Raw genomic sequence first — 57,671 nt, 5'->3', positions numbered from 1 at the left:
GGCGGAGCAGGTCGGTGACCGCCACGGACCGTGTCTCCACCGGCATCTCCACCTCCACCCAGCCCTCGTCGTCCGGCGGTCCGGCGGCGTCCAGGGCCCGTCTGCCGAGCGCCCCGAACTGCATCGGCAGCAGGCGCTGGGCCCTGGGGGAGATCCGCAGCCGCGCGGTGTCCTGGTGGAGCGCCTCCTCCAGGCGCCGGGAGGACTCCCCCCAGTGGGCGGCCAGGTCGAATCCGGCCGGCCGTTCGAAGGTGTCGTCGGTGAGGTCCACGGTCACGAACCTCGACAGGCGGTACGTCCGCACCGTCGCCGCCGGCCGCTCTCCCCCGTCCGCCAGCGCCACCAGGTACCAGTTGCCGCCCTTGAGCACGAGTCCGAGAGGCCGCAGTTCCCGCCGTACCTCCCCGCGCCAGCGCCGGTAGTGCGCGCGCAGCGTCCGCTGTTCCCACACCGCCCGCGCGACCGGCTCCAGACACGGCACCGGGTCGGCGTCCCGGAACCAGGCCGGGGTGTCGAGGTGGAAGCGTTCCTGGACGCGCCGGGTGCGCTCGGCGAGCTCGGCCGGGAGGGCGGCGCGCAGTTTCAGCTGGGCGGTCGCCAGGACCGCGCCGAGGCCCAGGTCCCGCGCCGGGCCGGGCGCTCCGGCGAGGAAGAGGGCGCCGGCCTCGGCGTCGGTGAGGCCGGTCAGACGGGTGCGGTAGCCGTCCATGAGGCGGTAGCCGCCCGCGGGGCCGCGGTCGGCGCAAACCGGTACGCCGGAGGCGCCCAGCGCCTCGATGTCCCGGTAGACCGTACGGACCGACACCTCCAGCTCCGCGGCGAGTTCGGGGGCGGTCATCCGGCCGCGGTTCTGGAGCAGCAGGAGCAGGGAGAGGAGCCGGTCGGCACGCATGGCGTCATTCTGCCGACTCCGTCGCCGTACCTGACAGAAGGTGTCAGGTATGGCGGCCAGGCTGGGCTGCACCACACGGCGCACGACCGAAGGGACCCGCATGCCCACGCACACCACCGGCCACATCTCCTACGCCGACTGGCAGGAGAACCCGGCCGGCCCGCAGGAGCCGCTGCCGAGGCTGGCCCGCGCCTCCGTCGTCAACTCCTTCACCGGCGGCATCGAGGCGGCCCGTACGACCTGCGAGTACACGATCGTCTACGGCACGGAGAAGACCGGCACGTTCACGGGCCTGGAGCTGCTGGCCGGGCGGCTGGACGGGCGGGAGGGGAGCTTCGTCCTGGAGCAGCGCGGGTCGTTCGAGGCGGACGGCTCGGTCCGCTGCTCCTTCGAGGTGGTGCCGGGGACGGGCACCGGGGAGCTGGCCGGACTGCGCGGCACCGGCACCTTCGTCTACCGGCCCGGCGAGACGCCCTTCCCGTACTCCTTCGACTACGACCTCGACGGACAGCCGGCCTGACGGGAGGTCACCGCGGGGCGGGAACCCGTCCCCGCCCCGCCCCGTCCAATCCGCGAACTGCCGGACGAGTCCGCACGGTGCGGTGTCGGCCCTCGCCACTTGCCGCGATCGCCGACCACCCTCTCCGCCGCACCGCGCACCCGGCAGCACACCGCCATCGGCGCGCCACCCTCCATTGCGCCGATGGCGGCCCCCTGCCTGGCGAGGGCGTGCCCGGCGGATCAGGCCGGAGACGCGGGGTCTGGCACGCACATCTGCGGCGTTGTCGTCGGTTGTCGATGCTCCGCATCGACGCCCTCCTCCGCCTTGCAGCTGCACGCACCAGCCCCCGCTCACGTCCGCCGAACGGGTGCTGTGGCTCTCCTCCGGCCTGATCCGCCGGGCACGCCCGGTGCATTCCCTTGACTGGCAGAAACTTCCCGGATATGGGTGACTCCTCGGAAGTTTCCTTCAGCGGACCTCCAGCGGATCCTTTCCGGAAGGAGCGCACGTGCACAACACCGGCACGGGAAGCACGGGAAACCCCGCACGCCCCTCCAGACGTACCGTCCTCGCCGCGACGGCGGGGGTCACCGCCGCCGTGACGGCCGGCGGCACGGCACACGCCGTACGCCCCGAGAAGGCCGACGACCACCAGCTCCGCGCCCTCATCTCCCGTATGACACTGGAGGAGAAGGTCGGGCAGCTGTTCGTGATGCGGGTGTACGGGCACTCGGCCACCGCCCCCGACCAGGCCGACATCGACGCCAACCTCAAGGAGATCGGCGTACGGACGGCCACCGAGCTGATCGCCAAGTACCGGGTCGGCGGCATCATCTACTTCACCTGGGCCCACAACACCCGGGATCCGCACCAGATCGCGGACCTCTCCAACGGCATCCAGAAGGCCTCCCTGCAGCAGCCTCGCGGCCTGCCGGTGCTCATCACCACCGACCAGGAGCACGGCGCCGTCTGCCGGGTCGGCAGGCCCGCGACCCTGTTCCCCGGCGCGATGGCGATCGGCGCCGGCGGCTCCCGCACCGACGCCCGCACCCTCGGCCGGATCTCCGGCGAGGAGCTGCGCGCGATCGGCATCCGCCAGGACTACTCCCCCGACGCGGACGTGAACGTCAACCCGGCCAACCCGGTCATCAACGTACGGTCCTTCGGCGCCGACCCGCAGGCCGTGGCCGGGCTGGTGGCCGCCGAGGTGAAGGGGTACCAGGCCGCCGGGGTCGCGGCGACCGCCAAGCACTTCCCGGGGCACGGGGACACCGCCGTCGACAGCCACTACGGCTTCCCGGTCATCACGCACAGCCGCGAGCTGTGGGAGAAGCTGGACGCGGCGCCCTTCCGGGCGGCGATCCGGGCGGGCATCGACTCGGTGATGACCGCGCACATCCAGTTCCCGGCCCTCGACGACTCCGGCGACCCGGCCACCCTCTCCCGCCCCATCCTCACCGGGATCCTGCGCGGCGAACTCGGCTACGACGGGGTCGTGGTCACCGACTCCCTCGGTATGGAGGGCGTCCGCACGAAGTACGGGGACGACCGGGTGCCGGTGCTCGCGCTGAAGGCGGGCGTGGACCAGCTGCTCAATCCGCCGTCGCTGGACGTGGCGTGGAACGCCGTGCTGAAGGCGGTCCGGGACGGCGAGCTGACCGAGGCCCGGCTGGACGAGTCGATCCTGCGCATCCTGCGGCTGAAGGCGAAGCTGGGGCTGCTCGACCGCCCGTACGTCAGCGCCTCCGGCGTCGACCGCACGGTCGGCACGCCGAAGCACCTGGCGGCGGCCGACCGCATCGCCGACCGCACGACCACACTGCTGGTCAACAAGGGCCGGCTGCTCCCGCTCTCCCGCCGTACGCACACCAGGCTGCTGGTGGTCGGCGCGGACCCGGCCTCGCCCTCCGGCACCACGGGCCCGCCCACCGGCGTCCTGGCCGGCGCACTCACCGAGCTGGGCTTCACGGCCACCGCTCTGTCGACCGGGACGGCACCCTCCGCCGCGACCATCGGCAAGGCGGTCACGGCCGCGCGGGAGGTGGACGCGGTGATCGTGGCGACGTACAACGTCACGGCGAGCAGCAGCCAGAAGACGCTGGTGGAGCAACTGGTCGGCACCGGCAGGCCGGTGGTGGCGGTCGCCGTCCGCAACCCGTACGACGTGGCCCAGCTCCCGTCCGTGAAGGCGTACTTGGCGGCCTACTCCTGGACCGACGTCGAACTGCGGGCCGCCGCACGGGTGATCGCAGGGCGGATCGGGCCGCGCGGGAAGCTGCCGGTGCCGGTGCAGCGGGCGGATGATCCGGCCCAGGTGCTGTACCCCATCGGCCACGGGCTGACGTACTAGACGTACGCCGCAGACCGGGCGTAACACCCACATCGGCCGGAAAGCCTCCCGAACGTCTGGCGTGGCCCCCTCGCCGCGCGCCACGCTGGGCGGGGGTGCCCGGGGGGCCTGGGGGTGACGATGCGCGGGCGGCGTTCCGTGGGGTTGATGTGCGGGCTGGTGTGCGGGCTGCTGGCGCTGCCCCTCGCCCTGCTGACGGGATGCCAGCGCACGCCCGGCCCCGTCGGCGGCGGCACACCGGCCGCGGCGGCCACGCCCGCCCCGGTCGGCGGGTACGGCGCCCGGTTCCTCGGGGCCGACGAGTGCAGCTCCTTCGGGACCGCCGGCTTCACCGAGGTCCCGTGCGCGGGCGAACGGGCGGCGGCCCGGGTCGCCGCCCGCCATGACGGCACCATGAGCGACGGTCCGCCGTGCCCGCCGACCACCGACTTCGTCCTGCACATCAGCGAGCGGCGCCCGTCCTACGACGAGGACGGCGACGGCACGATCCCCCAGGGCTACGCCTGCATGCGCAACCTCCGGCCCCCGCACCCGGGCGACCCGGGCCGCGGTGGCGGCCCCCGCACGATCACCGGCGACTGCGTCTACCACTCGGGCGAGGGCCAGGTCCGCGAGACGGCCTGCGACGGCTCGGGTGGGCACGAACCCCAGTACCGGGTCATGAGGGCGGTGTCCGCCCGGGCCCGCTGCCCCGCGTCGACCGCCCTGTACGTCCAGCTCGGCGGCCCGAATCCGGTGGGGTGCGCCCGGCGGGTGTGAGGTGCCCCCGCCGGGCTCGTCCCGAACCGGACCGGCGTCACGGCCGCAGCGCGGGCTCCCGCTCCACGTCCCGTGCGTCCAGCTTCGCGTCGTGGCGCGCCAGTGGCTTCGCCGCCGACGGGTCCGCCCGCACCGCCGGGGAGGCGACGCCCGCCCACTCCAGGATCCGCGCGGTGGCCAGCGCCTTCTCGTCGGCCGTCAGGCCCGCGACGTTGGCTCCGTGGTTCAGGCCGGGCGCGGTGAAGACGTAGGAGTCCTTCGCGCCCTTGCCGGGCCGGAACCGCTCCGAACCCCACGGGTCGTTCTGGCCGTAGACGAAGAGCGTGTGCCGGGCATGGTGGCGGACCCAGGTGTCGACGTCCCGCATGGCGCCCCGCTGGAAGCGCATCGGGATGGAGCGCGGCACGAAGTTCCGCGGGGGCTGGTAGCCGTAGCGGATCAGCTTCTTCTCGATGTACGGGAAGTGGATCGTGGGCGCGCCCAGCTGGGTGCCCGCCTGGTAGTAGTACGGCGTGTACGGCTCCAGGCCCTGGTCGGTGTAGGCGGAGAAGCCGGAGATGGTGTCGACCGAGTCCCAGATCTCCTGGTCGGTGGCGTTCGCCGCGTCCGCGGGGACCGTGTCGCAGTCGGCGAGCAGGCTGTACTGCCAGAAGCCCCAGACGTAGTCGAGGACGACCGCCTCGTAAGCGCGGTCGAGGCCGCCGATGGTGGTGAAGGTGTAGTCGTTGTCGGCGGCGTAGCGCGCGTACTTCTTCTCCAGCGGCTCCCGGCGCACCAGCGCCTCCCGCTGCACGGCGTTCAGCCGGTCCCGGCACTCCTTGGTGCCGACGGTGGCGAAGAAGCGGTCGTACGCCGAGTCCTCGTCCTCGACGACGTCGTTGGGGGCGACGTACGCGACGACGCCGTCCATGTCATGGGGATAGAAGCGCTCGTAGTAGGTGGCGGTCATGCCGCCCTTCGAGCCGCCGGTCGCGATCCAGTTCCCGGTGTAGACGGCCTTCAGGGCCTTGAAGATCCGGTGCTGGTCGCTCGCCGCCTGCCGGATGTCGAGCTCGGACCAGTCGGCCGGGTCGGGGCGGGACGGCGTGAAGAAGCGGTACTCCATGGAGACCTGGTTGCCGTCCACGATCTGGGTCGGCTCGCGGCGGCCGGGAGTCGTCGAGACGTTGTAGCCGCTGGTGTAGAAGACCGTCGGGCGGGAGACGTCCTTGTGCAGCACGGTGATCCGCTGCTGGAAGGTGCCCTTGGACGGGTGCCGGTGGTCGACCGGCTGGGTGTAGTTCAGGACGAAGTAGCGGTAACCGGGGTAGGGCTTCTCCTCGATCAGGCTCATCCCCGGTATCGCGAGCAGTCGGTCCTTGATGTCCGGCTGGGCGGCGGTGGCCGCCCCGGCCGTGCTCACCGTGCCTATGAGCACCGTGAGCGCCAGCAGCCATCTGAGCGCCTTGCGCATGACCCTCCCCTGGATCCTGTGAGACGGATGTGCGCCGGAAGCTATCGGAGCAACACCCTTCACACCAGAGGGGGTTGGGTTGTCAGAACCTCACGGCCTCAGCACAGGATCCAGCCGGAGCTCACCGAGGAGCGGCCCACCGAGCCCTTGATCCACACGCACCGGTGGCCGGCGTGCACCGTCACGGGCCCCGCGCGGTGCGCGTAGCGGCCCTTGTCGACGACCGGGCGGTTGCCGCGCGCCTGCACGCTGACCGACATCGTGCGCTTGGTGCCGGGGTGCTTGGGCAGGGTGAGCGCGCAGACGTAGCCGTTGCTCTTGTAGACGTGCACGGTGCCGGCGGAGAAGGGCAGGGTCCTGACCTCGCGCCCCGCGCACGACGTCGACGCCGCCTGGGCGCTGCCCGGCAGGGCGACGGCGAACACCCCCGCCACCGTCAGCACGGCCGCGCCGCGCGCCAGGCACCGGCGTATCGCACCTTTGTCCACTGTTGTCCTCCCGTACCGCGGACGTGCACCGGCCACGAAGGCCCTGACGTACTGATGTACGGACGCACAACATATGTCGGATGGTTGCACGGCCGTCAGCGGAACGCGCGGACCGGCTCGTCAGCGAGAGACGCCGACCGGCTCCTCCGGCTCGGCCTCGCCGACGAACGTCCGCCACAGCCGGGCGTACCGCCCGTCCAGGGCCAGCAGCTCCTCGTGGGTGCCGTCCTCGGCGACCCGGCCGTGGTCCATCAGCACGACCCGGTCCGCGCGGGCGGCCGTGGTCAGGCGGTGGGCGACGACCAGCGTCGTACGGCGGCCCGCGAGGCGGTCGGTGGCCTGGTTGACCTGCGCCTCCGTGGCCAGGTCGAGGGCGGCCGTGGCCTCGTCGAGCAACAGGACGTCGGGATCGACCAGTTCGGCGCGGGCGAGGGCGATCAGCTGGCGCTGGCCCGCCGAGAGGTTACGGCCGCGCTCGGCGACCTCGTGCAGATAGCCGCCGTCGAGCGTGGCGATCATGTCGTGCGCGCCGACCGCCCGGGCCGCCGCCTCCACCTCGGCGTCGGTGGCGTCGGGGCGGCCGTAGGCGATGGCGTCGCGCACGGTCCCCTGGAAGAGGTAAGCCTCCTGCGGGACGACCCCGAGGCGGTGCCGGTACGACGTCAGGTCCAGGGCGCGCAGGTCCGTGCCGTCGGCCGTGACCCGCCCGGCGGTCGGGTCGTAGAACCGCGCCACCAGCTTGACCAGCGTCGACTTGCCCGCGCCGGTCTCACCGACGAAGGCGACCGTCTGACCGGCGGGGATCGTGAGGTCGATGCCGCCCAGGGCCTCCTCGTCGTCGCCGTACGCGAAGTGCACGCCCTCGAAGGCGATGTCGCCGCGGAGCGAGAGCACCTCCAGCGGCTCCTCGGCGGACTCGGTGGACGTCGGCTCCTGGAGCAGCTCCTGGATGCGGCCCAGCGACACCGAGGCCTGCTGGTAGCCGTCGAAGACCTGGGAGAGCTGCTGGACGGGGGCGAAGAACAGGTCGATGTAGAGCAGGTACGCGACCAGCGCGCCGGTCGTCAGCGTGGCCGCCTCGATCCGGCCCGCGCCCGCGATCAGCACGGCCGCCGCGGCGACCGACGACAGCAGCTGGACGAAGGGGAAGTAGACGGAGATCAGCCACTGGCCGCGGATGCGGGCGCGCCGGTAGCTGTCGCTGCGCTCGGCGAACCGCCGCCCGCCGTCCCGCTCCCGCCGGAAGGCCTGCACGATCCGCAGCCCGGACACCGACTCCTGGAGGTCGGCGTTGACCGACGACACGCGCTCACGGGCGAGTTCGTACGCCTTCACGCTGGCCCGGCGGAAGAAGTACGTGGCGACGATCAGCGGCGGCAGGGTCGCGAAGACGACCAGCGCGAGCTGCAGGTCGAGCACCAGCAGGGCGACCATGATGCCGAAGAAGGTGACGACCGAGACGAACGCCGTGACCAGGCCGGTCTGCAGGAAGGTCGACAGCGCGTCGACGTCCGTCGTCATCCGGGTCATGATGCGCCCGGTCAGTTCCCGCTCGTAGTAGTCGAGTCCGAGCCGCTGGAGCTGGGCGAAGATCTTCAGGCGCAGCGCGTACAGGACGCGCTCACCGGTGCGGCCGGTCATCCGGGTCTCGCCGGTCTGCGCGGTCCACTGCACGAGGACGGTGAGCAGGGCGAGCAGGGACGCCGACCAGACCGCGCCGACGGCCATCCGGCTGACGCCCTGGTCGATGCCGTGCCGGATCAGGATCGGCAGCAGCAGGCCCATGCCCGCGTCCACCGCGACCAGCAGCAGGCTGATCAGCAGGGGCAGGCCGAAGCCGTGCAGCAGGCGCCTGAGGCCGTAGGAGTCCTCCGCGCGCACCGCCCGGGCCTCGTCGATGTCCGGGGTGTCGGTCGCCGGGGGCAGCGCCTCGACCTTGGCGAGGAGTTCGGGGGTGGCGGGGGTCCCGGCGTGGGCGGTGTCCTTGGGCTCGCGGTCGCCGGTCCACAGGCGGGGGGTCACCCCGCGCTCGGCGTCGAACTCGGCGTCCAGCTCGTCGCGTACGGAGGTGTCCTCCTCCGGCGCGGCGGCCGGGGTGTGGCCCGGGGAGACGCCGCCCAGCTCGTCGGGGTCGGTGAGCAGGCGGCGGTAGAGGGCGGAGCGCTCCTGGAGCTCCTCGTGGGTGCCGATGTCGGCGAGCCGGCCGGCGTCGAGGACGGCGATGCGGTCGGCGAGGTTGAGGGTGGAGCGGCGGTGCGCGATGAGCAGGGTCGTACGGCCGCGCATCACCTGCTTCAGGGCCTCGTGGATCTCGTGCTCCACGCGGGCGTCCACGGCGGAGGTCGCGTCGTCCAGGACGAGCAGCCGGGGGTCGGTGAGCAGGGCGCGGGCGAGCGCGACGCGCTGGCGCTGGCCGCCGGAGAGGGTGAGGCCGTGTTCGCCGACCTTGGTGTCGTAGCCGTCGGGCAGCTCGGCGATGAAACGGTCCGCCTGGGCGGCGCGGGCGGCGGCCTCGATCTCCTCCTGGGTGGCGTCGGGACGCCCGTACGCGATGTTGCTGCGCACGGTGTCGGAGAAGAGGAAGGAGTCCTCGGGCACCAGCCCGATCGCGGCCCTGAGCGAGTCGAGTGTCAGCTCGCGCACGTCGTGGCCGCCGACCAGGACGGCGCCGTGGGTGACGTCGTAGAAGCGCGGCAGGAGCAGGGAGACGGTGGACTTGCCGGAGCCGGAGGAGCCGACGACGGCGAGGGTCTCGCCGGAGCGGATCTCGAAGCTCAGCCCCTGGAGGACCGGGCGCTCGTCGTCGTACCCGAAGGACACGTCGTCGAACTCGACGGTCGCGGGGGCGTCGGCCGGGAGGGTCTTGGTGCCGTCCCGCATCGACGGCTCGGTGTCGATCAGCTCCAGCACCCGCTCGGTGCCCGCGCGGGCCTGCTGGCCGACGGTGAGGACCACGGCGAGCATCCGGACCGGGCCGACGAGCTGAGCGAGGTAGGTGGAGAAGGCGACGAAGGTGCCGAGGGTGATGTGGCCGCGTACGGCCAGCCAGCCGCCCAGCGCCAGCATGGCGACCTGGCCGAGCGCGGGGACGGCCTGCAGGGCCGGGGTGTACCTGCTGTTCAGCCGGATGGTGCGCAGGCGTCCCGCGAAGAGGCGGCGGCCGACCTCGCGCAGCTTGCCGGTCTCCTGCTCCTCCTGTCCGAAGCCCTTCACCACGCGTACGCCGCTGACCGCCCCGTCGACCACGCCCGCGACGGCGGCGGCCTGGGCCTGGGCGTACCAGGTGGCGGGGTGCAGCCGGGAGCGGCTGCGTCCCGCGATCCAGCCGAGCGCGGGGGCCACCGCGAGGGCGACCAGGGTCAGCGGCAGCGACAGCCAGGCCATGATCACCAGGGAGATCAGGAAGAGCAGTACGTTGCCGATGGTCATCGGCAGCATGAAGAGCAGGCCCTGGATCAGCTGGAGGTCGCTGGTGGCCCGGCCGACCACCTGCCCGGTGGACAGCTCGTCCTGGCGGCGGCCGTCGAGGCGGGTGATCGTCCCGTACATCTCCGTCCGCAGGTCGTGCTGGACGTCGAGGGCGAGACGTCCGCCGTAGTAGCGGCGGACGTAGGCCAGGGCGTAGACGAGGACGGCGGCGCCCAGCAGTGCGCCGGCCCAGGGGGCCATGTCCCGGCTGTGGTCGCCGATCACGTCGTCGATGATCACCTTGGTGACCAGCGGGACCAGGGCCATGACGGCCATGCCGGCGAGCGAGGCGCCCAGGGCCAGGACGACGTCCTTCGGATACCGCCACGCGTATCCGGCCAGTCGCCGTGCCCATCCCCGATGCGGTGTCACGCGGTGCCCTCCGTTTTTCGTCCTGGTGTACCGGAAGGCACCAACGCGCAAAGAAGCGGATTTCATCCCTCCGCAACAAACGGGGGCGAGTATCAGACACGTACCCGCAGGTGGTAGAACCGCGTCGTCTGCACCGCGTTCTGGTTGTCGTCGCTGACCAGCAGCACCTTAAGGCGCCCCTTCGCCCGGCCCGTGATCGTCATCCCCTCGATGTTGTCGAGGAGCGGGTTCGGCTGGGGCTGCTTGGCGGTCGCGCCCAGGGTGGGGCAGGTGGCGATGTCGGTGAGCAGGGTCTTCTTGATCAGGCGGACCCCGCTCTGCCCCGTCAGGTTCTCGACGCCGCTGGTGTCGGTCGCGTGCCGGGGGTCGGCGAGGAAGAGGCGGACCGTGTTGCCGACGCCGGAGGTGAAGCCGCGCTCCAGGACCAGCAGGCGGCCGTCGGGGGTGGCCTGGACCTCGGGGACGCCGAGTCCGGAGTCGGTGCGGTAGGCGTACTGGGCGCCGAGCTCGAAACGGCCCCCCTGACGCTTCCACGTCTGGAAGCGGACGATGCCGGCCGTGTCGCCGGAGATCGCGTACTCCATGGACGCCAGCAGGGTGTGGCCGCCGGGCAGCAGGGTCAGCCCCTCGAAGGTGCCGTTGGACTGAGCCCGGCCGGCGGGGGCGACCCGAAGCGAAGCCGGCACCGGCAGGCGGTCGAGGATCCTGCCGTCGCGGGAGTAGCGGCGTATGGACGGCTCGGTCTCGGAGGTGACCAGCCGGGTGCCGTCGCCGTCGGCCACCAGGCCCTCGGAGTCGAGCGCGGCGCCGTTCTCGTCGGCGAGCGGCACGACGGCCTTCGGCGCGAGCGTCCTCGCGTCCAGGGAGAACAGGGACGAGCGGTCCGAGAGGGCGGTGAGCGTGCCGTCGCCGTCGCCGTCGACGGCGAGTGCGGAGAAGTTGCCGACGAAGGTGCCGTCGTACGTCGTCTTGTCGAGCGCGTCGGAGAAGCGGTCGATCGAGACGGTGGGCGAACAGGCGTTGTCCGTAGCGGCGTCGGCGGGCCCGGCGGCGGCCAGACAGGTGGCCGCCGCCAGGCCGGCGGTGAGGGTGGCGAGTACGGTTCTCAGGCGCATGCCGGTCACCGTAGGACTCCGCGGTGACCGGCGGGAGACCGCCTCGTGAAGCGTCAGCCCTGTTCCGGAACCGCCACGAGCGCCTCGCGGGGCGCGCTGGTCGGCGTGTAACGCGCGATGCCCGACGTGGTCGGCACCAGGTCCTTGTGGATGGCCCTGGCGACGTTCTGGATGGTGGTGACGCCGTAGTCCATGGTGCTGTTGTCCTGGGTCAGCACGGTGATCATGTAGTCGTGGCCGGCGCCCTTGAACGTGCCGAGGCTGTGCACCCGCCAGCCGTGCGTGGCCCGCTGCAGCCAGCCGTTCTTGACGTGCACGGAGACGGTGGAGGGCGCGCCCGCGGGGGTGCCCCAGCGCTGGGACGAGACGACCTGGCCCATCAGCTTCAGGATGTAGGCGCGGGAAGTGTCGCTCAGCACGGTGTTCTTGGCGGTGACGAGCTTGAGCAGCTTCTGCTCGTCGGTGACGTTCTCCTGGGTCAGGCCCCAGTAGCCGTCGGCTCCCGGCGTGGTCTTGGTCATCCCGGCGGCTGCCAGGAAGCCCTTGATCTTCGTCATGCCCAACTGCTTCCAGAGCTTGCTGGTCGCGGCGTTGTCCGACTGAGTGATCATGGCCTTGGCGAGGGACTGCTCGGTGCTCGTCAGGGACCGGTTGTGCTTCTGCGCGTCCCACAGCAACGTGGCGAGCACGGTCACCTTGACGGTGCTGGCCGAGTCGTAGGCGGTGGAGGCGCGCAGGGTGCAGGTCGTCTTGGTGGTGCGGTCGTAGAGGCCCACCGCGACGGTTCCCTTGCGGTTCGCGAGGGCCGCCGTGATGTCCTTCTTCAGCTTGTCGGCCAGGCCCGCCTTGGCGGAGGTGCAGCTGACCGTGGGCGTCGTCGCGGCGGCCGGAGTGGCGGCGGCGATGCCCGGTATGAACACCGCGGCGCCGACGGCGGCCGCCAGCACCCGAGTTCGTCTTGAAGTCCCGTGAGTCATGCACCTGATGACTCACAGATTCGAGTGAATGGTTGTACGACTCCGGTTGATCGTTAGGCAAAGGCTGTACAAGGAGTCACCCACCCGGCATGACCGGACCCTGTGCGTATTCACAGGGAGCAGCCAGGTCGGCCACAGCGCCCTCCCACCCCCGCCCGGCAGGCTGCCGCCCGTGACATCTGCCACCGATCCACATCCCCACCCGCCCGTGACCCCCGCCCCGCCGGAGCCCACCCGGCCCGCGGCGCCCCCGGACGCGGCACCCCGCTGGTCGCTCCCCGCGCTGATCGCGATCCTGGTCCTGGCGGCGGTGCTCTACTCCTGGAACCTCTCCGGCTCCAGCCTCAACAGCTTCTACAGCGCGGCCGTGCTGAGCGGCACGCAGAGCTGGAAGGCGTGGTTCTTCGGCTCGCTGGACGCGGGCAACTTCCTCACCGTCGACAAGCCGCCCCTCGCGCTGATGGTCATGGGCCTGTCCTGCCGCGTCTTCGGGTTCGGCACCTGGCAGATGATGGCGCCGATGATCGTGGCCGCACTGGCCACGATCTGGATCGTGCACGCGTCCGTGAAGCGGGTGTGGGGCCACGGCGCGGCGGCGCTGGCCGCGCTGGTGCTGGCCCTGACCCCGATCACGGTGGCCATCAACCGCGACAACAACCCCGACACGCTGCTGGTGCTGCTGATGGTCGGCGGGGCGGCGCTGGCACTGCGCGCGGTGCGGGACGGCAGGCTGCTGCCGCTGCTCGGCTCCGCGGCCTGCTTCGGCCTCGCGTTCAACACGAAGATGCTCCAGGGTTACATCGCGCTGCCCGCCGTCTTCGCGGTCTACCTGTACGCCGCCAAGCCGAAGTTGGTGAAGCGGATCGTCAACCTGGCGTTCGCGGCCGTGGCCCTGGCCGTCTCCAGCTTCTGGTGGGCGGCGGCCGTCTCCCTGGTCCCCGCCGACGACCGCCCGTACATCGGCGGCTCCACGGACGGCACCGCCTGGGACCTGATCATGGGCTACAACGGCCTCGGCCGGGTCTTCGGCGGCGAGGGCAACGGCGGAGGCGGCGGGGGCGGAGGCGGCGGCTTCTCCGGCACGGCGGGCCTGGGCCGTCTCTTCAACGACATCCTCGGCGGCCAGATCTCCTGGCTGATCCCCTTCGCCGCGATCGCCTGCGCCGGCGGCCTGGTGCTGTGCGGCAAGGCCCCGCGCACCGACCTCACCCGCGCCGCGCTGGTGCTGTGGGGCGGCTGGACGGGCCTGCACTACCTGACCTTCGCCATGGCCGAGGGCACCATGCACCCGTACTACACGACCGCGCTCGCACCCGGCATCGCGGCGCTGTGCGGGGGCGGCGGCGTGATGCTGCTGCGCGCCTTCCGGGCCGACAGGCGGTGGGCGTGGGTGCTGCCCGTGGCCCTGGCCGTCACCGGGATCTGGGCGATCGTGCTGCTGCGCCGGGCCTCCGACTGGAACACCTGGCTGTGGCCGGCGATCGGCGTGGTCATGGCGGCGGCGATCGTGGGCCTGTTCGTCTTCCGCTCCGGCGACCGGGTGCGGCTGCTGGCGGCCTCGGTGGCGGCGGCGATCGTCGCGGCGGTCGCGGGACCCGCCGCGTACGCCTGGTCGGTGCCCTCGGAGTCGGGCGGCGGCGGCATGGGCGGCACGAACCCGACGGCGGGCCCCTCGACGGGCAGCGGCTTCGGCGGGGGGCCGGGCGGCAACCGGGGCGGCAACGGCGGTCCCGGCAACGGGGAGATGCCCCAGCAGGGCGGCCAGAACGCGCAGGCGGGCGGCGGCCTCCCCGGCGGGAGCGCGCCCAGCGGTGCTCCGGGCGGCCAGTTGCCCGGGGGCGGACAGCAGGCGGACGGCAACCAGCAGGGCGGCGGCTTCCCCGGCGGCACCGGCGAGACGGGCACACCGCCGAACGGTACGGGCGGTACGGGCGGTGCGGGCGGCCCCGGCGGTGGCATGGGAGGCGGCGCGAGCGGCGAGCTCGTCTCGTATCTGAAGAAGCACCAGGACGGCGCCAAGTGGCTGCTGGCGGTGTCCAGTTCGCAGAGCGCGGCCCAGCTCATCATGAGCAGCGGGAAGCCGGTCATCTCCATGTGGGGCTGGTCCGGCACCGACAAGGCGATGACCCTGGCCAAGCTCAAGGAACTGGTGAAGAGGGGCGAGCTGCACTACATCCAGCTGGGCGGCGGGGGCATGGGCGGCGGCCCCGGCGGGGGCGGCGACGTCAGCTCCGAGGTCACGTCCTGGGTGCAGAAGCACGGTACGGCGGTGAAGGAGAGCGCGTACAGCAAGAGTTCGGCGTCCTCCTCGTCGTCCTCGTCGTCCTCGTCCTCCTCGTCCTCGTCGCAGAGCGGCAACCAGTCGGCGATCTACCGGCTGGACCCCTCGGACCTCGACTGACACCGACCGGAAATCCGCACCTCGACGGCCCTCGACCTTCCGGTCGGGGGCCGTTCTGCCGGTCGGTGTAACCCAATCGACATGTTCAGTTCATGGCCCCGACCGCATGTTCATGTCATTCTCCCGTTTGCCGCCTTCAATCAACCCGCGTAGATGGGACCCCCACATGCTGGCGACAACGCGCACCCGCAGATGGAAGTCGGTGGCCCTGACCACCGCCGCCGTCCTGGCCGGCCTCACCGCCCCCACCCTGACGGCGACCCCGGCCGCCGCGACGACGACCGCGTACGACTCGACGTACTACAAGAACGCGATCGGCAAGACCGGCACGAGCCTGAAGTCGTCCCTGCACACGATCATCAGCAGCCAGACCAAGATCTCGTACTCCGCGGTCTGGAACGCGCTGAAGGTCACCGACCAGGACCCGAACAACAGCAGCAACGTGATCCTGCTGTACAGCGGTGTCTCCCGGGCCAAGTCCCTCAACGGCGGCGACACGGGCGACTGGAACCGCGAGCACGTATGGGCCAAGTCGCACGGCGACTTCGGCGAGGTGACCGGCCCCGGCACGGATCTGCACCACCTGCGCCCGGCGGACGTGACGGTCAACAGCATCCGCGGCAACAAGGACTTCGACAACGGCGGCAGCACGGTCAGCGGCGGGGGCGGCAGCCTCACCGACTCCGACTCGTTCGAGCCGCGCGACGCGGACAAGGGCGATGTGGCCCGCATGATCCTCTACATGGCGGTGCGCTACGAGGGCGACGACGGCTTCGCCGACCTCGAACCCAACGAGAAGGTGAACAACGGCAGCAACCCCTACATCGGCAAGCTCTCCGTCCTCAAGCAGTGGAACGACGAGGACCCGCCGAGCGCCTTCGAGGAGAAGCGCAACCAGGTCATCTACGACACCTACCAGCACAACCGCAACCCGTTCATCGACCACCCGGAGTGGGTGGAAGCGATCTGGTAGGGCGGTCCTACTGGTTCTACTAGTTCGCTCACACAGGTGAAGTCGATCTTGGACTCGGGCGTGTCGCCGCGCCCGGACAGGAGCATGGCGGCACCCCGGCAGGTCCGCCGGGGTGTCCCAACTCCCTTTCCCCGAGAGCCCGTGAAGCTTCGTTCCTGGTCCCTTGGCGCCGCCCTCGCGCTGACCGCCCTGCTCCTGCCGGCCCAGGCCGCCGCCGCCCAGGACGCCCCGCCCGCCTGTCCCGACGGATCGGTGTGCTTCTGGAGCGGGGAGGGCTTCGGCGGCAGCTACTGGGAGTGGACGGCCCGCAGCGGCTACCGCGACATGCCGCCCTTCCTGCACGACCACGTCGGCTCGGCCGTCGCGAGCACCAAGGCGTGCTTCATCAACTGGCAGCCGCTCGAAAAGCGGGACGTCTTCAACGGCGACTGGCGCTCCCGCTACCTCGGCGACTTCGGCGGCCGTATCGACGGAGTGGGCCCGGGCAACTGCTGACCCCCGGGCCTCAGTCCAGGTGCGTCGGCGCGAACATCCGCAGCACCGCCGGGAGGACGACCACCGAGGGGCCGGGTGACGCCAGCGCCTTCGACAGGTCGGCCTCCAGCGTCTCGGGGGTCGTCCGCACCCCGGGGACGCCGAAGGACTCGGCCAGCGCCACATAGTCCGGGCGGGCCAGTTCCGTCGCCGTCGCCTGGCCGAAGGCGTCGTTCATGTACTCGCGCAGGATGCCGTAGCCGCCGTCGTCGACGATCAGCCAGGTGACGTCCAGGCCGTACTGGCGGGCCGTGGCGAGCTCGGCGATCGAGTACAGGGCGCCGCCGTCACCGGACACCGCCAGCACCGGGCGGATCGGGTCGGCGGCGGCCGCGCCCAGCGCCGCCGGGAAGCCGTAGCCGAGTCCGCCGGCGCCCTGCGCGGAGTGCATGGTGTTGGGGCCGTGGGCGTCGAAGGCGGACCAGGCCCAGTACGCCAGGATCGTCATGTCCCAGAAGGACGGGGAGTCATCGGGCAGCGCCCGGCGGACCGCCGCCAACACATCCTGCTCCAGGGTGAGTTCCTGGGCGGCGATCCGGTCGGCGACCTTCGCGAGGACGGCACGGACGCGCTCGCGCGCCGTCTCGTCCCTCCGCTCCTCCACCGTCTCCAGCAGCGCCTGCAGCGCCAGGCGGGCGTCCGCGTGGATGCCGAGGGCCGGATGGTTGGACTCCAGCTTGCCGAGGTCCGCCTCGATCTGGACGACCCGGCCGCGCGGCTTGAACGTGTGGTAGTTCGAGGACAGTTCGCCGAGTCCGGAGCCCACCACCAGCAGGACGTCCGCGTCCTCCAGGAAGTCCGTGGTGTGCCGGTCCTCCAGCCAGGACTGCAGGGACAGCGGGTGCTTCCAGGGGAACGCGCCCTTGCCGCCGAAGGTGGTGACGACCGGAGCGTCCAGCTTCTCGGCCAGCCGCCTCAGCTTGCCGGACGCGTCCGCCCGTACCACTCCCCCGCCCGCGATGATCGCCGGGCGGGCGGCTCGGGACAGCAGGTCGGCGGCCACGGCGGTGAGTTCGGGGCGCGGGGCCATCTCGTCCGGGGTCGCGTCCACCGCCGTCACCACCGGCAGGGTGGTTTCCGCGAGCAGTACGTCCTGCGGGATCTCCACCCACACCGGGCCGTGCGGGGCCGTCAACGCCGACTTCCAGGCCGCCGCGACGGCGGACGGGATCTGGGACTGGGTGCGGACGGTGTGGACCGACTTGACCACGCCCCGGAACGAGGCCGCCTGGTCCGGGAGTTCGTGCAGATAGCCGTGCCGGCCGCCGCCGAGGCCCGCCGTCGGGATCTGGCTGCTGATCGCCAGCACGGGGGCGGAGGCCGCCGCCGCCTCCTGGAGCGCGGCCAGGGAGGTCAGCGCGCCGGGGCCGGTGGAGAGCAGCAGCGGCGCGGCCTCACCGGTGATCCGCCCGTACGCGTCCGCCGCGAAACCGGCGTTGTTCTCCACCCGCAGGCCGACATAGCGCAGCGAGGACCGGCGCAGGGCGTCGAACATGCCCAGCGCGTGCTGGCCGGGCAGCCCGAAGACGGTCGTCGCGCCCAGCCCGGCCAGGGTCTCCACGACCAGGTCTCCGCCGTTGCGGCCGGGTGGAGGGTTCAGTGCGGCCTCCCTCTGCGCGGGGGTCGGGCGGAGCTCCAGGTCGTGGTCGTGGGTCACTTCGCTTCGGTGTCCTTCCGGGCCGCGGCGATCTGGCGGGTCATGATCGTGGTCAGCTCGTACGCCGTGTGCGAGGCCGCCACCGACGTGATCTCCGCGTGGTCGTACGCGGGGGCCACCTCGACGACGTCCGCCGACACCAGGTTGCAGGATGCCAGGCCGCGCAGGATCTCCAGGAGTTCGCGGGAGGTCATGCCGCCCGCCTCCGGGGTGCCGGTGCCGGGCGCGTGCGCCGGGTCGAGGCAGTCGATGTCGATGGAGATGTACAGCGGGCGGTCGCCGATGCGCTGGCGCAGCTGGTCGGCGACCTCGTCGGCGCCCCGGCGGTAGATGTCCGCCGAGGTGACGATGCCGAAGCCCATCTTCTCGTCGTCGGTGAGGTCCTGCTTGCCGTACAGCGGGCCGCGGGTGCCGACGTGGGAGAGCGCGGAGGTGTCGAGGATGCCCTCCTCGACCGCGCGGCGGAACGGGGTGCCGTGGGTGTACTCGGCGCCGAAGTAGGTGTCCCAGGTGTCGAGGTGGGCGTCGAAGTGGAGCAGGGCGACCGGGCCGTGCTTCTTGGCCATCGACCTCAGCAGGGGCAGCGCGATGGTGTGGTCGCCGCCCAGCGTCATCAGTCGGGCGCCCGTGCCGAGCAGTTCGTCGGCGGCGGCCTCGACGGTCTCCACGGCCTCGTTGATGTTGAAGGGGTTCACCGCGATGTCGCCGCCGTCGGCGACCTGGGCCAGGGCGAACGGGGAGGCGTCCTGCGCCGGGTTGTAGGGGCGCAGCAGCCGGGACGCCTCGCGGATGGCGTTGCCGCCGAAGCGGGCGCCCGGCCGGTACGAGACGCCGGAGTCGAACGGCACGCCCACCACCGCGACGTCGGCGGTGCCGACCTCGTCGAGGCGGGGCAGCCGGGCGAAGGTCGCGGGTCCGGCGTACCGCGGGATGCGGGAGGAGTCGACGGGGCCGCGGGGCGTCTCGTTGCTGCTCATGGGTACTGCCTTCTTTCCTACGCTTCGTCGCGTATGCACTGCTTGCTCTACGACTCTACTGGTGAGCCGGGACCGGTTCGGACAAGGGTTCGGGGGTCCGCCCGGCGAGGCGCTCGCGCCAGGCGGCGAGGACGGCCGCGTCGGTGGGCTCCGTGGCGAGGGACACGGCGACATAGGCGACCAGGGACGCCGACAGGCCGAGGTAGACGGGCTGGTTGGCGAGGATGCCGTAGTACGCCATCAGGCCGATCACCGCGAGGCCGCCCACGATCACCGAGGCGAGGGCGCCCCGCACGGTCCCCCGCTTCCACAGCAGTCCGCCGAGGACGGGGACCAGCAGGCCGCCGACGAGGAGGTTGTACGCGACGGTCAGCGCCTCCACGACATCGTTGAGGGCGATGGCCGTACCGATCACGGCGAGGCCCATGACCAGGATGAAGGCGCGGTTGCCCCGGATCTCGTCGTGCTGCTCGCCGGAGGCCCGCACCGCGCCCCGCAGCCGCGACCAGATGTCGTTGTTGGCCACGGTGGCACAGGCGATCAGCGCGCCGGAGGAGGTGGACATCACGGCGGCCAGGGCGGCGGCGAGCACCAGTCCGCGCACGCCGACGGGGAGTTCGTCCTTGACGATGGTGGCGAAGGCGTCGTCGGCGCTGCCCAGCTTGGGGTAGAGCACCTTGGCGGCCGTGCCGATGACGGCGCCGGCGAGGGCGTACGCGAGACAGTACGTACCCGCGACCGTGCCGCCCCACTTCGCCGTCCGGTCGCTGCGGGCGGTGAAGACGCGCTGCCAGATGTCCTGCCCGATGAGCATGCCGAAGGTGTAGATCAGCACATAGGTGAAGATCGTCTCGCCGCCGATGCCCAGCGGGTCGAAGTACGAGGTCGGCAGCTCGGCCCTCATCGCGCCGAACCCGCCCGCCTTGACCACGGCGATCGGCAGCAGCAGGAGCAGCACGCCGACCGTCTTGACCACGAACTGCACCATGTCGGTCAGCGTGATCGACCACATGCCGCCGAGCGTGGAGTACGCGACGACGATCGAGCCGCCGAGGACGATCGCGAGGGTGCGGTTCATGTCGAAGAGGACGTCGAAGATCGTGGCGTAGGCGATGGTGGAGGTGACCGCGAGCATCAGCGTGTACGCCCACATCACCACGCCGGAGATCACGCCCGCCCGGCCGCCGTAGCGCAGGTCGAGCATCTCGGAGACGGTATAGACCTTCAGCCGGGCGATGCGGGCGGAGAAGAAGACCGACAGGGCGAGCAGGCCCAGGCCGATGGTGAGGACCATCCAGGCACCCGAGAGGCCGTACTTGTAGCCCAGGCCGACCCCGCCGATGGTGGACGCGCCGCCGAGGACGATCGCGGCCATGGTGCCGGAGTACATGGCCGGCCCAAGGCGGCGGCCCGCGACGAGGAACTCGCTCTTGGACCTGGCGCGGCGCATGCCCCACCAGCCCATGGCCAGCATTCCGGCCAGATAGACGACGATCACTGTGTAGTCGACGGCCATATGGGGCCCACCTTTCTTGCTCAAGCGATGGCCAGGTGGTTCGTGGGTTGACCCTAGGTGGCCGAAAAGCGCCCTGGAAGTGTACGTTTCATCCATCACCTCCCTAGTGGATGGAGGAATCGTCCACCATGCCGGACACCCCTGTACCACCGACCCCACCGGTCCCTCTGGTCGCGCTGCTGGCCAGGGAGGACCTGGGCCTGAGGCAGATCGCCGGGCCGGACGATCCCGGCATCGTGATCCACTGGGCGCACACCTCGGAGATGGCCGACCCGTATCCGTACCTGCTGGGGGGAGAGCTGCTGCTGACGGCCGGGGTGCACATTCCGGAGGCGGCGGGGGCGGGCACGTACTTCGACGACTACGTGTCCCGGATCGTGGCCGCGGGCGGCGCGGCGCTCGGCTTCGGTCTGGCGCCGGTGCACGACACGGTCCCGCGCGCCCTGGTCGCCGCCTGCGAGGCCTACGGTCTCCCCCTCCTGGAGGTGCCGCCGCAGACCACGTTCTCCGGCGTGGCCCGCGCGGTCTGGCAGCTGATGGCGCAGGCCCGCCTGGCCGAACTCCGCCGTGTCACGGACGCCCAGCAGAGCCTCGCCTCCGCCGCCTCGCAGCCCGACCCGGTGCCCTCGGTTCTGCGTCGGCTGGCCCAGCGCCTGGGCGGCCGGGCGGCGCTGTACGGCCCGGACGGGACGGAGATCGCGGCGGCGGGCCGGGAGACGCCGCAGGAGGTATGGGCGGCGCTGACGGGGCTGGCGGGGGTCGTACGGCCCGTCCGGGCGCAGGCACCGTCCTCCGCCACCGACACCGTCTCCGGCACCCATCTCGCCGCCTACGCCCTGGGCACCGGTCAGGGCTTCGTGCTCGGGGTCGCCACCGCGCGGCGCGAGCCCGGGGACCACACCATCGCCTCGGTCGCGGCCGTCCTCCTCTCCCTCCTCACCGGCGAGCACCAGAGCGGCGCGGAAGCGGCCCGTTCGTCCGCGCTCGTGCGACTGCTGCTGGGCACCCCGCCCGAGGACGTGGCCCCGCTGCTGGGGGCCGGGCGATGGGTCGTCGTGCACGCGCGGCCGGAGGCGCAGCCGGCGGACGCGGTGGCCGCCTCCGCGCTCGGCGCCGCCCTGGGGTCCGCGCTGGTGGACCTCGCGGAGGGCGCCGTACGGGTCCTCGTCCCCGCGGACCGGGAACCCGCCCCGCAGCCCGGCTGGGCCCTCGGGGTCAGCGCCGCCGTCGCGCCCGGCGACTGGCCGGCCGGCGACACCCAGGCGGCCCGTGCCCTGGCCCGCGCCCGGGCCACCCGCACCGCGCTGGTCCGGCACGGCAGCCGCCCCGCCCTGGCCGACCTGGTGCCGCCCGGTGAGGCCGAGACCCACGCCCGCGCACTCCTCGGCCCCGTCGCGGCCAACCCCGCGCTCACCGAGACACTGCGCACCTGGCTGTCCCTGCACGGCAGTTGGGACCGTACTGCGGTGGCCCTGTCGGTGCACCGCAACACCGTCCGGCAGCGGATCGCCCGTTGCGCGGCGCTCCTCGACGCCGACCTGGACGACCCGGACGTGCGGATGGAGCTGTGGTTCGCGCTGCGGCACCTGTGAGCGATCCGCGACTGACCTGCGAAGTGACCCACGTCCCAGCGGATGATATGCCGGGGACGCGCACAGTCCGCTGCTCCACAATGGAGGCATGCCGATACCCGGGACACCCAGCCGCGCCGAGCTCGTCGACCACCTTGTGAGGACCCGTATCGCGGGCGACGTCGCAACGCCCCGCGAGAACAACCTCTCCCACTACCGCAGGCTGGCCAACGGCGAGCGCAACTTCTGGCTCGGACTGGAACTCGGCGACCGCTGGAGTGACGAGCAGGACGTGCTCGCGGTGATGGCGGAGCGGGTCGGCGTCAACGACGATCCGCAGTACCGGTACGGCCCGGACACCATCGACCCGGAGTTGACGGTCGGCGCCCTGGACCGGCTGGCGGGGCGGCTGCGCAAGGCGGCCGAGGGGCAGCAGCGGGTGCTGTTCGCCACCGGCCATCCCGGCGGCCTGCTCGACGTGCACCGCGCCACGGCCGCCGCGCTGCGCGCCGCCGGCTGCGAGATCGTCGTCATCCCGGACGGGCTGCAGACGGAGGAGGGTTACGTGATGCAGTTCGCCGACGTGGCCGTCCTCGAACACGGCGCCACCCTGTGGCACACCCACTCCGGTGAGCCGATGCGCGCCATTCTCACGGGACTTGAGCGCGAGGGGCGCCCGCTGCCCGATCTGGTCGTCGCCGACCACGGCTGGGCGGGATTCGCCGGACAGCACGGCGTCGACTCGGTGGGGTACGCCGACTCCAACGACCCGGCGCTGTTCCTCGCCGAGTCGGAGGGCACCCTGCAAGTGGCCGTACCGCTCGACGACCACGTGCTCAGCCCCCGCTACTACGACCCCCTGACGGCCTATCTGCTGGCCGAGGCCGGGCTGTCGGAGGCCTGAAGTACCGTGGCGTGCGGCCCGGTTGAGAAGCCGCACGCCACGATCCGGTCACGGACGGGCAGGATCAGTCACAGTCGTCGTCATCGTGGTTGTCGTGGTGACGACCGTTGTCGTGATCACCGTGGTCGTAACCGTTGTGGTGACGGCCGTTGTCCTTGTCGTGGTCGTTGTTCCACCCGCCGTGGTCGCCGTAGTCGTCGGAGTGGCGACTGTAGCTTCCGTGGTCGGAGTGGTCCGAGGACGCCGCGGCGGTGCCCGCCCCGGCGATCGCGGCTCCGCCGGCCAGCAGCATCCCGGCTGCTGACGTCGCGACGAGACGCCTCGTGCGTTGTGCTCGCATGGGAGATACCTTCCGTTCCATCGTCGCTCGCGGGCTCCAGGCCGGAGGGCGCGAGGGGATGGCCGCCACCGCAAGACGAGGTAGAAGTACGGCACGGTCTTCGGATGTCACCGCTGCGTCATGAGCGGCACGACGCTGTCGCCGACGCCTGCAGTCCCCCTACGCGGTAGCGCCGACGGGTACTGCGGCTGAGGTCCCGAGGGATCCGGAACCTCGTCGACCGAACATGCCGTTCGCTGCGGCTTTCACTCCAAGAGCCTAATCCCGCACCCGTCACACGTCATCTCGGGAGCCACTGCGGAACCAGTCACCGTGGAACGCGGACGACGCCCTCCTGGATGACGGAGATGGCGAGCCGCCCGTCCTGCGTGTAGATACGGGCCTGGCCCAGACCCCGGCCGCCGTACGCCGACGGCGACTCCTGGTCGTACAGCAGCCAGTCGTCGGCCCGGAACGGCCGGTGGAACCACATCGCGTGGTCCAGCGAGGCGCCCACGACGTCACCGACGGCCCAGCCGCCCCGGCCGTGCGCGAGCAGCACGGAGTCGAGGAGGGTCATGTCGGAGACGTAGGTGGCGAGCACGACGTGCAGCAGGGGGTCGTCGGCGAGCTTGCCGTTGGTGCGGAACCACACCTGGGAGTGCGGTTCGCGCGGCTCGCCGAACCTGCCGTACGGCGGTTCCTCGACGTAGCGCAGGTCGATCGCCTCGCGGGCCTCCAGGAACCGTTCGACGATCTCGGAGTCGAGGTGGTCGTAGCCGCGCAGGCGCTCCTGCGAGGTGGGCAGCGTGGCCGGGTCGGGGGCGGGCGGCATGGGGGCCTGGTGGTCGAGGCCTTCCTCGTACGTCTGGAAGGACGCCGACAGCGTGAAGATCGGCCTGCCGTGCTGGACCGCGACCGCCCTGCGGGTGGTGAAGGAGCGGCCGTCGCGGATGCGCTCGACGTTGTAGACGATGGGTGCGCCCGGGTCGCCCATCCGCAGGAAGTAAGCGTGCAGGGAGTGGGCGTGCCGGTCCGCGGGGACGGTACGCCCGGCGGCGACCAGTGCCTGGGCCGCGACCTGCCCGCCGAAGACGCGGGGGACGACGGCGGACCGGGACCGGCCGCGGAAGATGTTCTCCTCGATCTGCTCGAGGTCGAGCAGATCGAGGAGATCCTGAAGTGCCTGGCTCATGGGTGACAGTTGTACCGGGCAGTAATTGCGGCCGGCTTACAGGCCCATGTCCTTCGCGATGATCGACTTCATGATCTCGCTGGTGCCGCCGTAGATGCGGTTGACGCGGTTGTCCGCGTACAGGCGGGCGATCGGGTACTCGTTCATGAAGCCGTAGCCGCCGTGCAGCTGCAGGCAGCGGTCGATCACGCGGTGCGCGACCTCGGTGCAGAACAGCTTGGCGCTGGCGGCCTCGGCGGGGGTCAGCTCGCCCGCGTCGAGGGCTTCGAGTGCGCGGTCGGCGACGGCCTCGGCCGCGTCCACCTCGGCCTGGCAGGCGGCCAGCTCGAACTTGGTGTTCTGGAAGGCGGCGACCGGCTTGCCGAAGACGGTGCGCTCCTGGACGTACTCCTTGGCGAACCGGACGGCCGCCTTGGCCTGGGCGTACGCGCCGAAGGCGATGCCCCAGCGCTCGGACGCCAGGTTGTGGCCGAGGTAGTAGAAGCCCTTGTTCTCCTCGCCGAGCAGGTCCTCCACCGGCACCTTCACGTCGACGAACGCCAGCTCGGCGGTGTCGGACGTCTTCAGGCCGAGCTTGTCCAGCTTGCGGCCGATGGAGTAGCCCTCGGACTTGGTGTCCACGGCGAACAGCGAGATGCCGAAACGGCGGTCCTCGGCCGTCGGGGCGGAGGTGCGGGCGCAGACGATCACGCGGTCGGCGTGGACGCCACCGGTGATGAAGGTCTTGGCGCCGTTCAGGACGTAGTGCGTCCCGTCCTCGCTCAGCTTGGCGGTGGTCTTCATGCCCGCGAGGTCGGACCCGGTGCCCGGCTCGGTCATCGCGAGGGCCCACATCTCCTCGCCGGAGACGAACTTCGGCAGGAAACGCTTCTTCTGCTCGTCGGTGGCGAGCATCTTGATGTAGGGCAGGCCGAGCAGCACGTGCACGCCGGAGCCGCCGAACTGGACGCCCGCGCGGGAGGTCTCCTCGTACATCACGGCCTCGAACTTGTACGAGTCGATGCCGGCGCCGCCGTACTCCTCGTCGACCCGGATGCCGAAGACACCCAGCTCGGCGAGCTTGTAGTAGAACTCGCGCGGGGCCTGGCCGGCGGCGAACCACTCGTCGTACACCGGCACGACCTCGGCCTCGATGAAGGCGCGCAAGGTCTCCCGGAACGCCTCGTGATCCTCGTTGAACACCGTACGGCGCACGCCGCCACCTCCACGTACCTCGGCATGTCTAAGCGCTTGCTCAGAGCAACGGTACCGGCGAGTAGCGGCAGTGGTCCAGGGTGAAGGGGGTAATGCTCGTCACGCAGCCGTCGAGGCCGCCGCCAGAGCCCCCCGGGCCATCCGGTGCAGGAGTGCCGCGGTCGCGGTTCGGCCCGGGAGGGAGCCGGACCGGCTCAGGTGGGGTGTGGAGTTGAGCAGGCCGAAGACCGAGTGGACCGCGGAGCGGGCGGCGGGTTCGGGCAGCTCCGGGTACACCTCGCGGACGATCTGCACCCACAGTTCGACGTACTGCCGCTGGAGCTGCCGCACCAGCTTGCGGTCGCTGTCGCGGAGGCGGTCCAGCTCGCGGTCGTGCAGGGTGATGAGGGGACGGTCGTCGAGCGCGAAGTCGATGTGCCCTTCGATGAGCGAGTCCAGGACCGCCTCCGGGGCAGCCGCGCCGTCGGCCTCCGCCAGGCGCCGCTTGGCCCCGGTCAGCAGCTGGCCGCTGATGCCGACCAGCAGCTCCGCGAGCATCGCGTCCTTGCCCGCGAAGTGGCGGTAGAGGCCGGGCCCGCTGATGCCCACCGCGGCACCTATCTCGTCGACCCCGACACCGTGGAAGCCGCGTTCGGCGAAGAGCCGTGCGGCCTCCTTGAGGATCTGCTCGCGTCGGGTGGGGGCGTCGGTTCTGGTGGCCATGAAAGCAATTCTAGACAGCGAGGTTAGCGCTCGTTAACCTGGAGGAAATGCGTTAACGCTCATTAACAAAGTGAGGGGACCCGCAGGATGCACGAGGCACCGGAGCTGACGAGCGCGGCCGATCCCGCGTCCGAGGCCTGGCGAGCCAACGAGGACGCGCACCGCGAGCTCGTGGAGGAACTGCGCGCCAAGCTCGCCGCGGCGGCGCTCGGCGGCGGTGAGAAGGCCCGCGCCCGCCACACCGGGCGCGGCAAGCTGCTGCCCCGGGACAGGGTGGACACCCTCCTCGACCCCGGCTCGCCCTTCCTGGAGCTGGCCCCGCTGGCGGCCGACGGTATGTACGAGGGCCAGGCCCCGGCCGCCGGGGTCATCGCCGGTATCGGGCGGGTCAGCGGGCGCGAGTGCGTGATCGTCGCCAACGACGCCACCGTGAAGGGGGGGACCTACTACCCCATGACGGTGAAGAAGCATCTGCGCGCCCAGGAGGTCGCCCTCGAGAACCGGCTGCCCTGCCTCTACCTCGTCGACTCCGGCGGCGCCTTCCTGCCCATGCAGGACGAGGTCTTCCCGGACCGTGAGCACTTCGGGCGGATCTTCTACAACCAGGCCCGGATGTCCGGCGCGGGCATCCCGCAGATCGCCGCCGTGCTCGGATCGTGCACGGCCGGCGGCGCCTACGTGCCCGCCATGAGCGACGAGGCCGTGATCGTCCGCAACCAGGGGACGATCTTCCTCGGCGGCCCCCCGCTGGTGAAGGCGGCCACCGGCGAGGTCGTCACCGCCGAGGAGCTCGGCGGCGGCGAGGTGCACTCCCGGGTCTCCGGCGTCACCGACCACCTCGCCGAGGACGACGCCCACGCCCTGCGGATCGTGCGGAACATCGTCGCCACCCTCCCCGCGCGCGGCCCCCTGCCCTGGGAGGTCACCGAAGCCGTCGAGCCGAAGGTCGACCCCTACGGGCTCTACGGCGCCGTCCCCGTCGACTCCCGCACCCCCTACGACGTACGGGAGATCATCGCGCGCGTGGCCGACGGCTCCCGTTTCGCCGAGTTCAAGGCCGAGTTCGGGCAGACCCTGGTCACCGGCTTCGCCCGGATCCACGGCCACCCGGTCGGGATCGTCGCCAACAACGGCATCCTGTTCTCCGAGTCCGCCCAGAAGGGCGCCCACTTCATCGAGCTGTGCGACCAGCGCGGGATCCCGCTCGTCTTCCTCCAGAACATCTCCGGCTTCATGGTCGGCAGGGACTACGAGGCGGGTGGCATCGCCAAGCACGGCGCCAAGATGGTGACGGCGGTGGCCTGCACACGCGTGCCCAAGCTGACGGTGGTGGTCGGGGGGTCGTACGGCGCCGGGAACTACTCCATGTGCGGCCGGGCGTACTCGCCCCGCTTCCTGTGGATGTGGCCGGGCGCCAAGATCTCCGTGATGGGCGGCGAGCAGGCCGCCTCGGTCCTCGCCACCGTCAAGCGGGACCAGCTGGACGCCCAAAACCAGGAGTGGCCCGCGGAGGAGGAAGAGGCCTTCAAGGCGCCCATCCGCGCGCAGTACGAGCGCCAGGGCAACGCCTACTACGCGACCGCCCGGCTGTGGGACGACGGGGTCATCGACCCGCTGGAGACCCGGCAGGTACTGGGCCTCGCCCTGACCGCCTGTGCCAACGCGCCGCTGGGAGACCCCCAGTTCGGCGTCTTCCGGATGTGAGGAGGGGACCCGTGTTCGACACAGTGCTCGTGGCCAACCGGGGCGAGATCGCCGTACGCGTCATCCGAACGCTGCGCTCGATGGGCGTGCGCTCCGTCGCCGTCTTCTCCGACGCCGACGCCGACGCGCGGCACGTACGGGAGGCCGACACGGCGGTCCGGATCGGCCCGGCGCCCGCGGCCGAGAGCTATCTGTCCGTCCCGCGGATCCTGGAGGCCGCCGCCCGCACCGGCGCGCAGGCCGTCCACCCCGGGTACGGCTTCCTCGCCGAGAACGCCGACTTCGCGCGTGCGTGCGAGGAGGCGGGGCTCGTCTTCATCGGGCCCCCGGCGGACGCCATCTCCCTCATGGGCGACAAGATCCGCGCCAAGGAGACGGTGCGGGCGGCCGGTGTACCGGTCGTCCCCGGGTCGAGCGGCAGCGGGCTCACCGACGCCCAGCTCGCGGACGCGGCCCGGGAGATCGGCGTGCCGGTGCTGCTGAAGCCCTCCGCGGGCGGTGGCGGCAAGGGCATGCGGCTCGTGCGGGACATCGGTCTGCTGGCCGACGAGATCGCCGCCGCCCGCCGCGAGGCCCGCGCCTCCTTCGGTGACGACACGCTGCTCGTCGAGCGGTGGGTCGACCGGCCCCGGCACATCGAGATCCAGGTGCTGGCCGACGGCCACGGGGGCGTCGTCCACCTCGGCGAGCGCGAGTGCTCCCTCCAGCGGCGGCACCAGAAGATCATCGAGGAGGCGCCGAGCGTGCTCCTCGACGAGGAGACCCGGGCCGCGATGGGCGAGGCGGCGGTGCAGGCGGCCCGTTCGTGCGGATACCGGGGCGCGGGCACGGTGGAGTTCATCGTCCCCGGCAACGACCCGTCCTCGTACTACTTCATGGAGATGAACACCCGCCTCCAGGTGGAGCACCCGGTCACCGAGCTCATCACGGGCCTGGACCTGGTGGAGTGGCAGCTGCGGGTTGCGGCGGGCGAGCGGCTGCCGTACGCGCAGCGGGACATCGAGCTCACCGGGCACGCCATCGAGGCCCGCGTCTGCGCGGAAGACCCCTCGCGCGGCTTCCTGCCCTCCGGCGGTACGGTGCTCAGCCTCCGGGAACCCCAGGGCGACGGCATCCGCACCGACTCCGGGCTCAGCGAGGGCACCGAGGTGGGCAGCCTGTACGACCCGATGCTGTCCAAGGTGATCGCGTACGGCCCGGACCGCGCGACCGCGATCAGGAAGCTCCGGGCCGCCCTCGCGCGGACGGTCACGCTGGGCGTGCAGACCAACGCGGGGTTCCTGCGCCGGCTGCTGGCCCACCCGGCCGTCGTCGCGGGCGAGTTGGACACCGGGCTGGTCGAGCGGGTGGTGGACGAGCTGGTCTCCACCGACGTACCGGAGGAGGTCTACGAGGCCGCCGCCGCCGTACGCCTGGAGGCCCTGAAGCCCCGTGCCACGGGCTGGACGGACCCCTTCTCCGTGCCGAGCGGCTGGCGGCTGGGCGGCACGCCCAAACCGGTCGCCTTCCCGCTGCGGGTGAGCGATCCGGTGGAGTACGCCCCGCGCGGCACCCACACCGTCACCGAGGACGAGGTGGCGGTCACCGTCGACGGCGTCCGGCACACCTTCCACCGCGCGGCCGACTGGCTGGGCCGCGACGGCGACGCCTGGCACGTGCGCGACCACGACCCGGTGGCCGCTTCCCTGACCCGGGCCGCCCACTCGGGCGCCGACTCGCTCACCGCTCCCATGCCCGGCACGGTCACCGTCGTGAAGGTGGCCGTCGGGGACGAAGTGGCCGCCGGTCAGAGCCTGCTGGTGGTGGAGGCGATGAAGATGGAGCACGTGGTCTCCGCCCCGCACGCCGGCACGGTCGCCGAGCTGGACGTGAAGCCGGGCACGACGGTCGCCATGGACCAGGTGCTCGCGGTGATCGCGCCCCATGAGGAGGTGACGGAGTGACTGCCGACGGACTCCCCATGACCGTGCCGGCCCGGGGCCTGCCCGCCCGGGTGCGGATCCACGAGGTCGGCGCGCGCGACGGGCTGCAGAACGAGAAGGCCACGGTGCCGACGGCCGTCAAGGCGGAGTTCGTCCGCCGGCTGGCCGACGCGGGCCTGACGACGATCGAGGCGACCAGCTTCGTACACCCCAAGTGGGTGCCCCAACTGGCCGACGCCGAGCAGCTGTTCCCGCTCGTCGCCGATCTGCCGGTGGCGCTGCCGGTGCTGGTACCGAACGAACGCGGCCTCGACCGGGCCCTGGCCCTCGGCGCCCGCCGGGTCGCCGTCTTCGCCAGCGCCACCGAGTCGTTCGCGAAGGCCAACCTCAACCGCACGGTGGACGAGGCCCTGGCGATGTTCGAGCCGGTGGTGGCCCGTGCGAAGGCCGAGCGGGTGCATGTCCGCGGCTATCTGTCGATGTGCTTCGGCGACCCGTGGGAGGGGCCGGTCCCCGTCCACCAGGTCGTGCGCGTCTGCAAGGCGCTGGTCGGCATGGGCTGCGACGAGCTGAGCCTGGGCGACACGATCGGCGTGGCCACCCCGGGCCATGTCCGCGCGCTCCTGACGGCTCTCGCCGGGGAGGGCGTGCCGACGGACGTCCTCGGCGTGCACTTCCACGACACGTACGGCCAGGCGCTCGCCAACACCTACGCGGCGCTCGAACACGGCGTCACCACCATCGACGCCTCCGCCGGTGGCCTGGGCGGCTGCCCCTACGCCAAGTCCGCCACCGGCAACCTCGCCACCGAAGACCTCGTGTGGATGCTCCAGGGCCTCGGCATCGACACCGGGGTCGACCTCGGCCGCCTCACCGCAACCAGTGTGTGGATGGCCGAACGACTGGGCCGGCCCAGCCCGTCCCGTACCGTCCGCGCTCTCTCCCACAAGGACCAGTGATCAGCATGGACCACCGTCTCTCCCCCGAACTGGAGGAACTCCGCCGCACGGTGGAGGAGTTCGCGCACGATGTCGTGGCGCCGAAGATCGGCGACTTCTACGAGCGGCACGAGTTCCCGTACGAGATCGTCCGCGAGATGGGCCGGATGGGTCTGTTCGGGCTGCCGTTCCCGGAGGAGTACGGCGGCATGGGCGGCGACTATCTGGCGCTGGGCATCGCGCTGGAGGAGCTGGCCCGGGTGGACTCCTCGGTCGCCATCACCCTGGAGGCGGGCGTCTCCCTGGGCGCGATGCCGATCCACCTCTTCGGCACCGAGGAGCAGAAGCGCCAGTGGCTGCCCCGGCTGTGCTCGGGCGAGATGCTGGGCGCGTTCGGCCTGACCGAGCCGGACGGCGGCAGCGACGCGGGCGCGACGCGTACGACGGCCCGGATCGACCCGGCGACCGGCGAATGGGTGATCAACGGCACCAAGTGCTTCATCACCAACTCGGGCACGGACATCACGGGGTTGGTCACGGTCACCGCGGTGACGGGCCGCAAGCCGGACGGCAGGCCGGTGATCTCCTCGATCATCGTCCCGTCCGGCACCCCCGGCTTCACGGTGGCCGCCCCCTACTCGAAGGTCGGCTGGAACGCCTCCGACACCCGCGAGCTGTCCTTCGCGGACGTCCGCGTCCCCGCGGCGAACCTGCTGGGCCAAGAGGGCCGGGGCTACGCCCAGTTCCTGCGCATCCTCGACGAGGGCCGCGTCGCCATCGCGGCCCTGGCCACCGGCCTCGCCCAGGGCTGCGTCGACGAGTCGGTGAAGTACGCCGGGGAGCGCCACGCCTTCGGCCGCCCGATCGGCGCCAACCAGGCCATCCAGTTCAAGATCGCCGACATGGAGATGAAGGCCCACACCTCCCGGCTGGCCTGGCGGGACGCGGCGAGCCGGCTGGTCGCGGGCGAGCCGTTCAAGAAGGAGGCGGCCGTCGCGAAGCTCTACTCCTCGACCATCGCCGTCGACAACGCCCGCGAGGCCACCCAGATCCACGGCGGCTACGGCTTCATGAACGAGTACCCGGTCGCCCGCATGTGGCGCGACTCCAAGATCCTGGAGATCGGCGAGGGCACGAGCGAGGTACAGCGGATGCTGATCGCACGGGAGTTGGGGCTGGCGGGCTGACATGGTTCCCGGCCCGGTTCGCGGGCCGGGAGGCAATCCAACTTGATTGCAGGGCAGTTGCGCCTGTGTTAGATTCTGGCCCGATTCCGATCACCTGTTCCGTCATTCGCTGACCAACGAGACTGTGCAGGGACCGGAAGGGAAAACGGGGGAGACACGTCTTGAGCGACATTTCATTAGGCGGCTCGCGCTAGTCCGCCGCGATTACCACGCTCCGCTCCGGGTCAGGATTCGACACTCACCGCCCGGACGTTTCGACGTGTTCTCATTTCCCGCCATGCGCAACTGAAACCAGGGGGTATTGTGCGCATACGCGCCATTCTGACCATCGCGGCCATCGGTTCTCTGACGCTGACCGGCCTCGCCGCCACTCCGTCACTGGCCGCCGACGATCCCGGTTCGGCCTCCGACATCGTCACCGGTGTCCTCACTCCCGAGCAGGAGCAGGAAGTCCACACGGCGCCGGGCTCCACCGACAAGGTGGACATGTACTACGAGGGCGAGAAGATCGACCCGGCGTCCGACTGGAAGGGCGCGAACGTCTGCGTCGAGGTGTCGGAGGACGGCACGATGAAGTGCTTCGACAACGACACCGCGTCCAACAAGTACCTCGCGGCCCACGCGCCCACGGCCCAGGCCCGGGCCGGCGCGAAGCGGGCGCTGACGAGCCCGAAGCAGACCATGCAGGCGGTCGCGGCCACCGGATACTCGGCCTGCCCCGCCTCCTACGTGTGCCTGTGGCAGGACGCCAACTTCGCCGGCCGGCGCCTGCAGTGGCCGACCTATTCGGAGGCCAAGACCCGCCACCTCGACCAGTACTCGCCCTCGTTCCGGGACAAGGCGAGTTCCGCGTTCGTGAACCGGCCGCAGCGCGGTGTCGAACTGTACGACTTCCGCACCGGCATGCCGGATCCCCATCTTTTCCTGGGGGCGGGCTACAGCCTCTACGCGCATTTCTCCGACATCGACTACACCTACGGCGGCAGCTGGAACGACAGGGCTGACGCCATCAAGTTCTGACATTTGATCTCGACGGTACCGGCACCCCGCAATCAGGGTGCCGGTACCGTGGCATACACGTCTGACCAACGTAATCCGATGGAGACCCCCGTGAAGCGCACCCCCCACATCGCAGCCGTTCTCGCAATCGGTGCCGTCCTGGTCGCCGGGACCGCCGCCTGCTCCGCCGAGGACACCGCTAAGCCGGACAAGATCGGGGTCGTGGAAAAACTGCCGACCGATACCGACAAGGCACAGTCGAAGAAGAACGCCGAGGAGTTCCGGTCCTGGGTCAAGGACCACGGAACCGCCCAGCAGAAGGCTGCCGCCCCGCGCGTGGACCGCATCATCGGTGAGTGGAACGACCAGACGGGCAACGCCTACATCTCCACGGACATCAACGGCGGGAAGACACCGGTGAAGGACCCTCAGGCCGCTGCCGCCGCGATCGTCAAGGCCTTCGCCGTCTGGAAGAACTCGACGAAGGAAGGCTACGCGTCGGTGTACGACGTCTTCGGCAACGCCGTCGTCACCAACTACAAGTTCTGACGCTTCGTCGGCCGTAGCGGCCACCCTCTGGACATCAGCTGAGGTTAGGCTAACCTACCTTGGAACCTGTCCGGCGGGCGCTCCGCCCCGTTCGAAAGCAGTCATACCCATGTCCAATGCCCGTGCCACCCACCTCACCCGTCGCGGCATCCTCGCCGCGGGCGGTGCTCTCGGCCTCGGGGCCGCGCTCGCGGCCTGCGGGGACGACGACGGGAAAAGCGGCGGCTCGGACAAGGGGACGGCGGCGGGCAAGTCGGGGCCCTGGTCCTTCAAGGACGACCGGGGCACGACCGCCAAGGCCGACAAGGCCCCGGCGAACATCGTCGCGTTCGTCGGCGTCGCCGCCGCGCTGTACGACTACGGCATCCAGGCCAAGGGCGTCTTCGGCCCGACGAAGACCAAGGACGGCAAGGCCGACGTGCAGGCCGGCGACATGGACGTCAGCAAGGTGACGGTCCTCGGCAACGAGTGGGGCCAGTTCAACATCGAGAAGTACGCGGCCCTCACCCCGGACGTCCTCATCTCCACGATGTTCGACGACGCCGGGACCCTCTGGTACGTCCCGGACGAGTCGAAGAAGAAGATCCTCGCCGTCGGCGCCCCGTCCGTCGGCATCTCCGTCTACGACCGCCAGCTGACCGAGCCGCTCCAGCGCATGCTGGCGCTCGCCAAGTCCCTCGGCGCGGACACCACTTCCAGCAAGGTCACCGAGGCCAAGAAGCGCTTCGAGGACGCCGCCGCCCGGCTGCGCGCCGCCGCCAAGGCCAAGCCCGGCATCAAGGTGCTGGCCGGTTCCGCCAGCCAGGACCTGTTCTACGTCTCCGGCAGCAACCTCTCCATCGACCTGGAGTACTTCAAGGCCCTCGGCGTGAACCTCGTCGAGCCCCCGGAGAAGGCCAAGGCCAAGGGCGGCGGCTGGTACGAGTCGCTGAGCTGGGAGAACGTCGACAAGTACGACGCGGACATCATCATGATGGACAACCGCACCTCGGCGATCCAGCCCGCCGACATCACCGAGGGCACCTGGAAGAAGCTCCCCGCGGTGAAGGCGGGGCAGGTCATCGCCCGCAACCCCGAGCCGATCCTCTCGTACGACAAGTGCGCCCCTCTGCTCGAGGAGTTGGCGGCGGCGATCGAAAAGGCGAAGAAGGTCAGCTAGGTAGTCGGTGGACTGCCGGTCGGCCTTGGCTGGTCGCGCAGTTCCCCGCGCCCCCTGGCCGCGTCACCCGGCCCCCTGACGACCACTCAGGAGCACACATGACTACCGCCGTAGCCGCCCCGTTCCGCTTCTTCTCCCTTCAGGTGGTGACGACGAGGCGGCTCGGCCCGTCTCTCGTCCGGGTCACCTTCGGGGGGCCCGACCTGCACGCGTTCCACTCCGACGGCCGGGACCAGTCGCTGTCCCTGTTCCTGCCGCATCCGGGACAGAGCGAGCCCGCCGTGCCCATCGAGCTCGGTGACGGCTGGTGGCAGGGCTGGCGTGAACTGCCGGACGACACACGGGCGGTGATGCGCTCGTACACCCTTCGGGCGCTGCGCCGCGGCCCCGACGAGGTGGACATCGACTTCGCGCTGCACAGTCCGTCGGGGCCCGCCTCGCGGTGGGCCGCCCGTGCCGTCCCCGGCGACCGCGTGCTGCTGCTCGGCCCGGCGATCGCCGACAACCGCGCGATCCGCTTCCGGCCGCCGGAGGGGACCGACCTGGTGGTGATGTGGGGCGACGAGAGCGCCGTACCCGCCGCCTGCGCCGTTCTGGAGTCCCTGCCGACCGGCACCCGCGCCCGGGTGTGGCTGGAGGTGCCGCACGCCGGGGACGTCCAGGACATCCCCACGCGGGCGGACGTGGACCTCACATGGCTCGTACGCGACGAGGGCGCCCCCATGGCCGTCGACACCGTACGGGCCGCGCGCCTCCCGGACGCCGAGCGGCCGTACGTGTGGATCGCGGGCGAGTCCGGGCGGGTCAAGGAGCTGCGCCGGCACTTCGTCGGCGAGCGCGGGATCGACCGCCGGTGCGTCACCTTCGTCGGTTACTGGCGGCAGGGGATGACCGAGGAGCAGCTGAGGGCGTCGGAGTAACCGCGCCTGGAGTGACGGCGGTCACGGGAGGGGCAGGCTTCCGGACCCCCAACTTAGGTTAGGCTAACCTAAGTTGAATCCCGCACGGATCGTCCCCCGGAGGGCCCCCACATGCGCTCGCACCTGCTCAATGACCTCACCGCGGAGCACTACCGCCGCTCCGTGACCGAAGGAGTCGAGCGGGTGGCGGCCAAACTCGCCACCACCGACCGTCCGTTCACCGGCGTCACGGTCGACGCCCTCGCGCCCCGGATCGACGAGATCGACCTCGACCGCCCGCTGCACGACACCACCGCGGTGCTGGACGAGCTGGAAGAGGTCTACCTCCGGGACGCGGTCTACTTCCACCACCCCCGCTACCTCGCCCACCTCAACTGCCCGGTGGTCATCCCGGCGGTACTCGGCGAAGCGGTGCTCTCCGCCGTCAACTCCTCCCTCGACACCTGGGACCAGTCGGCCGGCGGCACCCTCATCGAGCGCAGGCTGATCGACTGGACGGCCGCCCGGATCGGCCTCGGCCCCTCCGCCGACGGCGTGTTCACCTCCGGCGGCACCCAGTCCAACCTCCAGGCGCTGCTGCTCGCCCGCGAGGAGGCGAAGCCGGGGCGGTCGGGGCGGGAGTACCCGGAAAGCCTCGCCGAACTGCGTATCTTCGCCTCCGAGGTCAGCCACTTCAGCGTGAAGAAGTCCGCGAAACTGCTGGGCCTCGGCCAGGACGCGGTCGTCTCCATCCCCGTCGACCACGACAAGCGCATGCAGACCGTCGCGCTCGCCCACGAGCTGGAGCGCTGCGAGAGGGACGGTCTGATCCCCATGGCCGTCGTCGCCACGGCAGGCACCACCGACTTCGGCTCCATCGACCCGCTGCCCGAGATCGCCGAGCTGTGCGCCCAGTTCGGTGCGTGGATGCACGTGGACGCGGCCTACGGCTGCGGACTGCTCGCCTCCCTCAAGTACCGGGACCGCATCGACGGCATCGAGCGCGCCGACTCGGTCACGGTCGACTACCACAAGTCCTTCTTCCAGCCGGTGAGTTCGTCCGCCGTGCTGGTACGGGACGCGGCCACCCTCCGGCACGCCACCTACCACGCGGAGTACCTCAACCCCCGCCGCATGGTGCAGGAACGCATCCCCAACCAGGTCGACAAGTCCCTGCAGACCACCCGCCGCTTCGACGCCCTCAAGCTGTGGATGACCCTGCGCACCATGGGCGCCGACGGCATCGGCGAGCTCTTCGACGAGGTCTGCGACCTGGCCGCCGAGGGCTGGGAGCTGCTCGCCGCGGACCCCCGCTTCGACGTCGTCGTCGAGCCGTCCCTCTCCACCCTCGTCTTCCGTTACGTCCCGGCGGCCGTCACCGACCCGGCCGAGATCGACCGCGCCAACCTGCACGCCCGCAAGGCCCTGTTCGCCTCCGGCGACGCGGTGGTCGCGGGCACCAAGGTCGACGGCCGCCACTACCTGAAGTTCACCCTGCTCAACCCCGAGACGACGCCGGCCGACATCGCCGCCGTCCTCGACCTGATCGCCGGCCACGCCGAGCAGTACCTGGGAGAGTCCCTTGACCGCGCGTCCTGAAGCCCCGACCGACACCTATGACTTCGTGGGGATCGGGCTCGGCCCCTTCAACCTCGGCCTCGCCTGCCTCACCGAGCCGATCGCCGAACTCAGCGGCGTCTTCCTGGAGTCGAAGCCCGACTTCGAGTGGCACGCCGGCATGTTCCTCGACGGCGCCCATCTCCAGACCCCGTTCATGTCGGACCTGGTCACCCTGGCCGACCCCACGTCCCCGTACTCCTTCCTCAACTACCTGAAGGAGAAGGGCAGACTGTACTCGTTCTACATCCGGGAGAACTTCTACCCGCTGCGGATCGAGTACGACGACTACTGCCGCTGGGCCGCGGGCAAGCTGAGCAGCATCCGGTTCAGCACGACCGTGACCGAGGTGACGTACGAGGACGAGGTGTACGTCGTGCGCACCGAGTCCGGCGAGACGTTCCGCGCCCGGCACCTGGTCCTGGGTACCGGCACCCCGCCCCACATCCCCGAGGCCTGCCGCGACCTCGGCGGCGACTTCATCCACAACTCCCGCTACCTCGCCCACAAGGCCGAGCTCCAGCGCAAGGAGTCCATCACCCTGGTCGGCAGCGGCCAGTCCGCCGCCGAGATCTACCACGACCTGCTCAGCGAGATCGACGTCCACGGGTACCGGCTGAACTGGGTGACCCGCTCCCCGCGCTTCTTCCCGCTGGAGTACACCAAGCTCACGCTGGAGATGACGAGCCCGGAGTACGTCGACTACTACCACGCCCTGCCGGAGCGGACCCGCTACCGGCTCACGGCCGAGCAGAAGGGCCTCTTCAAGGGCATCGACGGCGACCTCATCAACGAGATCTTCGACCTGCTCTACCAGAAGAACCTCGGCGGCCCGGTCCCCACCCGCCTGCTCACCAACTCCTCGCTGAACGGCGCGCGGTACGAGGACGGCACGTACACCCTCTCCTTCCGTCAGGAGGAGCAGGAGAAGGACTACGAGCTGAGCTCCCAGGGCCTCGTCCTGGCCACCGGCTACAAGTACGCCGAACCGGAGTTCCTGAAGCCGGTCCGCGACCGGCTGCGCTACGACTCGCAGGGCAACTTCGACGTCGCCCGCAACTACGCCGTCGACGTGACCGGCCGCGGCGTCTTCCTGCAGAACGCCGGCGTCCACACCCACAGCATCACCAGCCCCGACCTGGGCATGGGCCCGTACCGCAACGCGTACATCATCCGTGAGCTGCTCGGCACCGAGTACTACCCGGTCGAGAAGACGATCGCGTTCCAGGAGTTCGCCGTATGACCTTCACGATCCGCCCCCTCGACCCCCTGAAGGACGCCGAGCTGCTGCACGGCTGGGTCACGCATCCGAAGGCGGCGTTCTGGATGATGCAGGACGCCAAGCTGGAGGACGTCGAGCGCGCTTACATGGAGATCGCGGCCGACGAGCACCACCACGCCCTGCTGGGGCTGCACGAGGGCACCCCGGCGTTCCTGATGGAGAAGTACGACCCCGCCCACCGCGAGCTGGTCGGGCTGTACGAGCCCCGGCCCGGCGACGTCGGGATGCACTTCCTGGTCGCGCCGACCGACACGCCCGTGCACGGGTTCACGCGGGCGGTCATCACCGCCGTGATGGCGCACCTCTTCGAGGACCCGGCGACCACCCGCGTGGTCGTCGAACCGGACGTCCGCAACAAGGCCGTGCACGCCCTGAACGAAGCCGTCGGGTTCGTGCCCGACCGGGAGATCCAGAAGCCGGAGAAGAAGGCGTTGCTGAGCTTCTGCACCCGTGAGCAGTTCGTCGCCGCGACGGGGGTGGCCGCATGAGCCTCGCCGACGCCGTGGCCCACCTCTCCCCCGAGCGCTGGGAGAAGGCCAACCGCCTCCTGATACGCAAGGCACTCGCCGAGTTCGCGCACGAACGCCTGATCGCGCCGGAGGCGGACGGGGACACGTACGTCGTCCGCAGCGACGACGGCCTCACCCGCTACCGCTTCACCGCCGTCCGCCGCGCCCTCGACCACTGGCAGGTCGACGCCGACTCGATCACCCGCCACCGCGACGACACCGAACTCCCCCTCGCCGCCCTGGACTTCTTCATCGAGCTGCGGCAGTCACTGGGCCTGAGCGACGAGATCCTCCCGGTGTACCTGGAGGAGATCTCCTCCACCCTCTCCGGGACCTGCTACAAGCTCACCAAGCCGCAGACCCCGGCCGCCGAGCTGGCCGGCAGCGGGTTCCAGGCCGTCGAGACCGGCATGACCGAGGGCCACCCCTGTTTCGTGGCCAACAACGGGCGGCTCGGGTTCGGCGTCCACGAGTACCTGTCCTACGCCCCCGAGACCGCGAGCCCGGTCCGGCTGGTGTGGCTGGCGGCGCACCGGTCGCGGGCGGCGTTCACGGCCGGGGCCGGGATCGAGTACGAGTCGTTCCTGCGGAAGGAGCTGGGCGAGTCCACGCTGAATCGTTTCCGGGCCACGCTCACCGGACAGGGCCTCGACCCGGCCGACTACCTCCTCATCCCCGTGCACCCCTGGCAGTGGTGGAACAAGCTCACGGTCACCTTCGCCGCCGAGGTCGCCCGCCGGCACCTGGTCTGCCTGGGCGAGGGCGACGACGAGTATCTGGCCCAGCAGTCCATCCGGACCTTCTTCAACACCTCGCACCCCGAGAAGCACTATGTGAAGACGGCCCTGTCCGTCCTCAACATGGGCTTCATGCGCGGCCTGTCCGCCGCCTACATGGAGGCGACCCCGGCCATCAACGACTGGCTCGCCCAGCTCATCGACAACGACCCGGTGCTGAAGTCGGCCGGCCTGTCGATCATCCGGGAGCGGGCGGCCGTCGGCTACCGGCACCTGGAGTACGAGCAGGCGACGGACCGCTACTCGCCGTACCGCAAGATGCTGGCCGCGCTGTGGCGGGAGAGCCCGGTGCCCTCGCTCCAGGAGGGCGAGTCCCTGGCCACCATGGCCTCGCTGCTGCACGTGGACCACGAGGGCGCGTCCTTCACGGGCGCCCTGATCGAGCGGTCCGGGATGGCCCCCGCCGAGTGGCTGCGGCACTACCTGCGGGCCTACTACACCCCGCTGCTGCACAGCTTCTACGCCTACGACCTGGTCTTCATGCCGCACGGCGAGAACGTCATCCTGGTTTTGAAGGACGGCGTGGTGCGGCGGGCGGTCTACAAGGACATCGCCGAGGAGATCGCGGTCATGGACCCGGACGCGGTGCTGCCGCCCGAGGTCCGGCGGATCCGGGTCGAGGTCCCCGAGGAGACGAAGCTCCTGTCCGTCTTCACGGACGTCTTCGACTGCTTCTTCCGCTTCCTGGCCGCCATCCTGGCCACCGAGGGGATCCTGGAGGAGGGCGACTTCTGGCGCACGGTCGCCGAGGTCACCCGCGAGTACCAGGAGGCGACACCCGAACTCGCCGACAGGTTCCGGCAGTACGACATGTTCGCCCCCGAGTTCGCGCTGTCCTGCCTCAACCGGCTGCAACTGCGCAACAACGAGCAGATGGTGGACCTGGCGGACCCCTCGGGCGCCCTCCAGCTCATCGGGAACCTGAAGAACCCCCTCGCCGGGTTCTGAGCGCGCGGGCGGGCACCCGAGGATCCGGTGAAACAATCCCCGCATGGCGGAAATCATCCAGAAGGACGGCACTTGGGTCTTCGACGGCGACGCCCTGCGGCTGACCCCCGGACGGGACAAGAACGTCAGCCTGCTGCGCAAGACCCTGGGCGAACTCGTCGTCCCCCTGGGCGCGTTGGCCGGAGTCTCCTTCGAGCAGGGCAGGAAGTCGGGGCGGCTGAGGCTGCGGCTGCGGGACGGCGCCGACCCGCTGCTGCACGCGACCGGGGGCCGGCTCACCGAACCCCACGACCCCTACCAACTGGCCGTGGAGCCGGACCGGTACGGCGTCGCCGAGTACCTCGTGGACGAGGTCCGGGACGCCCTGCTGCTGGACGAGGTCCCGGCCGACCCCGTGACCGGGTACCTGCTGCCCGGGCCGTCCGTGCCGCTCTCGGCCTCCGCCGGGGACGGCACGGCGAGCTTCGACGGCGACCGCGTACGTCTGGAGTGGAACTGGAAGACGGAGGACGCCAAGGCCGCCGCCGGCGCCCGTACGATCCCCGTCGCCGAGATCACCGCTGTCGAGTGGCACCCGGCGGCCGGGCTGGAGAACGGCCATCTGCGGTTCGTGGTGCGGGGCGCGCCCACCAAGGCGCCGCCGAAGTACGACCCCAACGCCGTGGAGCTGTGGGGCTTCAAGAAGGACCCGCTGATGGCCCTGGTCGCGGCGGCGGTGCAGGCGCGGCTGCCGCATCCGTCGGCGGCCGGTGAGACGGAAGTACGACCGGAGGCACCGCGGCTGCCCGAGCAGCTCACCTCGTCCCCCGCCGAGGACGACCACGACGCCCTGCTGCGGCGGCTGCGGGAGCTGGGCGAGCTGCACCGCACGGGGGTGCTGACGGACGAGGAGTTCGGGGTGGCCAAACAAGCGGTCCTCAAACGGATGTGAGGACCGCCTGTACCGGCCCACGGCCGGAGACCGGAGACCGCTGATGGATGCCTACTTGGCCTTGCGTGCCACCGTGAAGTGGTCGATCCGGTCACCGGTCTCGGCGATGCCCCGGACCTTCAGCGTGGCGAAGTGGCCCTTCGGCGCGGGAGAGACGTCCACCCGCAGGAACGAGTAGTTGAGGTAGCGCACCCGGGACCAGGCGACCGTCTCGTTCTGCTTGCCGTCCTTGAGGTTGACGAACGAGGCGACGGAGTCCACCTCGTGCTCATGACCCTCGTAGGAGTCCGGGGCGGTGAACGCGTACAGGCTCCGGCCCGCCGCGCCCGCCGTCACGTACACCACACCCTCGGTCTCCGAGTACGCCGTGCCGCCGATCGGCAGCTTCTTGGCGACCGCGTTGCCCTTGATGACGTCGGTGCGCTCGTACTGGTGGTTGTGGCCGTTGATGACGAGGTCGACCGTGTACTTCTCGAACAGCGGCACCCACTCCTGTCGCACGCCCCCCTCCGAGGCGTGCGCCGTGGAGGTGCAGTACGCGCAGTGGTGGAAGAAGACGATGATGAAGTCGACGTCCTTCGACGCCCGGAACTTCTTCAGCTGCGCCTCGAACCACTTGGTCTGGGTGCCGCCGGAGATGCCGAGGTTGGCCGGGATCTCGAAGGAGACGTCGTTGGGGTCGAGCGAGATGATCGCCGTGTTGCCGTAGACGAAGGAGTAGACGCCCGGCAGGTTCTTCTTGTCCGGCCCGTTGTCGGGGAGCGTGAAGCGGGCCTCCTCGCCGCCGTAGCCGTTGGGCGAGTACCAGGCCTCCATGTCGTGGTTGCCGTAGGAGACCATCCACGGAACCGACTTGGCGACCGACTCGGTCTGGGCGAGGAACTGGTCCCACACCCGCGAGTCGAAGCCGGTGTCGGCGGTCTTGCCCGCGCCTGACGGGTCGGCGTAGGCGATGTCGCCGGCGTGCAGGTGGAAGGCCGGGTCCTGGCCGAGGATCAGGCTGTCGTTGGCCAGGCCGTGGTAGCTGACGCCCTGGTCGCCGAAGGCCGTGAAGGTGAACGGCGCCTTGTGGGCGGGGGCGGTGGTGAAGGTGCCGAGGGTGCCCAGCAGGTGCGGCTCGGCGGGGTCGAAGCCCTGGTGGCCGACGCCGTAGTAGTACGTCCTGCCGGGGCGCAGGTGGGTGAGCTTGGCGTGCACGTAGTACTGCGTGTGGTCGCCGCTCGCGCCGACGCCTGCCGGGGTGTAGAGGGTGCGGACCTCGGCTTCGATCTTGCGGGAGAGGTCCCAGGGGTGGGCGCCGATGCGGATGAAGGGCTTCTGCACCGCGACCGGGACCTGCCAGGAGACGGTGATCTCGGTGCGGGGGTCGTTGCCCCAGGCGAGGTGGCGGCCGAAGGGGGCGACGAGCGAGCCGTCGACCTTCTCGACGGCGGGGGCGGTCGACTGGGTCGGGACGGCGGCCTGGGCGGTGCCGCCCGTCACGAATGCGCCACCCGTGACGGCGCCCAGGGTGACGGCGCCGCCTCTGATCATGGTGCGCCGCGAGAATCTGGCGCGCAGGTATTCGTGCTGCTCGGCCATGCTCATGCGCTCGGCCAGCTTCTCGGGTACTCCCATACGAGGAATGTCCATGGCGTCTGAAACTCGTCCGTCCGGGCAACGAGGCGCAGGACGCAGTATGGACAGCTTGCGAACAGACACCCATAAGAGATTCAACAGTCTGTTGCCCGAAATCGGGCAGGATTCTTGCGAAACTGGCGCCCGTACCTCAGGATCTACCGGGTGCACGACGAACTGGTTGATCATCTCACGCGGTCCACGCCCCTCAGCCGGGGCGAGGCGCTGCGGGTGATCCAGGACGTGCTCGCCTATTTCGACGAGACGACCGAGGACTACGTCCGTCGCCGCCACCGCGAGCTCCAGGCCCAGGGCCTGGTGAACGCGGCGATCTTCGAACGGATCGGGGCGGACCTGAAATACCGTGCGGTCGCGCCGCCCGAGCTCACGCTCAGGCAACTGCGGCGGATCGTCTACGGCTGAGCCGAGACTTGGGGATACGTATATATGTGCGGAATCGTCGGATACATCGGGAAGCGTGACGTCGCCCCGCTGCTCCTGGAGGGCCTGCAGCGCCTGGAGTACCGCGGCTACGACTCCGCGGGCATCGTCGTCACCTCCCCGAAGACGGCCGGCCTGAAGATGGTCAAGGCCAAGGGCCGGGTCCGTGACCTGGAGGCCAAGGTTCCGGCGCGGTTCAAGGGCACCACCGGCATCGCCCACACCCGCTGGGCCACCCACGGCGCCCCCTCCGACGTGAACGCCCACCCGCACATGTCGGCCGACAACAAGGTCGCCGTCGTGCACAACGGCATCATCGACAACGCCTCCGACCTGCGCCGCAAGCTGGAGGCGGACGGCGTCGAGTTCCTCTCCGAGACCGACACCGAGGTCCTCGTCCACCTCATCGCCCGCTCGCAGGCCGAGAAGCTGGAGGACAAGGTCCGCGAGACCCTGCGGGTCGTCGAGGGCACGTACGGCATCGCGGTGATGCACGCCGACTTCTCCGACCGCATCGTGGTGGCCCGAAACGGCTCCCCGGTGGTCCTCGGCATCGGCGAGAAGGAGATGTTCGTCGCCTCCGACGTGGCCGCGCTGGTCGCCCACACCCGGCAGATAGTCACGCTGGACGACGGCGAGATGGCCACCCTCAAGGCCGACGACTTCCGGACGTACACCACCGAGGGCACGCGTACGACCGCCGAGCCGACCACCGTGGAGTGGGAGGCCGAGTCGTACGACATGGGCGGCCACGACACCTACATGCACAAGGAGATCCACGAGCAGGCCGACGCCGTGGACCGCGTGCTGCGCGGCCGCATCGACGACCGCTTCTCCACCGTGCACCTGGGCGGCCTGAACCTGGACGCCCGCGAGGCGCGCCAGATCCGCCGGGTGAAGATCCTCGGCTGCGGCACCTCGTACCACGCGGGCATGATCGGCGCCCAGATGATCGAGGAGCTGGCCCGCATCCCCGCGGACGCCGAGCCCGCCTCCGAGTTCCGCTACCGCAACGCCGTCGTGGACCCCGACACGCTGTACGTCGCGGTCTCGCAGTCCGGTGAGACGTACGACGTGCTGGCCGCCGTGCAGGAGCTGAAGCGCAAGGGCGCCCGGGTGCTGGGCGTGGTCAACGTGGTCGGCTCGGCGATCGCCCGCGAGGCGGACGGCGGCATCTACGTGCACGCCGGGCCCGAGGTGTGCGTGGTGTCCACCAAGTGCTTCACCAACACCACGGTCGCCTTCGCCCTGCTCGCCCTGCACCTGGGCCGCACCCGTGACCTCTCGGTCCGCGACGGCAAGCGGATCATCGAGGGCCTGCGGAAGCTGCCCGCGCAGATCTCCGAGATCCTCAAGCAGGAGGAGGAGGTCAAGAAGCTGGCCGAGCAGTACGCCGAGGCCCGCTCGATGCTCTTCATCGGCCGCGTCCGGGGCTACCCGGTGGCCCGTGAGGCCTCCCTGAAGCTCAAGGAGGTCTCCTACATCCACGCCGAGGCCTACCCGGCCTCCGAGCTCAAGCACGGCCCGCTCGCGCTGATCGAGCCCGCGCTGCCGACCGTCGCGATCGTGCCGGACGACGACCTACTGGAGAAGAACCGCGCGGCCCTGGAGGAGATCAAGGCCCGCAGCGGCAAGATCCTCGCCGTGGCCCACCAGCCGCAGGAGAAGGCCGACCAGACCATCGTCGTCCCGAAGAACGAGGACGAGCTGGACCCGATCCTGATGGGCATTCCGCTGCAACTCCTCGCCTACCACACCGCCCTGACGCTGGGCCGGGACATCGACAAGCCGCGCAACCTGGCCAAGTCCGTGACGGTGGAGTAGCAACTCCCGCACCCCGCCCGTGATGTGAACGACCCCCTGCCGCTACCGGCACAGGGGGTCGTTCCCTTGAGGGCCGGGGCCGCCCAGTCCCCCGGCCCGCGGCTGCCTCGGCCGGTGGCCGTCACCCCCCGGCCGGCAGCGCGTCGCGTTGTGTGGTGAGCGATATATGCCCTTCACAAAGGCACAAACACCTCTACGCGCCAGTAGATTCGCGCTGCGGCAAGGAAGTTGACGGTGAGTGGGATGGGCGTACGGGCTACGGGATGACCACCACGGGCCGCTTCGCCCGCTTGGCGAGCCGGCCGGCGACGGAGCCGAAGATCCGGCCGACGATCCCGTGCGTGGAGCCGACCACGATCGCGTCGGCCTCGTACTCCCGGCCCACCTCTTCGAGCTCGTGGCAGATGTCGCCGCCGCGCTCGACCAGGATCCAGGGCACCTCGGCCAGATAGTCCGCGCAGGCCAGCTCGAGACCCAGGACCTCGGTGCGGTGGTCGGGCACGTCGACGAAGACGGGGGGCTCGCACCCCGCCCACACCGTGGTGGGCAGCCGGTTGGCGACGTGGACGATGATCAGACCCGAGCGGGAGCGATGGGCCATGCCGATCGCGTAGGCGAGGGCGCGCTCACTGGACGTGGAGCCGTCGAAGCCGACGACGACTCCGTGCTTGAAGGCGGGATCGCAGGAAGGGCGTGTCTCTTCCGCCGCCAGGGGATCGGCCGCCGTGGGATCGGCGACCGGCCGCTTGCGGTCCGCGGGTTCGAAGAATTCGTGACCGGCCATGACTGTCTCGGCGTTGTGATCCTTGTATGGGTGGGACGACAGTGTGCGGCGGAGCTGTGTCCGGGAAACATCTTCCCAACCCCATACCCCCAAGGGTACGGCGGCAAGCTTCCTCAGCCCAGATCCCGCGCACGCTCCGTAGGGGGGTCCCTTGGAGCCCGTAGGGGTTCCCCGGAGCATGCACGAGCGACGCCCGTAACGCAATGGTTGCTGCCCCGTACAGGCGGTTTGCACAGGATTCAAACAGGTGCGGTCAAGTGCAGTGACCGACCGATCGAACACGCGTTGAACCCCGTGAGCCACCGCGGCAAGGAGTACGACCAGGGAGTGCGCGATGTCCGGACCCCGACCCACCAGTGACCCCCGCCCCGCCCCGGACACAGCCGGTGACGTGGTCCGCTGGGCGGCCTTCAGCTGCGTCCTCGTCCCCGTGGTCCTGCTCTGGTACGGCACATCCCTCGCCGGCGCCGCCGGCACCGCCCTGGGTCTCGCCGCCGTCACCGGCGTGTGCCGGATCCTGCTGCGCCGCTCGGAGCGCGGCGCGGGGCGCGGTACGGGGCGTGGCGCGGCCCGGGGAGGCGGACGTCACACCAAGGGTGGTACACCGGTCGACTGACCGGTTTCCGCGCACGCGCCCGTATGTTTTCAGCCAACTTCTCGACGCTGTACAAGAGGGCTGCGGAGCACCCCCCAACCCCCGTTCCACCTGCACGGAAAGGACCCAGAGGGTCCTGCGCACCCTACGCGGATTGGCCACTGCGACGAGGCGTACTTCCCTGCACGGCCCACGAGTGCAACGCTTCGTGATCGAATGCTTCACGCCAAGTTGTCATGTCGACAATGTGCCGCGTGTCGAACTGGCCACCGCGACACCGCGGGACCCAGTAGATTCGATCTTGATGTCTTATGGCGGGGGACTCGTGCAGGACCAAGGGGAAACGTGCAGGAGCGACACAACCGAGGAGCCGCGACCACCGAGGGGGGCTTAGCAGTATGAGCCACGACTCCACTGCCGCGCCGGAAGCCGCGGCCCGGAAGCTGTCCGGGCGACGTCGCAAGGAGATCGTCGCGGTGCTGCTGTTCAGCGGCGGGCCCATCTTCGAGAGTTCCATACCATTGTCGGTGTTCGGGATCGACCGCCAGGACGCCGGAGTGCCGCGCTACCGACTGCTGGTGTGCGCCGGCGAGGAAGGCCCGCTGCGGACCACAGGGGGCCTGGAACTCACCGCGCCGCATGGCCTGGAAGCGATCTCACGGGCGGGCACGGTCGTCGTACCGGCCTGGCGTTCGATCACTTCTCCGCCACCGGAAGAGGCGCTGGACGCACTGCGCCGGGCGCACGAGGAGGGCGCGCGCATCGTGGGCCTGTGCACCGGCGCCTTCGTACTGGCGGCGGCCGGCCTGCTGGACGGCCGTCCGGCCACCACGCACTGGATGTACGCGCCGACGCTGGCCAAGCGCTATCCGTCGGTGCACGTCGATCCGAGAGAGCTGTTCGTGGACGACGGCGATGTGCTGACGTCCGCCGGGACGGCGGCCGGAATCGACCTGTGTCTGCACATCGTGCGCTCGGACCACGGCAACGAGGCGGCGGGCGCGCTGGCCCGGCGCCTGGTGGTACCGCCGCGCCGCTCGGGCGGCCAGGAGCGCTATCTCGACCGGTCTTTACCAGAGGAGATCGGCGCCGACCCGCTCGCCGAGGTCGTCGCCTGGGCGCTGGAGCATCTGCACGAGCAGTTCGACGTGGAGACGCTGGCGGCGCGGGCCTATATGAGCCGGCGCACCTTCGACCGCCGCTTCCGGTCCCTGACCGGCAGCGCGCCGCTCCAGTGGCTGATCACCCAGCGCGTGCTCCAGGCACAACGCCTGCTGGAGACCTCGGACTACTCCGTGGACGAGGTCGCGGGCCGCTGCGGGTTCCGGTCCCCGGTGGCCCTGCGCGGTCACTTCCGGCGCCAGTTGGGCTCCTCCCCCGCCGCCTACCGGGCCGCCTACCGCGCCCGCCGGCCGCAGGGCGACAAGCCCGGTGACCCGGAGCCCGCGCTGCCCTCGCCCTCGCCGGGCGGGGGGATGGGGCCGGTGCCGGCTCTGTTGCATCCGGAGGGTGGGGTACCCATGCAGACGCGACGCAGTCTCTCGGCCAGTGTGCCGGGGCCGCGCAGCGGCATCTGACGGCGAGGGGGTTCGGGGCTACGCCCCGGGCCCCCTTCTCGGTACCCCGGACACCCTGGGGCTCCGCCCCTGCACCCCTCGCGGATCGCCTCTCAACCCCGGTCGGCACCATCCAGCCCGTCCGGCGTTTGAGGACGAGGCCGTTCAGGCCGAAGCGGGGGTCTGGGGGCGGCGGCCCCCAGGGCGGGGTCACCGGCGCCGCGGCCGCTCAGCGCCGACAAGCTCGCCGCAGGTGAGGCTCAGCTCGGGGCGGCGACCCGTAAGGTTAGACACATGAACGATCGCATGGTGTGGATCGACTGCGAGATGACCGGCCTCTCGCTGTCCGACGACGCGCTCATCGAGGTAGCCGCCCTCGTCACCGACTCCGAGCTGAACGTACTCGGCGAGGGAGTGGACATCGTCATCCGGCCGCCGGATCAGGCGCTGGAGACGATGCCGGAAGTGGTGCGTCGGATGCACACCGCGTCCGGGCTGCTGGCGGCACTCCCCGGCGGGACCACGCTGGGGGACGCCGAGGAGCAGGTCCTGGCGTACGTACGGGAGCACGTGAAGGAGCCCGGCAAGGCCCCGCTGTGCGGCAACTCCGTCGGCACCGACCGCGGCTTCCTGCTCCGGGACATGCCGACGCTGGAGGACTACCTCCACTACCGGATCGTCGACGTGTCCAGCATCAAGGAGCTCGCCCGCCGCTGGTACCCGCGCGCCTACTTCAACAGCCCGGAGAAGAACGGCAACCACCGCGCCCTCGCCGACATCCGCGAGTCGATCGCCGAACTGCGCTACTACCGCGAGGCCATCTTCGTACCACAGCCCGGTCCGGACTCCGACACCGCGAAGACGATCGCCGCCAAGCACGTCCTGCCCGCTCAGTAGGCCCCCGCAGGGTCCCGGGAGGGGCGCCGCGAAAAGCCTGGCGCGAGCACCCCTTCGGACCCTGTACACTTTTTCTCGGCCGGTCGGGAAAACCACTAGGTGAACCGCCGGACATGGTGGGTGTAGCTCAGCTGGTAGAGCACCTGGTTGTGGTCCAGGATGCCGCGGGTTCGAGTCCCGTCACTCACCCTGAGTGATCAGCCGGTGACTCCGTCGAAAGACGGGTCACCGGCTGATTCGTTTGTCAACGTCCCCTCGTGCCCCCGCCGGGCCGCCCCGGTCAGGACGAGGCGCGTGGCACCAGCTCCGTGGGCAGCACCGCGTGCCGGCGCTCCGGCCCCCGGGAGACGGCCGGGCGGCGGTCCGCGATCTCGGCGAGCAGGAGATCTATCATCGCGCGCCCCATCTCCTCGATGGGCTGGCGGACGCTGGTGAGCGGCGGGTCCATGTGGCGGGCGATGGCCGAGTCGTCGTAGCCGACCAGGGCCACGTCGTCCGGGATGCGGCGGCCCGCCTCGCGCAGCACCTGGCGAGCGCCGGACGCCATGACGTCCGAGCCGGCGAAGACCCCGTCCAGGGCGGGATTGCGCTCCAGCAGCCGCGTCATCGCACGACGGCCGCCCTCCTCGGTGAAGTCGCCCGGTTCAATGAGGAGTTCCTCCGCGCGGCGGCCCGTGTCCAGCAGGGCGTCACGGTAGCCGTCGACGCGGCGCTGGGCGCCGTACACGTCGAGGCGGCCGGTGATGTGGGCGATCGTGCGGCAGCCGCGGGCCAGCAGGTGCTCCACGGCCGAGCGGCCGCCGCCGTAGTTGTCCGAGTCCACCGAGGTCAGCGTCTCCGCGGCCGAGCGGGGGCCGCTGATCACCGCGGGGATCTCCAACTGGGCCAGCATGTCGGGCAGCGGGTCGTCGGCGTGCACCGAGACCAGCAGGACGCCGTCCACCCGGTGTGCCGCCAGATACTGGGCCAGCCGCTGCCGCTCCCGGTCGCTGCCGGCGAAGATCAGCAGCAACTGCATCTCGGTCTCGGAGAGTTCGGCGCCGACGCCGCGCAGCATGTCCGAGAAGTACGGTTCCGCGAAGAAGCGGGTCTCCGGTTCGGGGACGACCATGGCGATCGCGTCCGTGCGGTTGGCCGCGAGGGCGCGGGCGGCGGTGTTGGGCACGTAGCCGAGTTCGGCCACCGCCGCCTCCACGGCCGCGCGGGTCGCGTCGCTGACCCGGGGCGAGCCATTGATCACCCGTGACACCGTGCCGCGGCCGACACCGGCGCGGGCAGCGACTTCCTCCAGGGTCGGCCGCCGACCGCCCCGGCTCTGCTCACCCTTGACCGCCATGGTCGCCGCCTTCCGTTCGCAGCTTTCAGGCCAGGAATGTAACAGCCGTGGCCCGGCTGCCTCCGCCCCCATCGTCCCTCGTGACCGGGGCCTCCTCCCGCCGGGCGGGCATGGGCCGTCGCGGGGCGCCGCCGGTTCCACGGCGGCGCCCCGCGGACCGGTCGGTGCGGCCTCAGTCCTGCTCGCCGGCGGCCGGCAGCGCGTTGCTCCGGATCACCTCGGCGTACCAGTGGGCGCTCGCCTTGGGGATGCGGCGCTGGGTCGAGTAGTCGACGTAGACGGCGCCGAAGCGCTTCGAGTAACCGTAGGACCATTCGAAGTTGTCCAGCAGGGACCACAGGAAGTAGCCGCGGACGTCCGCTCCGTCGGCGACGGCCCGTCGGACGGCTTCCAGGTGGGAGTGCAGGTAGGCGATCCGCTGCGGGTCGTTCACCCGGCCCTCGGGGGAGATGTAGTCGTCGAAGGCGGCGCCGTTCTCGGTGATCATCAGCGGCAGCCCCGGGTGCGAGGCCGCCAGACCGGTCAGCAGCGTGTGCAGCCCGCTGGGGTCGATGGCCCAGTTCATCGCGGTGAGCTCGTCGTTGGCGAGGTGGAAGGCGACGTCTTCGGAGCCGGTCCACGGAGAGTGGTCGCTGGCGCCGTGACCGTCGTTCCTGGTGCTGCCGTCGCCGTCGGCGGCCGCGGAGACCACGGTCGGCGAGTAGTAGTTGACGCCGAGCAGGTCGATGGGGCGGGAGATCTCGGCCAGGTCGCCGTCGTGCACCAGCTGTCCCCAGTCGACCAGGTGCGCGGTGTCGGCGAGCAGGTCCTCGGGGTAGGCGCCGTCCAGGACGGGGCCGGTGAAGATCCGGTTGCCGACCGCGTCGATGCGGCGTGCGGCCTCGGCGTCCTCGGCGGTGTCGGTGAGCGGGCGCACCTGGTGCAGGTTGAGGGTGAGGGAGGTCTGCGCGGACGTCGGCAGGGTCGAGCGCAGCACCCCGATCGCCTGGCCGTGGGCCAGGTTGAGGTGGTGAGCGGCGCGCAGGGTTGCGGCCGGGTCGGTGCGCCCCGGGGCGTGCACGCCGGAGCCGTAGCCCAGGAAGGCAGAGCACCAGGGCTCGTTGAGGGTGGTCCACAGTCCGACGCGGTCGCCGAGGGACCGGCCCATGATCTCGGCGTAGTCGGCGAAGCGGTGGGCGGTGTCGCGGTGCGGCCAGCCGCCGGCGTCCTCCAGTTCCTGGGGCAGGTCCCAGTGGTAGAGGGTGGCGACGGGGGTGATGCCCGCTTGGAGGAGTTCGTCGGTGAGCCGGCGGTAGAAGTCCAGGCCGCGCTCGACGGCGGGCCCGCGGCCGGTGGGCTGCACCCGGGACCAGGAGACGGAGAATCGGTAGGCCTTGATCCCGAGGTCCTTCATCAGGGCCACGTCGTCGCGGTACCGGTGGTAGTGGTCGGCAGCGATGTCACCGGTGTCGCCGTTGCGGACCTTCCCGGGGGTGTGGCTGAAGGTGTCCCAGATGGAGGGGGTCCGGCCGTCCTCCGCGGCGGCGCCCTCCACCTGGTACGCGGCGGTGGCGGCGCCCCAGACGAAGCCCGGCGGGAAGGAGGTGTCCGGGGCCGGCCGGGCAGTGGTCTCGGTTCGTACGGCGGTCATCGTGAGAACGCTCCCAAAGTGGCGTGGGGAAAGGGTCGGACAGGGGACCGGCTGCGGGAAGCGGGCAGGGCTGCGGACGCGGAGGCCCGGCCGGGTACGGCCCGCGTGCGGAGCGGGCCGTACGGGACGGCCGGTGGGGCGGCGGCCGCGCGTCAGCCCTTGACGGCGCCCGCCATGATGCCTCCGACGATCTGCTTGCCGAAGATCACGAAGACCAGCAGCAGCGGCAGGGTGCTGATCAGCGCACCGGCCATGACGATGCTCTGGTCGGGGGTGTAGGAGGCGCTGAGCTGGCCGAGCGCCACCTGGAGGGTGGGGTTCTCCTGGTTCAGGGCGAGGAAGGGCCAGAAGAAGTCGTTCCACGCCTGTACGAAGGTGAGCATGCCGAGCACCATCATCGCGGGCCGGGCCGCGGGCAGGACCACGTTCCACACGATGCGGATGTTGCTGGCCCCGTCCACCTTGGCCGCCTCGATGAGCTCGTAGGGCAGGGCCTCCAGCAGGTACTGGCGCATGAAGAAGACGCCGAAGGCGCCGACGAGGGTCGGGAAGATCACCGACTCCAGTTTTCCGCCCCAGCCGATGTCCGCCATCATCATGAACAGCGGGACGACGCTGAGCTGCGGCGGAATCGTCAGGGTGGCGATGACCGCGGTCATCAGGGCGCCCCGGCCGCGGAAGCGCATCTTGGCGAAGGCGTAACCGGCGAGGGTGCAGAAGAACAGGGTGGCCGCGGTGATGCAGCCGGCCACGATGACGCTGTTGACGATGGCCTTGCCCAGGTGGGCCTGCTCCCAGGCCGACTGGAGGTTGCTCCACAGCCGGCCGCCCGGTACGAGCGGCGGTGGGCTGTCGAGGACCCGCTGCTGGTCGTGGGAGGCGGCCACCAGCGTCCAGTACAGCGGGAGGATCGAGCCGAGGCCGACGATGATCAAGGCGGCGTAGGTGAACGGGCCGCCCTTGAGCTGCTGGCCGGCGCCGAGCTTGAGACGGCTGCGGCCCTTGTCCGGGGTGGTGGTCAGCGGTGCCGGGTCGAAGTCCGGCGCGATCTTGGTGGGGCTGGTCGTGGTCATCGATTTCGCTCCCGTCAGGCCGCGCTCTTGCGCACGAACCGGCCGACGATCCAGTTGATCAGGGCGATGAGCAGCAGCAGGACGAGCATGGCCCAGGCCACGGCCGCGGCCGGACCCAGATGTCCCAGCTTCCAGCCGTAGTTGAAGAGGTAGATGCTGAGCGTCTCGTACTGGTGCTCGCTGCCTCCGATGGAGCCGAGCGTGCCGCCCTGCAGCAGCAGCGGCTCACCGAACAGCTGCATGGAGCCGATGGTCGAGATGACGATGGTGAACAGGATCGTCGGCCGCAGCGAGGGAATGGTCACCTTGCGGAACTGCTGCCAGCGCGTCGCTCCGTCGATCGAGGCCGCCTCGTACAGATCGGTCGGCACGGCCTGCATGGCCGCCAGGTAGATCAGCGCGTTGTAGCCGGTCCAGCGCCAGATGACGATGACCGAGATGGCGATCTTGGACGTCCACTCACCGTTTCCCCAGTCGGTGTTGCCGGCGCCGAAGAAGTGCAGCACCCAGTTGAGGATGCCGCCGTCGGCCCGGAAGACCAGGGCGAAGACCAGGGCCGCGGTCGCCACGGAGGTGGCGTACGGGGTGAGGATCACCGTCCGCCAGAACGTGCTGGCCCGCAGCTTGTAGTTGAGCAGGTGGGCCAGGCCCAGCGCCACGAGCAGCTGCGGAACGGTCGAGATGACGCCGATCAGGAAGGTGTTCGTGACGGCCGTCCAGAACTCCGAGTCCTGGAGGATCTTGGCGAAGTTGTCGAAGCCGACCCACTCCGACTGGCTGAGGCTCGTCATCTCCACCCGGTGCAGGGCGATCCAGCCGGTGTAGAGCATCGGGTAGAGCCCGAAGGCGCCGAAGACGAGGAAGAAGGGAGCGATGTACGCGTAGGGGGACGCGATGTCGTCGAAGCGCCACAGCCGGGCGCGCCAGGTGCCGCGTCCGCCGGACGCGGCGCCGGAGCCGCCGGACGGCGGGGTGTGGGCACCCCGTGTGGGGGTTGTCGTTGCCACGGGGGGAGTTCCTTCCCTCGGGATTCGGCCGGGTACCTGCGGGAGACGAGTTCGCGGGACGCGGTGCCGCGGCGTCCGGTGCGTGCTCTCGCCGGACGGACGCCGGCCCTCGTACCCGGGCGGGGTACGGGGGCGGGTGGCCGCACGACGGGAGTGGCTGCCGGACGCCGCGCGGCCGGACCGGCGTTCGACACTTGAGGTCCGGTGCGGGTGCCCCCCGCGCGCCGCGGTGCGGGCGGCCGGTGGGGCCGCCCGCACCGCCGGTATCAGCCGATCACCTTGTCGATCGTCTCGATCGCGGCCTTCCAGGCGTCAGCGGGCTTGGTGCCGCGCTTCTCCATGTTGTTGATCTGCGTGGAGATCGTGTCCTTGATCGTGGCGTCCTTCGGGCCGAGCACGGCCTCGGGGATGGACCCGGCCTCGTCGGCGTAGATCTGGCCGATCGGGGCGTTGTTGAAGTAGGGGAGCTTCGCGTCCTTCACGGCGGCGAGCTCGTAGGCGCCCTTGTTCGACGGGAAGACACCGATCGCCTTGAACACGGCGGCCTGCTGCTCCGGGGCGGTCAGCCACTTGACCAGGTCGGTGGCCTCCTTGACGTGCTTGCCGCTCTTGGGCACGGCCAGGAAGGAGCCGCCCCAGTTGGCCGCGGTGGAGCCGGGCGCACGGGCGATGTCCCACTTGCCCTTGTAGGAGTCACCGGAGTTGATGGAGATCTGGCCGGCCATCCAGGCGGGGCACGCCACGGTGGCCACGGTGCCCTTGCGCAGTGCCGCCGTCCAGGCGTCGGTGAACTGGGGCAGGCCCTGGCTCAGCTTCTTCGACGCGGCCTCGGCGGCCAGGTCCCAGCCCTGCTGGACGGAGGAGCTGTCCTTGTAGATCGCCTTGCCGTCGGCGTCGTAGTACTGCTTGTCGGAGGAGCTGACCACCGCGTTGTACATGGCGCTCGCGGAGTCCATGAAGAAGGTGCCGGAGGGAGCCTTCTTCTTGTACTGGTCACCGAGCTTGAGGTAGTCCTCCCAGCCGCCCTCGACGGCCTTGGCGACGGCTTCGCGGTCGGTCGGCAGGCCCGCCTTCTCGAAGAGGTCCCTGCGGTAGCACAGGGACATCGGACCGATGTCGGTGCCGGCGCCTATGACGGTGCCGTCCTTGGCGGTGGCCTGCTTCTCCTTCCAGGAGACCCAGTCGCCCACGTTGATGGCCTTGCTCAGGTCGGCGAACTTGGTCGCCTGGGTGTCGACGACCTCCTTGATGCGACCGACCTCGATACCGGTGACGTCCGCCAGGCCGCTGCCCGTGTTCAGCTGCTGAAGGAGCTTCGGGTAGTAGTCCTGCTCGTTGGTGGTGGTGTCTTCCTTCACCGTGATGTTCGGGTGCAGCTTGTGGTACTGGGCGAACAGGCCCGCTTCCTTATAGCCGAACTGCCCGAAGTCGGCCACCTTGAGAGTGATGTTCCCGTTGGAGTCCGAGGTGTCCGAGTCGCCGTCGTCGCTGCAGCCGGTCAGCAGCAGGGCCGAGGCCGTCAGGACCGATGTGGTCAGGGCCGCTGCTCTGCGGCCGCGACCGCCGCCGGTACGGGTGATGCGCATTCCACTACTCCTTGTTCCAGTGGGGAACGGGATCTCAGGAATCAGACCGCCGGGGTCCGACAGTCCGGACCTGCCCTCTCGATTCGAGCAGCGGCCGGCCCACCGCACTCGGTTGTGCGGTGAAAAGGTGCTGGTCAACGGTGTGCCAAGGGAGACAGAGGGAAGGGCCGTTAGGTGGTTCGGTCCACAGAGGAGCAAGCCCCCGACTGCCCGTGGGACCGCTCCCACGCGGCATGCCGGAAGACTCGTTCCTGCCGGGCCACGTGTCAAGACTTGAAAACGGCGTTGTTGCGCAAGCGTGTTTTGCACGTCACGGGAATGTGTCGCACCGCTGCCGGTCGACATCCCGGCACCGGCCCGCCCCCGACCGGGGTCCGCGCAGGTCAACGGCGGATCCGCCCCCGAAACAAGGGGGTTGGGCCCTACGCCGGAGCCGCGGCCGGATTTTTTCGGGCCGGAACGAGGCGCGCTCCCACCGAAACGCCGGAAGGTGAACGATGGACCTTGCCGAACAGCCACCCGGGAGCGGGGACATCCGACACCCGGCCCCGCAACACCGTGGCCGCCGAGGCCGGTTGCCGAAGACCGGCCGCACCACGGCGCACCTCCTGCCCCGCCCTCCCTTTTGCCGTGGGAGCGCTCCCATGCATAATGAGGCCACCCGACTCATGGGAGCGATTCCATGCCCGACCCGAAGACCGTGTCCTTCCCTGCCGCCTTCCTCTGGGGCGCCGCGACCTCCGCCTACCAGATCGAGGGGGCGGTGCGGGAGGACGGCCGCACCCCCTCGATCTGGGACACCTTCAGCCATACGCCGGGCAAGACGGCCGGCGGTGACCACGGTGACATCGCCGTCGACCACTACCACCGCTACCGCGAGGACGTCGCGCTGATGGCGGAGCTCGGCCTGAGCGCGTACCGGTTCTCCGTCTCCTGGTCGCGGGTGCAGCCGACGGGCCGGGGCCCGGCGGTCCAGGTGGGCCTGGACTTCTACCGCCGCCTGGTGGACGAGCTGCTCGCGCACGGCATCAAGCCGGCGCTCACCCTCTACCACTGGGATCTGCCGCAGGAGCTGGAGGACGCGGGCGGCTGGCCGGAGCGGGACACGGCGTACCGCTTCGCCGAGTACGCGCAGATCGTCGCCGAGGCGCTCGGCGACCGGGTGGAGCAGTGGACCACGCTCAACGAGCCGTGGTGCAGCGCGTTCCTCGGGTACGGCTCCGGGGTGCACGCCCCCGGCCGTACGGACCCGGCGGCAGCGCTGAAGGCCGCGCACCACCTCAACCTGGCCCACGGCCTGGGCACCTCGGCGCTGCGCTCGGTGATGCCGGCCCGCAACACGGTCGCCGTGAGCCTCAACTCCTCGGTCGTGCGCACCATCTCCCAGGATCCGGCGGACCTGGCGGCGGGCCGCCGGATCGACGACCTGGCCAACGGTGTCTTCCACGGCCCGATGCTGCACGGCGCCTACCCGGAGACGCTGCTGGAGGCGACCTCGCCGGTCACCGACTGGTCGTACGTCCAGGGCGGCGACCTGAGCGCGATCAACCAGCCGCTGGACGCGC

The 57,671-nt window shown here is 70.7% G+C and carries 47 protein-coding genes and 1 tRNA gene (2 of these 48 only partly in view); 28 read left to right on the top strand and 20 right to left on the bottom strand.

Going from position 1 to position 57,671, the window contains the following annotated elements:
• Nucleotides 1-892, bottom strand: the 5' portion of a protein-coding gene (locus ACZ7L0_RS12615) for a helix-turn-helix transcriptional regulator (RefSeq protein ID WP_471242430.1). The gene continues 107 nt to the left of window position 1, outside the view; only the first 892 of its 999 coding nucleotides appear in the window; it begins with the start codon at nt 890-892; the stop codon falls past the left edge of the window.
• A gap of 100 nt (nt 893-992) precedes the next feature.
• On the opposite strand from ACZ7L0_RS12615, the gene ACZ7L0_RS12610 reads away from it, so the two are divergent.
• From ACZ7L0_RS12610 to ACZ7L0_RS12600, 3 genes are all read left to right on the top strand, one after another.
• The gene (locus ACZ7L0_RS12610) at nt 993-1,412 is read left to right on the top strand and encodes a DUF3224 domain-containing protein (RefSeq protein WP_471242429.1); all 420 of its coding nucleotides are present in this window, start codon (nt 993-995) and stop codon (nt 1,410-1,412) included.
• Between the two features lie 490 nt (nt 1,413-1,902).
• Nucleotides 1,903-3,744, top strand: a complete 1,842-nt coding sequence (locus tag ACZ7L0_RS12605) for a glycoside hydrolase family 3 protein (RefSeq protein WP_471242428.1) — start codon at nt 1,903-1,905, stop codon at nt 3,742-3,744.
• Nucleotides 3,745-3,864: 120 nt separating this feature from the next.
• Nucleotides 3,865-4,503 carry a hypothetical protein gene (locus tag ACZ7L0_RS12600; protein ID WP_471242427.1) on the top strand — a complete coding sequence of 213 codons (639 nt, stop codon included), beginning with the start codon at nt 3,865-3,867 and terminating at the stop codon, nt 4,501-4,503.
• Between the two features lie 37 nt (nt 4,504-4,540).
• Here ACZ7L0_RS12600 and ACZ7L0_RS12595 read toward each other — a convergent pair whose 3' ends face one another.
• From ACZ7L0_RS12595 to ACZ7L0_RS12575, 5 genes are all read right to left on the bottom strand, one after another.
• Nucleotides 4,541-5,956 (bottom strand): S28 family serine protease, encoded by a 1,416-nt coding sequence (locus ACZ7L0_RS12595; RefSeq protein ID WP_471242426.1) that lies wholly within the window; start codon nt 5,954-5,956, stop codon nt 4,541-4,543.
• 98 nt (nt 5,957-6,054) lie between these two features.
• Complete coding sequence (locus tag ACZ7L0_RS12590) at nt 6,055-6,444, bottom strand: hypothetical protein (RefSeq protein ID WP_471242425.1); 390 nt, start codon at nt 6,442-6,444, stop codon at nt 6,055-6,057.
• A 120-nt stretch (nt 6,445-6,564) separates the two neighbouring features.
• Entirely contained in the window at nt 6,565-10,284 is a 3,720-nt protein-coding gene (locus ACZ7L0_RS12585; protein ID WP_471242424.1) for an ABC transporter ATP-binding protein, read from the bottom strand.
• A gap of 92 nt (nt 10,285-10,376) precedes the next feature.
• A complete protein-coding gene (locus ACZ7L0_RS12580) occupies nt 10,377-11,399 on the bottom strand; it encodes an esterase-like activity of phytase family protein (RefSeq protein WP_471242423.1) in 1,023 nt (340 codons plus the stop codon).
• Nucleotides 11,400-11,452: 53 nt separating this feature from the next.
• Nucleotides 11,453-12,376 (bottom strand): serine hydrolase, encoded by a 924-nt coding sequence (locus ACZ7L0_RS12575; RefSeq protein ID WP_471242422.1) that lies wholly within the window; start codon nt 12,374-12,376, stop codon nt 11,453-11,455.
• 172 nt (nt 12,377-12,548) lie between these two features.
• On the opposite strand from ACZ7L0_RS12575, the gene ACZ7L0_RS12570 reads away from it, so the two are divergent.
• The 3 genes from ACZ7L0_RS12570 (at nt 12,549) to ACZ7L0_RS12560 (ending at nt 16,245) form a co-directional block, all read left to right on the top strand.
• Nucleotides 12,549-14,777, top strand: coding sequence for an ArnT family glycosyltransferase (locus ACZ7L0_RS12570; protein ID WP_471242421.1), 2,229 nt, complete (start codon nt 12,549-12,551; stop codon nt 14,775-14,777).
• Nucleotides 14,778-14,946: 169 nt separating this feature from the next.
• Nucleotides 14,947-15,750, top strand: coding sequence for an endonuclease I family protein (locus tag ACZ7L0_RS12565; protein ID WP_471242746.1), 804 nt, complete (start codon nt 14,947-14,949; stop codon nt 15,748-15,750).
• Nucleotides 15,751-15,891: 141 nt separating this feature from the next.
• Complete coding sequence (locus tag ACZ7L0_RS12560; protein WP_471242420.1) at nt 15,892-16,245, top strand: peptidase inhibitor family I36 protein; 354 nt, start codon at nt 15,892-15,894, stop codon at nt 16,243-16,245.
• Nucleotides 16,246-16,255: 10 nt separating this feature from the next.
• On the opposite strand, the gene ACZ7L0_RS12555 is transcribed toward ACZ7L0_RS12560, so the two are convergent.
• From ACZ7L0_RS12555 to ACZ7L0_RS12545, 3 genes are read right to left on the bottom strand one after another with little or no spacing between them, the layout of a single operon-like run.
• Complete coding sequence (locus ACZ7L0_RS12555; protein WP_471242419.1) at nt 16,256-17,941, bottom strand: thiamine pyrophosphate-binding protein; 1,686 nt, start codon at nt 17,939-17,941, stop codon at nt 16,256-16,258.
• Entirely contained in the window at nt 17,938-18,918 is a 981-nt protein-coding gene (speB, locus tag ACZ7L0_RS12550) for an agmatinase (protein ID WP_471242418.1), read from the bottom strand. Before speB ends, ACZ7L0_RS12555 begins: the two co-directional genes overlap by 4 nt.
• Nucleotides 18,919-18,973: 55 nt before the next feature.
• Nucleotides 18,974-20,434 carry a sodium:solute symporter family protein gene (locus ACZ7L0_RS12545; protein WP_471242417.1) on the bottom strand — a complete coding sequence of 487 codons (1,461 nt, stop codon included), beginning with the start codon at nt 20,432-20,434 and terminating at the stop codon, nt 18,974-18,976.
• A gap of 128 nt (nt 20,435-20,562) precedes the next feature.
• On the opposite strand from ACZ7L0_RS12545, the gene ACZ7L0_RS12540 reads away from it, so the two are divergent.
• Together ACZ7L0_RS12540 and ACZ7L0_RS12535 are read left to right on the top strand one after the other, a co-directional pair.
• Nucleotides 20,563-22,026 carry a PucR family transcriptional regulator ligand-binding domain-containing protein gene (locus ACZ7L0_RS12540; protein ID WP_471242416.1) on the top strand — a complete coding sequence of 488 codons (1,464 nt, stop codon included), beginning with the start codon at nt 20,563-20,565 and terminating at the stop codon, nt 22,024-22,026.
• An 88-nt stretch (nt 22,027-22,114) separates the two neighbouring features.
• Nucleotides 22,115-22,909: a phosphatase gene (locus ACZ7L0_RS12535; protein WP_471242415.1), complete on the top strand. Its 795-nt coding sequence runs from the start codon at nt 22,115-22,117 to the stop codon at nt 22,907-22,909.
• 64 nt (nt 22,910-22,973) lie between these two features.
• Here the strand turns inward: ACZ7L0_RS12535 and ACZ7L0_RS12530 are convergent, their stop codons facing one another.
• From ACZ7L0_RS12530 to ACZ7L0_RS12515, 4 genes are all read right to left on the bottom strand, one after another.
• Nucleotides 22,974-23,249 carry a hypothetical protein gene (locus ACZ7L0_RS12530; protein ID WP_471242414.1) on the bottom strand — a complete coding sequence of 92 codons (276 nt, stop codon included), beginning with the start codon at nt 23,247-23,249 and terminating at the stop codon, nt 22,974-22,976.
• 307 nt (nt 23,250-23,556) lie between these two features.
• Complete coding sequence (locus ACZ7L0_RS12525; RefSeq protein ID WP_471242413.1) at nt 23,557-24,423, bottom strand: acyl-CoA thioesterase; 867 nt, start codon at nt 24,421-24,423, stop codon at nt 23,557-23,559.
• Nucleotides 24,424-24,459: 36 nt separating this feature from the next.
• Nucleotides 24,460-25,617: an acyl-CoA dehydrogenase family protein gene (locus ACZ7L0_RS12520; RefSeq protein WP_471242412.1), complete on the bottom strand. Its 1,158-nt coding sequence runs from the start codon at nt 25,615-25,617 to the stop codon at nt 24,460-24,462.
• Between the two features lie 99 nt (nt 25,618-25,716).
• Complete coding sequence (locus tag ACZ7L0_RS12515) at nt 25,717-26,319, bottom strand: SACE_7040 family transcriptional regulator (protein ID WP_471242411.1); 603 nt, start codon at nt 26,317-26,319, stop codon at nt 25,717-25,719.
• Between the two features lie 87 nt (nt 26,320-26,406).
• Between ACZ7L0_RS12515 and ACZ7L0_RS12510 the strand changes: the two genes are divergently transcribed.
• The 13 genes from ACZ7L0_RS12510 (at nt 26,407) to ACZ7L0_RS12450 (ending at nt 41,760) form a co-directional block, all read left to right on the top strand.
• The gene (locus tag ACZ7L0_RS12510) at nt 26,407-28,023 is read left to right on the top strand and encodes a carboxyl transferase domain-containing protein (protein ID WP_471242410.1); all 1,617 of its coding nucleotides are present in this window, start codon (nt 26,407-26,409) and stop codon (nt 28,021-28,023) included.
• An 11-nt stretch (nt 28,024-28,034) separates the two neighbouring features.
• On the top strand, nt 28,035-29,966 hold the full coding sequence (locus ACZ7L0_RS12505) for an acetyl/propionyl/methylcrotonyl-CoA carboxylase subunit alpha (protein ID WP_471242409.1): 1,932 nt from the start codon (nt 28,035-28,037) through the stop codon (nt 29,964-29,966).
• Between the two features lie 17 nt (nt 29,967-29,983).
• On the top strand, nt 29,984-30,904 hold the full coding sequence (locus tag ACZ7L0_RS12500; protein WP_471242745.1) for a hydroxymethylglutaryl-CoA lyase: 921 nt from the start codon (nt 29,984-29,986) through the stop codon (nt 30,902-30,904).
• Between the two features lie 5 nt (nt 30,905-30,909).
• Entirely contained in the window at nt 30,910-32,070 is a 1,161-nt protein-coding gene (locus tag ACZ7L0_RS12495; protein ID WP_471242408.1) for an acyl-CoA dehydrogenase family protein, read from the top strand.
• A 303-nt stretch (nt 32,071-32,373) separates the two neighbouring features.
• Nucleotides 32,374-33,090, top strand: a complete 717-nt coding sequence (locus tag ACZ7L0_RS12490; RefSeq protein WP_471242407.1) for a peptidase inhibitor family I36 protein — start codon at nt 32,374-32,376, stop codon at nt 33,088-33,090.
• A gap of 90 nt (nt 33,091-33,180) precedes the next feature.
• Entirely contained in the window at nt 33,181-33,618 is a 438-nt protein-coding gene (locus ACZ7L0_RS12485) for a hypothetical protein (RefSeq protein ID WP_471242406.1), read from the top strand.
• A 109-nt stretch (nt 33,619-33,727) separates the two neighbouring features.
• The gene (locus ACZ7L0_RS12480; protein ID WP_471242405.1) at nt 33,728-34,777 is read left to right on the top strand and encodes an ABC transporter substrate-binding protein; all 1,050 of its coding nucleotides are present in this window, start codon (nt 33,728-33,730) and stop codon (nt 34,775-34,777) included.
• Between the two features lie 98 nt (nt 34,778-34,875).
• Nucleotides 34,876-35,697: a siderophore-interacting protein gene (locus ACZ7L0_RS12475; RefSeq protein WP_471242404.1), complete on the top strand. Its 822-nt coding sequence runs from the start codon at nt 34,876-34,878 to the stop codon at nt 35,695-35,697.
• A 111-nt stretch (nt 35,698-35,808) separates the two neighbouring features.
• Nucleotides 35,809-37,275, top strand: a complete 1,467-nt coding sequence (desA, locus tag ACZ7L0_RS12470; RefSeq protein ID WP_471242403.1) for a lysine decarboxylase DesA — start codon at nt 35,809-35,811, stop codon at nt 37,273-37,275.
• Nucleotides 37,259-38,536, top strand: a complete 1,278-nt coding sequence (locus ACZ7L0_RS12465) for a lysine N(6)-hydroxylase/L-ornithine N(5)-oxygenase family protein (protein ID WP_471242402.1) — start codon at nt 37,259-37,261, stop codon at nt 38,534-38,536. Before desA ends, ACZ7L0_RS12465 begins: the two co-directional genes overlap by 17 nt.
• The gene (locus tag ACZ7L0_RS12460) at nt 38,533-39,063 is read left to right on the top strand and encodes a GNAT family N-acetyltransferase (RefSeq protein ID WP_471242401.1); all 531 of its coding nucleotides are present in this window, start codon (nt 38,533-38,535) and stop codon (nt 39,061-39,063) included. The genes ACZ7L0_RS12465 and ACZ7L0_RS12460 overlap by 4 nt, the downstream gene beginning before the upstream one ends.
• Nucleotides 39,060-40,829, top strand: coding sequence for an IucA/IucC family protein (locus ACZ7L0_RS12455; RefSeq protein WP_471242400.1), 1,770 nt, complete (start codon nt 39,060-39,062; stop codon nt 40,827-40,829). The genes ACZ7L0_RS12460 and ACZ7L0_RS12455 overlap by 4 nt, the downstream gene beginning before the upstream one ends.
• 43 nt (nt 40,830-40,872) lie before the next feature.
• A complete protein-coding gene (locus ACZ7L0_RS12450; protein WP_471242399.1) occupies nt 40,873-41,760 on the top strand; it encodes a DUF4429 domain-containing protein in 888 nt (295 codons plus the stop codon).
• Between the two features lie 51 nt (nt 41,761-41,811).
• On the opposite strand, the gene ACZ7L0_RS12445 is transcribed toward ACZ7L0_RS12450, so the two are convergent.
• The gene (locus ACZ7L0_RS12445) at nt 41,812-43,377 is read right to left on the bottom strand and encodes a purple acid phosphatase family protein (protein ID WP_471242398.1); all 1,566 of its coding nucleotides are present in this window, start codon (nt 43,375-43,377) and stop codon (nt 41,812-41,814) included.
• Between the two features lie 165 nt (nt 43,378-43,542).
• On the opposite strand from ACZ7L0_RS12445, the gene ACZ7L0_RS12440 reads away from it, so the two are divergent.
• Nucleotides 43,543-43,800 carry a hypothetical protein gene (locus ACZ7L0_RS12440; protein WP_355931321.1) on the top strand — a complete coding sequence of 86 codons (258 nt, stop codon included), beginning with the start codon at nt 43,543-43,545 and terminating at the stop codon, nt 43,798-43,800.
• Nucleotides 43,801-43,824: 24 nt separating this feature from the next.
• Entirely contained in the window at nt 43,825-45,642 is a 1,818-nt protein-coding gene (gene glmS, locus ACZ7L0_RS12435) for a glutamine--fructose-6-phosphate transaminase (isomerizing) (protein WP_471242397.1), read from the top strand.
• A gap of 256 nt (nt 45,643-45,898) precedes the next feature.
• Here glmS and ACZ7L0_RS12430 read toward each other — a convergent pair whose 3' ends face one another.
• Nucleotides 45,899-46,426 (bottom strand): universal stress protein, encoded by a 528-nt coding sequence (locus ACZ7L0_RS12430; protein WP_471242396.1) that lies wholly within the window; start codon nt 46,424-46,426, stop codon nt 45,899-45,901.
• Nucleotides 46,427-46,760: 334 nt separating this feature from the next.
• On the opposite strand from ACZ7L0_RS12430, the gene ACZ7L0_RS12425 reads away from it, so the two are divergent.
• The 4 genes from ACZ7L0_RS12425 (at nt 46,761) to ACZ7L0_RS12410 (ending at nt 49,663) form a co-directional block, all read left to right on the top strand.
• Entirely contained in the window at nt 46,761-47,042 is a 282-nt protein-coding gene (locus ACZ7L0_RS12425) for a hypothetical protein (RefSeq protein WP_471242395.1), read from the top strand.
• Nucleotides 47,043-47,419: 377 nt separating this feature from the next.
• Nucleotides 47,420-48,598 (top strand): GlxA family transcriptional regulator, encoded by a 1,179-nt coding sequence (locus ACZ7L0_RS12420; RefSeq protein WP_471242394.1) that lies wholly within the window; start codon nt 47,420-47,422, stop codon nt 48,596-48,598.
• A gap of 273 nt (nt 48,599-48,871) precedes the next feature.
• A complete protein-coding gene (orn, locus tag ACZ7L0_RS12415) occupies nt 48,872-49,474 on the top strand; it encodes an oligoribonuclease (protein WP_471242393.1) in 603 nt (200 codons plus the stop codon).
• A gap of 116 nt (nt 49,475-49,590) precedes the next feature.
• Nucleotides 49,591-49,663, top strand: a tRNA-His gene (locus ACZ7L0_RS12410).
• A 91-nt stretch (nt 49,664-49,754) separates the two neighbouring features.
• Here ACZ7L0_RS12410 and ACZ7L0_RS12405 read toward each other — a convergent pair.
• The 5 genes from ACZ7L0_RS12405 to ACZ7L0_RS12385 form a co-directional block, all read right to left on the bottom strand.
• Nucleotides 49,755-50,810: a LacI family DNA-binding transcriptional regulator gene (locus tag ACZ7L0_RS12405; protein WP_471242392.1), complete on the bottom strand. Its 1,056-nt coding sequence runs from the start codon at nt 50,808-50,810 to the stop codon at nt 49,755-49,757.
• A gap of 172 nt (nt 50,811-50,982) precedes the next feature.
• Nucleotides 50,983-52,440, bottom strand: a complete 1,458-nt coding sequence (locus tag ACZ7L0_RS12400) for a GH1 family beta-glucosidase (protein WP_471242391.1) — start codon at nt 52,438-52,440, stop codon at nt 50,983-50,985.
• Between the two features lie 152 nt (nt 52,441-52,592).
• A complete protein-coding gene (locus ACZ7L0_RS12395; RefSeq protein WP_471242390.1) occupies nt 52,593-53,513 on the bottom strand; it encodes a carbohydrate ABC transporter permease in 921 nt (306 codons plus the stop codon).
• 14 nt (nt 53,514-53,527) lie between these two features.
• Nucleotides 53,528-54,520: a carbohydrate ABC transporter permease gene (locus ACZ7L0_RS12390; RefSeq protein ID WP_471242389.1), complete on the bottom strand. Its 993-nt coding sequence runs from the start codon at nt 54,518-54,520 to the stop codon at nt 53,528-53,530.
• Nucleotides 54,521-54,786: 266 nt separating this feature from the next.
• Nucleotides 54,787-56,106 (bottom strand): ABC transporter substrate-binding protein, encoded by a 1,320-nt coding sequence (locus ACZ7L0_RS12385; protein WP_471242388.1) that lies wholly within the window; start codon nt 56,104-56,106, stop codon nt 54,787-54,789.
• A gap of 682 nt (nt 56,107-56,788) precedes the next feature.
• Here ACZ7L0_RS12385 and ACZ7L0_RS12380 point away from each other — a divergent pair.
• On the top strand, nt 56,789-57,671 hold the 5' portion of the coding sequence (locus tag ACZ7L0_RS12380; protein ID WP_471242387.1) for a GH1 family beta-glucosidase. 545 nt of this gene lie beyond the right edge of the window; only the first 883 of its 1,428 coding nucleotides appear in the window; its start codon is at nt 56,789-56,791; the stop codon falls past the right edge of the window.

It is taken from the genome of Streptomyces sp. NPDC039424 (genome assembly GCF_055639495.1).
Note: the sequence above shows the minus strand (reverse complement) of the source record. Positions and strands in the feature narration are given on the sequence as shown.

Excerpts from the sequence above, each read along its gene's own strand:
- ACZ7L0_RS12610 (WP_471242429.1), top strand. The coding sequence starts at position 993 with ATGCCCACGCACACCACCGGCCACATCTCCTACGCCGACTGGCAGGAG.
- ACZ7L0_RS12600 (WP_471242427.1), top strand. The coding sequence starts at position 3,865 with ATGCGCGGGCGGCGTTCCGTGGGGTTGATGTGCGGGCTGGTGTGCGGG.
- ACZ7L0_RS12595 (WP_471242426.1), bottom strand. The coding sequence starts at position 5,956 with ATGCGCAAGGCGCTCAGATGGCTGCTGGCGCTCACGGTGCTCATAGGC.
- ACZ7L0_RS12580 (WP_471242423.1), bottom strand. The coding sequence starts at position 11,399 with ATGCGCCTGAGAACCGTACTCGCCACCCTCACCGCCGGCCTGGCGGCG.
- ACZ7L0_RS12575 (WP_471242422.1), bottom strand. The coding sequence starts at position 12,376 with ATGACTCACGGGACTTCAAGACGAACTCGGGTGCTGGCGGCCGCCGTC.
- speB (WP_471242418.1), bottom strand. The coding sequence starts at position 18,918 with ATGAGCAGCAACGAGACGCCCCGCGGCCCCGTCGACTCCTCCCGCATC.
- ACZ7L0_RS12545 (WP_471242417.1), bottom strand. The coding sequence starts at position 20,434 with ATGGCCGTCGACTACACAGTGATCGTCGTCTATCTGGCCGGAATGCTG.
- ACZ7L0_RS12540 (WP_471242416.1), top strand. The coding sequence starts at position 20,563 with ATGCCGGACACCCCTGTACCACCGACCCCACCGGTCCCTCTGGTCGCG.
- ACZ7L0_RS12535 (WP_471242415.1), top strand. The coding sequence starts at position 22,115 with ATGCCGATACCCGGGACACCCAGCCGCGCCGAGCTCGTCGACCACCTT.
- ACZ7L0_RS12530 (WP_471242414.1), bottom strand. The coding sequence starts at position 23,249 with ATGCGAGCACAACGCACGAGGCGTCTCGTCGCGACGTCAGCAGCCGGG.
- ACZ7L0_RS12525 (WP_471242413.1), bottom strand. The coding sequence starts at position 24,423 with ATGAGCCAGGCACTTCAGGATCTCCTCGATCTGCTCGACCTCGAGCAG.
- ACZ7L0_RS12515 (WP_471242411.1), bottom strand. The coding sequence starts at position 26,319 with ATGGCCACCAGAACCGACGCCCCCACCCGACGCGAGCAGATCCTCAAG.
- ACZ7L0_RS12510 (WP_471242410.1), top strand. The coding sequence starts at position 26,407 with ATGCACGAGGCACCGGAGCTGACGAGCGCGGCCGATCCCGCGTCCGAG.
- ACZ7L0_RS12500 (WP_471242745.1), top strand. The coding sequence starts at position 29,984 with ATGACCGTGCCGGCCCGGGGCCTGCCCGCCCGGGTGCGGATCCACGAG.
- ACZ7L0_RS12495 (WP_471242408.1), top strand. The coding sequence starts at position 30,910 with ATGGACCACCGTCTCTCCCCCGAACTGGAGGAACTCCGCCGCACGGTG.
- ACZ7L0_RS12480 (WP_471242405.1), top strand. The coding sequence starts at position 33,728 with ATGTCCAATGCCCGTGCCACCCACCTCACCCGTCGCGGCATCCTCGCC.
- ACZ7L0_RS12475 (WP_471242404.1), top strand. The coding sequence starts at position 34,876 with ATGACTACCGCCGTAGCCGCCCCGTTCCGCTTCTTCTCCCTTCAGGTG.
- desA (WP_471242403.1), top strand. The coding sequence starts at position 35,809 with ATGCGCTCGCACCTGCTCAATGACCTCACCGCGGAGCACTACCGCCGC.
- ACZ7L0_RS12460 (WP_471242401.1), top strand. The coding sequence starts at position 38,533 with ATGACCTTCACGATCCGCCCCCTCGACCCCCTGAAGGACGCCGAGCTG.
- ACZ7L0_RS12455 (WP_471242400.1), top strand. The coding sequence starts at position 39,060 with ATGAGCCTCGCCGACGCCGTGGCCCACCTCTCCCCCGAGCGCTGGGAG.
- ACZ7L0_RS12450 (WP_471242399.1), top strand. The coding sequence starts at position 40,873 with ATGGCGGAAATCATCCAGAAGGACGGCACTTGGGTCTTCGACGGCGAC.
- ACZ7L0_RS12445 (WP_471242398.1), bottom strand. The coding sequence starts at position 43,377 with ATGGGAGTACCCGAGAAGCTGGCCGAGCGCATGAGCATGGCCGAGCAG.
- glmS (WP_471242397.1), top strand. The coding sequence starts at position 43,825 with ATGTGCGGAATCGTCGGATACATCGGGAAGCGTGACGTCGCCCCGCTG.
- ACZ7L0_RS12430 (WP_471242396.1), bottom strand. The coding sequence starts at position 46,426 with ATGGCCGGTCACGAATTCTTCGAACCCGCGGACCGCAAGCGGCCGGTC.
- ACZ7L0_RS12425 (WP_471242395.1), top strand. The coding sequence starts at position 46,761 with ATGTCCGGACCCCGACCCACCAGTGACCCCCGCCCCGCCCCGGACACA.
- ACZ7L0_RS12420 (WP_471242394.1), top strand. The coding sequence starts at position 47,420 with ATGAGCCACGACTCCACTGCCGCGCCGGAAGCCGCGGCCCGGAAGCTG.
- orn (WP_471242393.1), top strand. The coding sequence starts at position 48,872 with ATGAACGATCGCATGGTGTGGATCGACTGCGAGATGACCGGCCTCTCG.
- ACZ7L0_RS12405 (WP_471242392.1), bottom strand. The coding sequence starts at position 50,810 with ATGGCGGTCAAGGGTGAGCAGAGCCGGGGCGGTCGGCGGCCGACCCTG.
- ACZ7L0_RS12400 (WP_471242391.1), bottom strand. The coding sequence starts at position 52,440 with ATGACCGCCGTACGAACCGAGACCACTGCCCGGCCGGCCCCGGACACC.
- ACZ7L0_RS12395 (WP_471242390.1), bottom strand. The coding sequence starts at position 53,513 with ATGACCACGACCAGCCCCACCAAGATCGCGCCGGACTTCGACCCGGCA.
- ACZ7L0_RS12385 (WP_471242388.1), bottom strand. The coding sequence starts at position 56,106 with ATGCGCATCACCCGTACCGGCGGCGGTCGCGGCCGCAGAGCAGCGGCC.